Origin of the sequence: Burkholderia dolosa, assembly GCF_902499135.1 — a bacterium.
GTDB lineage: Bacteria > Pseudomonadota > Gammaproteobacteria > Burkholderiales > Burkholderiaceae > Burkholderia > Burkholderia dolosa.
In genome coordinates this window covers 53,357-96,808 of the sequence record NZ_CABVPR010000014.1, presented here as the reverse complement: position 1 = coordinate 96,808, position 43,452 = coordinate 53,357, and the positions used below count along the sequence as shown (strand labels likewise).

36 protein-coding genes and 1 pseudogene (1 of these 37 running past the window's edge) are annotated in these 43,452 nt (G+C 67.9%); 20 read left to right on the top strand and 17 right to left on the bottom strand.

Annotated features, from left to right (window positions below; all coding sequences use genetic code 11):
- Positions 1-4,059 (top strand): DNA translocase FtsK (locus tag BUB20358_RS09250; protein WP_302477218.1); only part of this gene is annotated, 4,059 nt, incomplete at its 5' end.
- A 110-nt stretch (positions 4,060-4,169) separates the two neighbouring features.
- Here BUB20358_RS09250 and BUB20358_RS09245 read toward each other — a convergent pair.
- Positions 4,170-5,417, bottom strand: a complete 1,248-nt coding sequence (locus BUB20358_RS09245) for a lactonase family protein (RefSeq protein WP_174484788.1) — start codon at positions 5,415-5,417, stop codon at positions 4,170-4,172.
- 166 nt (positions 5,418-5,583) lie between these two features.
- On the opposite strand from BUB20358_RS09245, the pseudogene BUB20358_RS09240 reads away from it, so the two are divergent.
- Both BUB20358_RS09240 and BUB20358_RS09235 read left to right on the top strand, forming a co-directional pair.
- A pseudogene (locus BUB20358_RS09240) lies at positions 5,584-7,414 on the top strand (glycoside hydrolase family 15 protein).
- A 212-nt stretch (positions 7,415-7,626) separates the two neighbouring features.
- Positions 7,627-9,069 carry a polyhydroxyalkanoate depolymerase gene (locus BUB20358_RS09235; protein WP_006763770.1) on the top strand — a complete coding sequence of 481 codons (1,443 nt, stop codon included), beginning with the start codon at positions 7,627-7,629 and terminating at the stop codon, positions 9,067-9,069.
- 77 nt (positions 9,070-9,146) lie between these two features.
- Here the strand turns inward: BUB20358_RS09235 and BUB20358_RS09230 are convergent, their stop codons facing one another.
- The gene (locus BUB20358_RS09230; RefSeq protein ID WP_006763769.1) at positions 9,147-9,779 is read right to left on the bottom strand and encodes a TetR/AcrR family transcriptional regulator; all 633 of its coding nucleotides are present in this window, start codon (positions 9,777-9,779) and stop codon (positions 9,147-9,149) included.
- Positions 9,780-10,030: 251 nt separating this feature from the next.
- Between BUB20358_RS09230 and rsxB the strand changes: the two genes are divergently transcribed.
- Positions 10,031-10,933 carry an electron transport complex subunit RsxB gene (rsxB, locus tag BUB20358_RS09225; protein WP_390885916.1) on the top strand — a complete coding sequence of 301 codons (903 nt, stop codon included), beginning with the start codon at positions 10,031-10,033 and terminating at the stop codon, positions 10,931-10,933.
- The gene (gene nth, locus BUB20358_RS09220; RefSeq protein ID WP_006763768.1) at positions 10,930-11,574 is read left to right on the top strand and encodes an endonuclease III; all 645 of its coding nucleotides are present in this window, start codon (positions 10,930-10,932) and stop codon (positions 11,572-11,574) included. Before rsxB ends, nth begins: the two co-directional genes overlap by 4 nt.
- Positions 11,575-11,659: 85 nt before the next feature.
- On the opposite strand, the gene BUB20358_RS09215 is transcribed toward nth, so the two are convergent.
- The gene (locus BUB20358_RS09215) at positions 11,660-12,589 is read right to left on the bottom strand and encodes a DMT family transporter (RefSeq protein WP_006763767.1); all 930 of its coding nucleotides are present in this window, start codon (positions 12,587-12,589) and stop codon (positions 11,660-11,662) included.
- 279 nt (positions 12,590-12,868) lie between these two features.
- Here BUB20358_RS09215 and BUB20358_RS09210 point away from each other — a divergent pair, with 279 nt between their 5' ends.
- Entirely contained in the window at positions 12,869-13,303 is a 435-nt protein-coding gene (locus BUB20358_RS09210) for a DUF1841 family protein (protein WP_035971970.1), read from the top strand.
- 94 nt (positions 13,304-13,397) lie between these two features.
- Here the strand turns inward: BUB20358_RS09210 and BUB20358_RS09205 are convergent, their stop codons facing one another.
- Both BUB20358_RS09205 and BUB20358_RS09200 read right to left on the bottom strand, forming a co-directional pair.
- A complete protein-coding gene (locus BUB20358_RS09205; protein WP_006763765.1) occupies positions 13,398-13,757 on the bottom strand; it encodes a c-type cytochrome in 360 nt (119 codons plus the stop codon).
- 39 nt (positions 13,758-13,796) lie between these two features.
- Complete coding sequence (locus BUB20358_RS09200) at positions 13,797-14,156, bottom strand: c-type cytochrome (RefSeq protein WP_006763764.1); 360 nt, start codon at positions 14,154-14,156, stop codon at positions 13,797-13,799.
- 244 nt (positions 14,157-14,400) lie between these two features.
- Between BUB20358_RS09200 and BUB20358_RS09195 the strand changes: the two genes are divergently transcribed.
- From BUB20358_RS09195 to BUB20358_RS09175, 5 genes are all read left to right on the top strand, one after another.
- The gene (locus BUB20358_RS09195) at positions 14,401-15,243 is read left to right on the top strand and encodes an AAA family ATPase (protein WP_006763763.1); all 843 of its coding nucleotides are present in this window, start codon (positions 14,401-14,403) and stop codon (positions 15,241-15,243) included.
- 24 nt (positions 15,244-15,267) lie between these two features.
- Positions 15,268-16,443: a vWA domain-containing protein gene (locus BUB20358_RS09190; RefSeq protein ID WP_006763762.1), complete on the top strand. Its 1,176-nt coding sequence runs from the start codon at positions 15,268-15,270 to the stop codon at positions 16,441-16,443.
- A gap of 59 nt (positions 16,444-16,502) precedes the next feature.
- Positions 16,503-17,735 carry a benzoate/H(+) symporter BenE family transporter gene (locus BUB20358_RS09185; RefSeq protein ID WP_006763761.1) on the top strand — a complete coding sequence of 411 codons (1,233 nt, stop codon included), beginning with the start codon at positions 16,503-16,505 and terminating at the stop codon, positions 17,733-17,735.
- A gap of 175 nt (positions 17,736-17,910) precedes the next feature.
- On the top strand, positions 17,911-18,864 hold the full coding sequence (tal, locus tag BUB20358_RS09180; protein ID WP_006763760.1) for a transaldolase: 954 nt from the start codon (positions 17,911-17,913) through the stop codon (positions 18,862-18,864).
- A 267-nt stretch (positions 18,865-19,131) separates the two neighbouring features.
- The gene (locus BUB20358_RS09175) at positions 19,132-19,584 is read left to right on the top strand and encodes a VOC family protein (protein WP_035971968.1); all 453 of its coding nucleotides are present in this window, start codon (positions 19,132-19,134) and stop codon (positions 19,582-19,584) included.
- A gap of 86 nt (positions 19,585-19,670) precedes the next feature.
- Here BUB20358_RS09175 and mctP read toward each other — a convergent pair whose 3' ends face one another.
- From mctP to BUB20358_RS09160, 3 genes are all read right to left on the bottom strand, one after another.
- On the bottom strand, positions 19,671-21,221 hold the full coding sequence (mctP, locus tag BUB20358_RS09170; protein ID WP_035971966.1) for a monocarboxylate uptake permease MctP: 1,551 nt from the start codon (positions 21,219-21,221) through the stop codon (positions 19,671-19,673).
- Positions 21,218-21,460: a DUF3311 domain-containing protein gene (locus BUB20358_RS09165; RefSeq protein WP_035971964.1), complete on the bottom strand. Its 243-nt coding sequence runs from the start codon at positions 21,458-21,460 to the stop codon at positions 21,218-21,220. Before BUB20358_RS09165 ends, mctP begins: the two co-directional genes overlap by 4 nt.
- Before the next feature lie 198 nt (positions 21,461-21,658).
- Complete coding sequence (locus BUB20358_RS09160; protein ID WP_035971962.1) at positions 21,659-22,576, bottom strand: class I SAM-dependent methyltransferase; 918 nt, start codon at positions 22,574-22,576, stop codon at positions 21,659-21,661.
- A 129-nt stretch (positions 22,577-22,705) separates the two neighbouring features.
- Here BUB20358_RS09160 and BUB20358_RS09155 point away from each other — a divergent pair, with 129 nt between their 5' ends.
- Positions 22,706-22,960 carry a hypothetical protein gene (locus BUB20358_RS09155; protein WP_006763756.1) on the top strand — a complete coding sequence of 85 codons (255 nt, stop codon included), beginning with the start codon at positions 22,706-22,708 and terminating at the stop codon, positions 22,958-22,960.
- A 40-nt stretch (positions 22,961-23,000) separates the two neighbouring features.
- On the opposite strand, the gene BUB20358_RS09150 is transcribed toward BUB20358_RS09155, so the two are convergent.
- The 4 genes from BUB20358_RS09150 to BUB20358_RS09135 all read right to left on the bottom strand — a co-directional run bounded on the left by BUB20358_RS09150 (position 23,001) and on the right by BUB20358_RS09135 (position 27,759).
- The gene (locus BUB20358_RS09150) at positions 23,001-23,477 is read right to left on the bottom strand and encodes a DNA-deoxyinosine glycosylase (protein ID WP_035971960.1); all 477 of its coding nucleotides are present in this window, start codon (positions 23,475-23,477) and stop codon (positions 23,001-23,003) included.
- On the bottom strand, positions 23,477-24,073 hold the full coding sequence (locus BUB20358_RS09145) for a chorismate--pyruvate lyase family protein (protein ID WP_006763754.1): 597 nt from the start codon (positions 24,071-24,073) through the stop codon (positions 23,477-23,479). The genes BUB20358_RS09150 and BUB20358_RS09145 overlap by 1 nt, the downstream gene beginning before the upstream one ends.
- 8 nt (positions 24,074-24,081) lie before the next feature.
- Positions 24,082-25,980, bottom strand: coding sequence for a molecular chaperone HtpG (htpG, locus tag BUB20358_RS09140; RefSeq protein ID WP_006763753.1), 1,899 nt, complete (start codon positions 25,978-25,980; stop codon positions 24,082-24,084).
- A gap of 312 nt (positions 25,981-26,292) precedes the next feature.
- Complete coding sequence (locus BUB20358_RS09135) at positions 26,293-27,759, bottom strand: aminotransferase-like domain-containing protein (protein ID WP_006763752.1); 1,467 nt, start codon at positions 27,757-27,759, stop codon at positions 26,293-26,295.
- A 206-nt stretch (positions 27,760-27,965) separates the two neighbouring features.
- Between BUB20358_RS09135 and BUB20358_RS09130 the strand changes: the two genes are divergently transcribed.
- The 7 genes from BUB20358_RS09130 (at position 27,966) to BUB20358_RS09100 (ending at position 36,308) form a co-directional block, all read left to right on the top strand.
- Positions 27,966-28,655, top strand: a complete 690-nt coding sequence (locus tag BUB20358_RS09130; protein ID WP_035973314.1) for a VOC family protein — start codon at positions 27,966-27,968, stop codon at positions 28,653-28,655.
- A 43-nt stretch (positions 28,656-28,698) separates the two neighbouring features.
- On the top strand, positions 28,699-29,607 hold the full coding sequence (locus BUB20358_RS09125; protein ID WP_006763750.1) for a DMT family transporter: 909 nt from the start codon (positions 28,699-28,701) through the stop codon (positions 29,605-29,607).
- Positions 29,608-29,772: 165 nt separating this feature from the next.
- Positions 29,773-30,954 carry an aminotransferase-like domain-containing protein gene (locus tag BUB20358_RS09120; protein WP_006763749.1) on the top strand — a complete coding sequence of 394 codons (1,182 nt, stop codon included), beginning with the start codon at positions 29,773-29,775 and terminating at the stop codon, positions 30,952-30,954.
- Between the two features lie 42 nt (positions 30,955-30,996).
- Complete coding sequence (locus BUB20358_RS09115; protein WP_006763748.1) at positions 30,997-31,455, top strand: RidA family protein; 459 nt, start codon at positions 30,997-30,999, stop codon at positions 31,453-31,455.
- A gap of 13 nt (positions 31,456-31,468) precedes the next feature.
- Entirely contained in the window at positions 31,469-32,350 is an 882-nt protein-coding gene (locus BUB20358_RS09110; protein WP_006763747.1) for a PhzF family phenazine biosynthesis protein, read from the top strand.
- A gap of 216 nt (positions 32,351-32,566) precedes the next feature.
- Positions 32,567-34,906 carry a bifunctional diguanylate cyclase/phosphodiesterase gene (locus BUB20358_RS09105; RefSeq protein ID WP_045552424.1) on the top strand — a complete coding sequence of 780 codons (2,340 nt, stop codon included), beginning with the start codon at positions 32,567-32,569 and terminating at the stop codon, positions 34,904-34,906.
- A 199-nt stretch (positions 34,907-35,105) separates the two neighbouring features.
- Positions 35,106-36,308 (top strand): chromate transporter, encoded by a 1,203-nt coding sequence (locus tag BUB20358_RS09100; protein WP_006763745.1) that lies wholly within the window; start codon positions 35,106-35,108, stop codon positions 36,306-36,308.
- A 34-nt stretch (positions 36,309-36,342) separates the two neighbouring features.
- Here BUB20358_RS09100 and BUB20358_RS09095 read toward each other — a convergent pair whose 3' ends face one another.
- On the bottom strand, positions 36,343-36,789 hold the full coding sequence (locus tag BUB20358_RS09095; RefSeq protein WP_006763744.1) for a multidrug/biocide efflux PACE transporter: 447 nt from the start codon (positions 36,787-36,789) through the stop codon (positions 36,343-36,345).
- Positions 36,790-36,903: 114 nt separating this feature from the next.
- On the opposite strand from BUB20358_RS09095, the gene BUB20358_RS09090 reads away from it, so the two are divergent.
- On the top strand, positions 36,904-37,788 hold the full coding sequence (locus tag BUB20358_RS09090; RefSeq protein WP_006763743.1) for a LysR family transcriptional regulator: 885 nt from the start codon (positions 36,904-36,906) through the stop codon (positions 37,786-37,788).
- Between the two features lie 59 nt (positions 37,789-37,847).
- On the opposite strand, the gene BUB20358_RS09085 is transcribed toward BUB20358_RS09090, so the two are convergent.
- The 4 genes from BUB20358_RS09085 to BUB20358_RS09070 all read right to left on the bottom strand — a co-directional run.
- Complete coding sequence (locus BUB20358_RS09085; RefSeq protein ID WP_006763742.1) at positions 37,848-38,306, bottom strand: CopD family protein; 459 nt, start codon at positions 38,304-38,306, stop codon at positions 37,848-37,850.
- Between the two features lie 251 nt (positions 38,307-38,557).
- Complete coding sequence (gene parC, locus BUB20358_RS09080; RefSeq protein WP_006763741.1) at positions 38,558-40,879, bottom strand: DNA topoisomerase IV subunit A; 2,322 nt, start codon at positions 40,877-40,879, stop codon at positions 38,558-38,560.
- 67 nt (positions 40,880-40,946) lie between these two features.
- Entirely contained in the window at positions 40,947-42,929 is a 1,983-nt protein-coding gene (parE, locus tag BUB20358_RS09075; RefSeq protein WP_006763740.1) for a DNA topoisomerase IV subunit B, read from the bottom strand.
- Positions 42,930-43,192: 263 nt separating this feature from the next.
- Positions 43,193-43,452 carry the final stretch of an ATP-binding cassette domain-containing protein gene (locus BUB20358_RS09070; protein WP_035971959.1) on the bottom strand. Its footprint extends 1,690 nt past the window's final position, so the window shows 260 of its 1,950 coding nt (coding positions 1,691-1,950); its start codon lies off the right edge, out of view; the stop codon is at positions 43,193-43,195.

The following is a 43,452-nucleotide window of genomic DNA, read 5'->3' as shown; positions in this document are numbered from 1 at the left end:
GGCACGCCGCCGCGCACGCCGGTACGCGCGGTCGCCGGAGCGGGCGCCGGCGTGCCGCCGGACGCCGTACGACGCCGCCCCGCGCAGCCGGCTTCGGCGCGCGCACCGCTTTATGCATGGACGGAAAAGCCCGCGACGCCGATCACACCGGCGCCGAGCGTGCACGACACGCTGCGCTCGATCGAGGCCAGCACCGCGCAATGGGCGGCACTTGCCGGCGCGCAGCCGGTCGATGTGACGGCGACTGCGGCCGGTGCTGCTGCCGCGACGGCGAGCGGCATTTCGGCCGCGCCGACGGCGGCGACGTCAGCTACCGCGTCGCGCGCATTCGCGGCCGATCCGCACGATACGTCCGCTCATGACGGCGATCGCGCGGGCGGCCCCGATTCCGCGTCGGCAGACGACGACACCGCGCCGATCGTGCTCGACGCGTTCGTGCCGGTCGGGTCAGGCGCGCACGAGCCGGTCATCGATGCGCGCGATGTGGCGGCATCCGTCGAGCCTGCGCAGGCCGGCGCGGCACACGTCGTCGCAGATGAAACCGCGTATTCGCATCAGCCGCACGACGAGACTCCGCATATCGCGGACACGCGCGCCGCGCTGGCATTCGATCCGTCGAACGACGTCGCGATGCGGGAAGACACCGGCAATCGGACGGCTGCCGCGTTCGATGCGCCGGCGGAGCAAGCGGTTGCTGCCAACCCGTTCGCCAGTGCAAATGCGAGTGCGATCGACCCGCAGCCTGTGAACGCTGCCGCCGTGCCGGCGCCGGCCGAAGCACTGCAACCGGCGGACGGTGTCGCAGACGCTGACGCCGTCGCCGCGCAACACGCGACGGCGCACACCAGCACGACCGACCGATACGAATCGCCGTCGACGCTCGCCGCCGATCGCGCCGCTTCCGCCGATGCGCACAGCGCCGATTCCGAACGCCCGGGCAACGGCAACGCCGCGACGTTCGCCGGATCGTCCGTGTCGACTATTGCGCTGCCGTCGTCGTCGAACGTAGAAACGCCGCTGCGCACGGGCGCCGATCTCATGCCGGTTGCGCCCGCAACGGCATCGGCTACGTCGGCGGCCCCGTCCGCCTACGCCGCCACGGAGACGAGCAAGCCGGAAACGACAGAAGGCACGCCGTGGACGGGAGCCGAGGGCTCCGTGCGCTCGGTGGCGGCGCCTTACGCTGCCATGCCTGGCTCGCCGGATCCGGTACGTACCACCTCGCCCGCTTCCTCGACGATTTCGCCGGGGGCAGCAAATACGACCGTCTCCGAGCCCTTGTCGAAGCCGTTGGCCGCTCAACCGCTGATTGCTGCGCCGATCGTGTCGAACTCGGCCGGCATACCGTCGTCGGTTTCGTCGACTTCGCCGGTCGATCGGTCCGCCGTGGGGAACGCGGCGCATTCCGCTGTCGCGCCTTCGGCATTCGTCGACGCCACGTCAGCATCCACGCCGGGATCCGGCGAGCAGCCAGTTGCGCCGGCATCGCAAGTCGCACCGCTCGCCGCGACGGCCGGGCCTGCGTCCGCACCCACGTCTTTCAGCGCCACGAACGCGGCCGCCGGCTCCCGACCGCAAGCGGCCGCCTCGGTGTCGAACGACGCACCTGCTACGCCGTCGGCAACGGCCGGCATCATGGGCGCGACGCACGGCCCGCATTCCGATGCATCGGCTTCCGGATCGACCGCTGCGCCGCTCGCCGCCGTATCGACGACAGGCACCCCGACGCCGACAGCCGACGTAGCTGCACGATCGTCGGAATCGGCAACGCCGTCGATGACGGCCGCCGAGGCTTCGATCGCTACGGTTTCCGGCTCGCCGGACGTACCCCGTCCGGCAGCGGCATCGCCCATCGCGCCCACGATTGCGCCTGCATCGTCTGGCACGACGACCGCTGCATCGATCGCATCCAACGCCGCGGCATCACATTCGAGTGCAAGCACGCCGGTGTCCGCTTCGATGTCGGCACCGCCGGCCGCTGCGCTCGACTCGAGCACCGCGCAGACTTCGATCGCAGCATCTTCGAAGCCGATCTACTCCAACTCTCCGTTTGCGGCAACCGGCTCCGTCGCGGCGGGCGTCGCGACCGCGGCGACGCCAGCGCCGGCCGCCGCCGACACAACGCTGCGTAACGCTTCGCCTGCGACCACCGAGCCGCTGCTGCCGAGTGCAGCCGCTCCCGGCGCGGCCGACAGCGCGAGCGTCGGCGACGGCATCCCGGCGTCCGCACCGGCAATCGCGCCCGCATCCGCTGCAACGACGGCAGTCGCGCCGACGAACGTCGGCATCCCGAGCGCCGCCGTGGCGCCGGCTGCAGCCGACATCGCGTCGCCGGCCCCCGCCGCGTCGCCCTTCCCCGCTGCAACGGTCGCCGGCTCAGCGCTGTCCGTGCAGCCGGCAGCCGACGCCATTACGCACGCGACGACGATCACGCAGCCCGACGCGGCGCCCGCACCCGCAGCCGCTACGGCCGACCCGACCGCAGCCGCCGATGCGCGGCCCGCCGCCGACGCTGCGCCATCCGCGCCCGCGCGCGCGCCGCGGCCGAACGCATTCGAATTCCACGCGCCCGCGTCGTTCAACGTCGAGCTGCCGACGCTCGACCTGCTCGAGCCGGCGTCCGACGAAATCGAGCCGATCACCGAAGAGCACCTCGCGCAGACGGGTCAGGTCATCGAGCAACGTCTGCAGGAATTCAAGGTGCCGGTCACGGTCGTCGGCGCATCGGCGGGCCCGGTGATCACGCGCTTCGAGATCGAGCCCGCGCTCGGCGTACGCGGCAGCCAGATCGTCGGGCTGATGAAGGACCTGTCGCGCGGTCTCGGCCTCACGTCGATCCGCGTCGTCGAGACGATTCCCGGCAAGACCTGCATGGGCCTCGAACTGCCGAACGCGAAGCGGCAGATGATCCGCCTGTCCGAGATCCTCGCCGCGCGCGAGTACCAGCATTCGCCGTCGCAACTGACGATCGCGATGGGCAAGGACATCACCGGCCGGCCGGTCGTCACCGATCTCGCGAAGGCGCCGCACATGCTCGTCGCGGGCACGACGGGCTCGGGCAAGTCGGTCGCGATCAACGCGATGATCCTGTCGCTGCTGTACAAGGCGACGCCCGAGGACGTGCGGCTCATCATGATCGACCCGAAGATGCTCGAGCTGTCGGTCTACGAAGGCATCCCGCACCTGCTCGCGCCGGTGGTCACCGACATGAAGCTCGCCGCGAACGCGCTGAACTGGTGCGTCGGCGAAATGGAAAAGCGCTATCGGCTGATGTCGGCCGTCGGCGTGCGCAATCTCGCGGGCTTCAACCAGAAGATCCGCGACGCGCAGGCGCAGGAAAAGAAGATCGGCAACCCGTTCTCGCTGACACCCGACGATCCGGAGCCGCTGTCGAAGCTGCCGCTGATCGTCGTCGTGATCGACGAGCTCGCCGACCTGATGATGGTCGCCGGCAAGAAGATCGAGGAGCTGATCGCCCGTCTCGCGCAAAAGGCGCGCGCGGCCGGCATCCATTTGATTCTGGCGACGCAGCGTCCGTCGGTCGACGTGATCACCGGGCTGATCAAGGCGAACATTCCGACGCGCGTCGCGTTCCAGGTGTCGTCGAAGATCGACTCGCGCACGATTCTCGACCAGATGGGCGCCGAATCGCTGCTCGGCCAGGGCGACATGCTGTTCCTGCCGCCGGGCACCGGCTATCCGCAGCGCGTGCACGGCGCGTTCGTCGCCGACGAGGAAGTGCACCGGATCGTCGAATACCTGAAGCAGTTCGGCGAGCCGCAGTACGAAGAAGGGATCCTGGACGGCCCGGCCGCCGACGGCGTGACGCAGGACCTGTTCGGCGAAGCGCCGGACGCGGAAGCCGATCCGCTGTACGACGAAGCGGTCGCGTTCGTCGTGCGCACGCGGCGCGCGTCGATCTCGTCGGTGCAGCGGCAGCTGCGCATCGGCTACAACCGTGCGGCGCGGCTCGTCGAGCAGATGGAGGCGGCCGGGCTCGTGTCGGCGATGGGCATCAACGGCAGCCGCGAGGTGCTCGTGCCGGCCGCCGCGGACTGAGCGCCGCGACGGCGCGGTCGCGATCCGCGATCGATGCGGCCGCATCGTTCTCGTCGCGGCCGGGAAATACCGAGGGCGCTACCGATGCGATCGGCAGCGCCCTTTTCGTTTTACGACCCGACCGGCACCAGCTTGAAGTCGACCGGCTTGCCGACCGACACCTTCTGCGGATTCGGACCGAGCTGTCCGGTTTCGACGTCGCGGCTGAACACGTAGAACGTGTCGCTATCCTGGTTGCCGACGATCAGCCACTTGCCGGTCGGATCGATCAGGAATTCGCGCGGCGTCTTGCCGAGGCTCGACTGGCGGCCGACGGTCTTCAGCCGGCCGCTGGCCTTGTCGATCGCGTAGATCACGATCTCGTTCGCGTCGCCGCGGTTGCTCGCATACAGGAAGCGGCCGTCCGGCGACAGATGGATCGCCGCGCCGCCGACCTTGCCGTTGAAGCCCGGCGCACTCATCGACACGGTCTGGACCGGCTGCAGCTTGCCGTCGCGATACGCGAACACGTCGACCGACGCGTTCAGTTCGGTCGTCACGTACGCGAACCGGCCGTCCGCGCCGAATACCATGTGACGCGGACCCGAGCCGGGCTTCACCGGCGTGTAGCGCGTGTCGGTCGGGCTGATCAGCCCGCGGCTGCCGTCCACCGTGTAGCGATAGCCGTAGATCTTGTCGGTGCCGAGATCCTGCACGAACAGGTAACGGCCGTCCGGCGAGAACACCGTCGAATGCACGTGCGCGCCGTCCTGGCGGCCCTTTACCGGACCCGTGCCTTCGTGGTGCACGGTCAGCACCGCGTCGCCGACCGCGCCGCCGTCGCGCACCGGAAACACCGCGAAGCTGCCGCCCGGATCCGACGCGACGGAATAGTTGGCCGTCACCAGATACTTGCCGTCCGGCGACAGCGCGAGATAGCAGGGGTCATTCCCCTCCGACGACACGCGGTCGATAAACGTCAGCGTGCCCGTCTTCGGATCGAAACCGAACGCGCTGATGCCGCCGCGCTGCGTCGCGGGCCCGTTGTCGCCGGGCAGCTCGTTGACCGCGTAGACCGTGCGGCCGTCGCGGCTCGGCAACAGATACGAAGGGTTGACGGTTTTCGTCGACGACACCGGCGCGACGCTGCCCGTTTTCGTATCGAAGCGGTAAACGTAGATCCCGTCGCTGCCGCCGTCCGTATAGGTGCCGACGAGCAGGTTGTAGACGCCGTCGGCCGATGTGGGCGATTGCTGCGCGAATGCGTGCGTCGCCGACAACGACAGCACGATCGCGAAACCTTTCATCCAGTGAGCGAGCCTAAGCGGGAACCCTCGTGTCGAAGCGCGCGCGTCACGCTCGCGTAAACGGTTGGGCATTGAATCCTCCTTGCATCGAGTCGCTTCAAGTGTTGAGATAGGACGGAACGCCGGCCGTTCACGCGCGCTCCGCCGCCCGGCCGAGTATACGGGGCGCGGCGTCAGCCCGTGAAGCGCGGTCGCCGCAGTCCGCATTGTGAACTCGAAACCAAGGATTCGCCTGCCCATGCCTGCCCTGATCGAAGACTACGCCCTCGTCGGCGACGGCCACACGGCCGCGCTGATCGCAAAAGACGGCTCCGTCGACTGGCTGTGCTGGCCCCGCTTCGACTCGGGCGCCTGCTTCGCGGCGCTCGTCGGCACGCCCGAGCACGGCCGATGGCTGCTCGCGCCGGCCGCCGACGTCGCGATCACGCACACGACACGCCGCTATCGCGGCGACACGCTCATCCTCGAGACCGACTACGAAAGCGCCGACGGCGCGGTCACCGTGATCGACTTCATGCCGCCCGGCAACGGCTGGTCCGAACTCGTGCGCATCGTCGTCGGCCGCCGCGGCACGATGAAGATGCGCATGGAACTCGTACTTCGCTTCGACTACGGCTTCTCGATTCCGTGGGTCACGCAGCTCACGCGCGAGAACGGGATGAAAGCAATCGCCGGACCCGACACGGTCGTGCTGCGCACGCCGGTCCCGCTGACCGGCAAGAACCTGCATACGCTCGCCGAGTTCACGGTCGGCGCCGACGAGCGCGTGCCGTTCTCGCTCGGCTACGCGGCGTCGCACCTGCGGCTGCCGCCCGCGCGCGATCCGCTGTCGATGCTCGCGCGCACCGAGAACTACTGGCTCGAATGGTCGGGACGCTGCCAGGTGCAGGGCCGCTACGCGGCCGCCGTGCGCCGCTCGCTGATCACGCTGAAGGCGCTCGCGTACGAGCCGACCGGCGGAATCGTTGCGGCGCCAACGACCTCGCTGCCCGAGAAGATCGGCGGCAACCGGAACTGGGACTATCGCTACTGCTGGCTGCGCGACGCGACGATCACGCTGCTGGCGCTGATGCGCGGCGGCTAACTACGACGAAGCGCGTGCGTGGCGCACGTGGCTCGGCCGCGTGATGGCGGGCTCGCCTGAGCAGATTCAGATCATGTACGGAATCGCCGGCGAACGTCGGCTGCCCGAAATGGAGCTCGACTGGCTGCCCGGCTATCAGGATTCGAAGCCGGTGCGGGTCGGCAACGGCGCCGCGAACCAGCTTCAGCTCGACGTGTTCGGCGAAGTGATGGCCGCGCTGCACCTCGCACGCGTGGGCGGGCTGCAGGCCGACGACACCGTATGGTCGGTCCAGTGCGCGCTGCTCGATCATCTCGAGAAGATCTGGCAGGAGCCCGACGAGGGGATCTGGGAAACGCGCGGCGGCCGCCGGCATTTCACGTTCTCGAAAGTGATGGCGTGGGTCGCGTTCGATCGCGCGATCAAGTCCGCCGAAATGTTCCGGCTGCCGGGCTCGCTCGACCGGTGGCGCACGCTGCGCGACCGGATCCATGCGGACGTGTGCGAGAAGGCCTGGCACGAAGGCAAGCGGGCGTTCGCGCAGAGCTACGGCAGCGACGAGCTCGACGCGAGCGTGCTGCTGATGCCGCAGCTCGGCTTCCTGCCGCCGGAAGATCCGCGCATCGTCGGCACGGTCGAGGCGATCGAACGGGAATTGCTGCACGACGGGTTCGTGATGCGCTACCGGACGACCGAGTACGACGACGGCCTGCCGCCCGGCGAAGGCACGTTTCTCGCGTGCAGCTTCTGGCTCGTCGACAGCTATGCGCTGCTCGGCCGCATCGACGACGCGCATCGGCTCTTCAGCCGTCTGCTGTCGCTGTCGAACGACCTCGGGCTGCTGGCGGAGGAATACGATCCGGTCGAGGGGCGGCTCGTCGGTAATTTCCCGCAGGCGTTCTCGCACGTCGCGCTCGTGCACACGGCGATGAACCTGATGCACCACGAAGAGGCGATGGCGCGCGCGGCCGGCCAGCCCGCGCCGGCGGTCGCGACGGGGCGCTGAGCCGCGGCCGCGGCGGCTTCTTCAGAGATCGTCAAACCGCAAAATTTTGATGAAAACCCGGGGAAATGTTGCATTGCACCACCGATCGTTGTCCGATATGATCGACGCGATTGTCCGGCTGCACTGCAACATGGCCGGACGCTGACCCACACGGCACGCCGCGACGCCCCACGCCGCCCTTGCGCACCGTCCCCCACGCGGGAGTAGTCTGCATGCTTTATCAACTGCACGAATTCCAGCGAGCGATGCTGAGCCCGCTCACGGCCTGGGCCCAGGCTGCGTCCAAATCGTTCGCGAACCCGTCGAGTCCGTTCTCGCTGATGCCGGGCGCGACGCGCATGGCCGCCGCCTACGAGCTGCTGTACCGGCTCGGCAAGGATTACGAGAAGCCGGAATTCAACATTCACCAGATCGTGAAGGACGGCCACAACATCCCGATCGTCGAACAGACGATCGTCGAGAAGCCGTTCTGCCGGCTGCTGCGCTTCAAGCGCTACTCGGACGACGCCGAGGCCGTCACGCAGCTGAAGGACGAGCCGGTCGTGCTGGTCTGCGCGCCGCTGTCGGGCCACCACTCGACGCTGCTGCGTGACACCGTGCGCACGCTGCTGCAGGATCACAAGGTCTACATCACCGACTGGATCGACGCGCGGATGGTGCCGGTCGAGGTCGGCCCGTTCCATCTGCACGACTACGTCGAATACATCCAGGAATTCATCCGCCACATCGGCGCGCGCAACCTGCACGTGGTCTCCGTGTGCCAGCCGACGGTGCCGGTGCTCGCGGCGATCTCGCTGATGGCGAGCCGCGGCGAGGACACGCCGCTCACGATGACGATGATGGGCGGCCCGATCGATGCGCGCCGCAGTCCGACGTCGGTGAATTCGCTCGCGACGCAGCACTCGCTCGCGTGGTTCGAGAACAACGTGATCCACACGGTGCCGGCGAACTATCCGGGCGAAGGCCGTCAGGTGTATCCGGGCTTCCTGCAGCACACCGGCTTCGTCGCGATGAACCCCGAGCGTCACGCGCAATCGCACTGGGACTTCTACCAGAGCCTGCTGCGCGGCGACGAAGACGACGCCGACGCGCATCGTCGCTTCTACGACGAGTACAACGCGGTACTCGACATGGCCGCCGAGTATTACCTGGAGACGATCCGCATCGTGTTCCAGGAGTTCCGCCTCGCCGAAGGCACGTGGGACGTGAACGGCGAGCGCGTGCGGCCGCAGGACATCACGCGCACCGCGCTGATGACGATCGAGGGCGAGCTCGACGACATCTCGGGCAGCGGTCAGACGCACGTCGCGCACGAGCTGTGCACGGGCATTCCGCAAGACCAGCGTCGCAGCCTGACCGCCGAGAAGTGCGGTCACTACGGGATTTTCTCGGGCCGCCGCTGGCGCACGATCATCTACCCGCAACTGCGCGACTTCATCCGCGAACACGCGCCGGAGCCGAAGAACGGCGCGGCGAAGGATCGTACGGACGCTCCGGCGGCCACGACGCTCGCCGCCGTGCCGGCCGGCAAGCCGCAGGTCGAAACCGCGAAGGCCGCGGTCGCGAAACGCGCGCGCGCGAAAACGGCGACGGCCGCCGCCAAGCGCGCGACCGGCGTGCGCGCGAAGGCGGTTCGTACGCGCAAGGCCGCCTGACGCGCAACGTTCCGACGACAAAACGCCGCCGTCGCATTCATTGCGCACGGCGGCGTTTTTGCATCCGGCGGCTGCGTTCAGCGCCGCAACAGATACGCGAGCAGCACCTCGGTGTTCATCCGGACCATCGCCGCGCGTTCGTCCGGGTCGCTGAAGTCGCGGCCGAGCGTCGCGGCGAGCGTGAAGCGGTTCGACACGATGTAGTAGCCGAGCCCCGACAGCGTCACGTAGAAGTGCAGCGGGTCGACGTCGCCGCGGAACAACCCGGCCTTCTGGCCGCGCGTCAGCACGTTGCCGAGCTTCGCGACGATCGGCGACATCATCTCGCGGATCCGCGTCGACTTGTGCAGATAGCGCGCCTCGTGCAGGTTCTCGTTGTTGATCAGCCGCAGCAGTTCCGGATGATCGCGGTAGTAGTCCCAAACGAAATGCGCGAGACGCGTGATCGCCTCGACCGGCGCCACGCCGTCGAGATCGAGCACGCGCTCGGCCTCGGTCAGCGCGGAGAACGCGTGCTCGAGCACGGCCGTAAACAGCTGCTCCTTGCTGCCGAAGTAGTAATAGAGCATGCGCTCGTTGGTTTCGGCTCGTCGCGCGATCTGATCGACGCGCGCGCCGAACAGCCCTCCACTCGCGAACTCTTCGGCCGCCGCCATCAAAATGCGGCGACGCGTGCCTTCAGGATCTCTTTTGATTTTTGGCTGGTTCATGGTGGCGTTTTGCTGTGTGAGCCGCGTGACCCGGACCGGCACCCCACCGCCTCGGCGTCGGTCACCCTGCAACGGGCGTGCCGCCTGCGGCCGCCCTCCTGCTGCGCCCCTGCAAAAATGCGGTTCGATTATGCGCACAGACGGCGTCCAGCGCAATGCGGGAAATCGGCGATAATCCAGGTTTGGCAAACCGTTCCGGCCGCACCGTACGCGGCCGAGCGCCATTCGGCGCCGCTGCGCCCGTTGTCACCGTGACCGACTCCAAAACACTCGCGGATCGTATCGAAGATCTGCTTCCCCAGACCCAATGCACGAAGTGCGGCTATAACGGCTGCCGCCCGTACGCCGAGGCGATCGCCGCCGGCGACGCGAACTACAACCAGTGCCCGCCCGGCGGCGCGCAGGGCATCGCGCGCCTCGCGAAGCTGCTCGGCAAGCCGGTGATCCCGCTGAATCCCGCGAACGGCAGCGAGCATCCGCGCGCCGTCGCGTTCATCGACGAAAACCTGTGCATCGGCTGCACGCTGTGCATGCAGGCGTGCCCGGTCGACGCGATCGTCGGCGCACCGAAGCAGATGCACACCATCGTCGCGTCGCTGTGCACCGGCTGCGACCTGTGCGTGCCGCCCTGTCCTGTCGACTGCATCGCGATGGTCCCGGTGACCGGCGATCGCACCGGCTGGGACGCGTGGTCGCAGCAACAGGCGGATGCCGCGCGCGAACGCCACGATCGCCGGCTCGCGCGGCAGCGCCGCGAGCGGGAAGCCGCCGAGTTGCGCGCCGCCGCACGCCGCGCGGCCAGCACCGGTGCGGCGACGCCGGCCGCCGGAGCGCCGGAATCGCAGCCCGGCGCGGCGGGCGCCGCACCCACCGCGGACGACGCCGAAGCGAAGAAGCGCGCGATCATCGCCGCCGCGCTCGAACGGGCGCGCAAGAAGAAGGAAGAACTCGCCGAACAGGGTGCCGGGCCGAAGAATACGGAGCGCGTGAGCGCGGCCGTCCAGGCGCAGATCGACGCGGCCGACGCGCGCCGCAAGCGGCTTGCCGAACAGCGCGCGCAACGCGCCGACGACGCATCGGGCAACGACGACGAAGACGAACGCCACGACGATGGGCACGCCCCGTCGACCGGGCCCGACAAGAACGCTCCATGAACGCCACCAAACGACGCGCGATCTACGAAACGCTGCAGAGCCTGAACCCGCATCCGACGACCGAGCTCGAATACACGACGCCGTTCGAGCTGCTGATCGCGGTGATGCTGTCCGCGCAGGCGACCGACGTGTCGGTCAACAAGGCGATGCGCAAGATGTTTCCGGTCGCGAACACACCGCGGCAAATCGTCGCGCTCGGCGAGGAAGGCGTTGCCGAGTACATCAAGACGATCGGGCTCTACCGGACCAAGGCGAAGAACGTCGTCGCGACGAGCAGGATCCTGCTCGAGCGCTACGACGGCGAGGTGCCGGCCGATCGCGAAGCGCTCGAGAGCCTGCCGGGCGTCGGCCGCAAGACCGCGAACGTCGTGCTGAACACCGCGTTTGGCCAGCCGACCATCGCCGTCGACACGCACATCTTCCGCGTCGCCAACCGCACGGGCCTCGCACCCGGCAAGGACGTGCGGGCCGTCGAGGCGGCGCTCGAGAAGTTCACGCCGAAGGAATTCCTGCACGACGCGCATCACTGGCTGATCCTGCACGGGCGTTACGTGTGCAAGGCGCGCAAGCCCGAATGCTGGCACTGCGCGATCGAGCCGCTGTGCGAATTCAGGCCGAAAACGCCGCCGCCGAACGAGTGACCGGGCGGCGCGCGGTGCGAGTAGACGCGCCGGTGCGGCACGCGTCGTCGCGCAGCGCCACGCTCGCTGTCTTGCCGTTGCCCGATTAAGCGTTGGAGGTCGCCGTCGCATCGTCGGTCGCGGCACCGCCCGCGCGCACCAGCGCGAGTACGGCCGCGAGGATCGCGACGCCGCCTGCCCACTGCATCGGCGTCAATGCCTCGCCGAACAGCAGCGCCGCGAGCGCGACCGTCACGACCGGCTCGAGCGTCGACAGCATCGACGTGCGCGCGGCGCCGAGCCGTTCGAGCCCGGCGAAGAACGCGAGCATCGCGGTCACCGTCGATACCAGCGCGATCGCGAGCATCGACGCCCACCCGTCGGCGGTCGCGGGCCAGCGCGGCGGCGTGCCGAACGCCGCGGTGCGCACGACCGCGATCGCGACGAGCGTCGCGGTCGCCGACAAGCAGATGATCGCCGTCGTCGCGAGCGGATCGACACCGCGCGTGGCCTTCGTGCCGCCGACGATGTACAGCGAATAGATGACCGCGGCAGCCAGCGCGAGCGCGATTCCGAGCGGCTCGCCGCGCCCGCCGCCGACCATCAGCGCCGAGCCGGCGACGCACAGCACGAGCGCGACGGCCTTCGCGCGCGTCAGGCGCTCGCCGAGCCACCACGCGGCCAGCAGCGTGACGAACGCCGGATACAGATACAGCAGCAGCGCGACGAGGCTCGCCTGCGCATGCTGCAGCGCGCTGAAATAGCAGAACGACTGTCCGACGTAGCCGAGCGCGCCCATCGCGACGAGCGGCGCGAGCGCGCGGCCGCGCGGCCACACGACGCGGCGGCGATGCGCGATCGCGGCCAGCAGCGCGCCGCCGATCGCGAAGCGCACGATCAGCAGTCCGAGCACGTCGACGTCGGCCGCATACGCATAGCGGCCGAAAATGGCCATCGCGCCGAACGCGGCGGCGGACAGCGCGACGTAGAGCGCGCCCTGCAGCGCGACGGACGACGAACGGACGGCAACGGTCATGACGAAACGGGCGCCGGCGGCGCAGCGACGGGAATCGTCGGAGTGTAACGGCGCGGCGCCGCGCAGCCTAGCCCGCGCTTACCCGCTGCCGCCGCGGCGCGGGCCGCGCGCAAGCGGGAACGTGTCCCGCCGCAGGCGGAATTCGCCGCCGTGCCGCCGTGCGGCCGCGCGGCCATCGATCGGCATCGCACGCGCCCGCGCACCGCCAGCGCGGCATGCCGACCGGGCGTACAATGCGCGACGCGGCATGAGGCCGCCCGAATCACGACGCTCCCCACCATGTTCAATCCGAGTCGCGACGACGTACGTCGCTTTTTCACCGAGACCTGGCGCAAGCAGCGCGCGGGCGAGATTCTGACGCCGCTCGAAGCGATCGCGGCCGACTGGATCGTCGAGCACCCCGAATACCACGCCGAACTCGAGGACGCCGACGGCGCCGCCGCGCGCGACTACACGCCCGAGGAAGGCCGGACGAACCCGTTCCTGCACCTGTCGATGCACCTCGCGATCAGCGAGCAGCTGTCGATCGACCAGCCGCCCGGCATCCGCGCGGCGCACGACAAGCTGGCCGCGAAGCTCGATTCGACGCACGACGCGCAGCACGCGATCATGGAATGCCTCGGCGAGACGATCTGGGAAGCGCAGCGCACGAACACGCCGCCCGATACCGACGCGTACCTGCAGCGCATCCTGCGCCGCGCATCGCAAGACTGAGCGCACCGGATGCGCGCCGTGCCGCCGTGCCGCAGACAAAAAAATACCCCGCCTCGGCGGGGTATTTGCATGGCGTCGGCCGTGCGGCCGTCGCTTACTTCTTGAACACGAGGTCGCCCTGCAGCGACTCGATGTAGGCCGCGATGTCCTTCATGTCGCTGACCGACAGGTTCTGCACCTGCGCCTGCATGATCGCGTTGTTGCGGCCGAGCATCGGGTTCGTCAGGCCCATCTGGTACTGGCGCATCGCCCATACGAGATAGTCGGCGTGCTGGCCCGCGAGGCGCGGATACTCGGCGTTGATCGGCTTGTTCATCTGCGCGCCGTGGCAGGCCGCGCAGTTGTGCGATTCGACCAGTTCCTGGCCCTTCGAGATGTCGGCCGCGTGCGCGGTACCGGTCGCGATGCCGGCCGCGAATGCGATCGCCGCCGCCGTCTTGAATGCGTTGTTCATGAATGCTCCTGTCCCGCCGACGAGTGCGGCGGCGCGCGCTTACTTGTAGGGATTGTCCTTCGAGTCGGCCTTCTGCGCGGCATAGTAGGCCGCCAGATCGGCGATGTCCTGATCCGTCAGCGAACCGGCGATCGCGTTCATCGACGGGAAGTGACGATCCTTCTTGCGGTAGGCCTTCAGCGCGTTCTCGAGATATTGCTGGTTCTGGCCGCCGAGCACAGGCACCCGGTAGACCTCCGGATATGCGGCGCGGTAGTCCTGGATGCCGTGGCAGCCGATGCACATCGCGGCCTTGCTTGCGCCGTCCTTCGGGTTGCCGACCACACCGGCCGCCTGCGCGCTGCCCGCGAGCGCCACGAGCGCTGCGACAACGACGTGTTTGCCGACGAATTTGTTCATAGCTCTTGTAACCTAGCTTGAGGGGAAACTGGCGCCAAAGCGGCACGGCCCGCGCCGTTTTGCTTATCGGATCGCCACGCAGGCCAAAAAAAACGGCCAGATTGTACCGCGTCGGCGGGGAACGCGTCCATACGGCGCCCCGGCCCGCCCCGCCGCGGCTTCGCAACGATACGCGGGCGCGGCCGGACCGGACAGCCCTTCTGACTTATACTGGGTTTTTTTGCGATTAAAGAAGAGCGCCGCCATGCGTTTCGAAGGATCCTCGCACTACGTCGCGACCGACGATCTGAAGCTCGCCGTCAATGCCGCGCTGACGCTGCAGCGCCCGCTGCTGATCAAGGGCGAGCCCGGCACCGGCAAGACGATGCTCGCCGAGGAAGTGGCGGCCGCGCTCGACATGCCGCTGCTGCAGTGGCACATCAAGTCGACGACGAAGGCGCAGCAGGGTCTGTACGAGTACGACGCGGTGTCGCGGCTGCGCGATTCGCAGCTCGGCGACGAGCGCGTGAAGGACATCTCGAACTACATCGTCAAGGGCGTGCTGTGGCAGGCGTTCGAAGCCGAGCGTCCGAGCGTGCTGCTGATCGACGAGATCGACAAGGCCGACATCGAATTCCCGAACGACCTGCTGCGCGAGCTCGACCGGATGGAATTCCACGTATACGAGACGCGCGAGACCGTGCGCGCGAAGCACCGGCCGCTCGTGATCATCACGTCGAACAACGAGAAGGAGCTGCCCGACGCGTTCCTGCGCCGCTGCTTCTTCCACTACATCCAGTTTCCCGACGCGTCGACGATGCAGAAGATCGTCGCGGTCCACTTCCCGAACATCCGCGAGGAGCTGCTGCATGCGGCGCTGCAGAGCTTCTTCGAGCTGCGCGGCGTGTCGGGGCTGAAGAAGAGGCCGTCGACGTCCGAGCTGCTCGACTGGCTGAAGCTGCTGCTCGCCGAGAACATTCCGGCCGACGCGCTGCGCAGCGCCGATGCGAAGCAGATCGTGCCGCCGCTCGCCGGCGCGCTGCTGAAGAACGAGCAGGATCTGAGCCTGCTCGAGCGGCTCGTCTACATGAACCGGCACAACCGGTAAGCGTCCACCCGCGAAGGCCCGGCCATGCTGCTCAATTTCTTCTACGCGCTGCGCGCAGCCAAGCTGCCCGTCTCGGTGAAGGAATACCTGACGCTGCTCGAATCGCTGAAGGCCGGGCTGATCTCGCCGTCGATCGACGCGTTCTACTTCCTCGCGCGCATGACGCTCGTCAAGGACGAGCAGTACTTCGACAAGTTCGACCAGGCGTTCGGCGCGTACTTCCACGGCGTGTCGGCGCTGCCGTCCGACGCGTTCGACATTCCGCTCGACTGGCTCGAGAAGCGTCTCGAGCGCGAGCTGTCGCCGGACGAGAAGGCGCAGATCGAAGCGATGGGCGGGCTCGACAAGCTGATGGCGCGCCTGAAGGAACTGCTCGACGAGCAGAAGGAGCGCCACGAAGGCGGCAACAAGTGGATCGGCACCGGCGGCACGTCGCCGTTCGGGCACGGCGGCTACAACCCCGAAGGGATCCGCATCGGCGGCCCGTCGAACGGCAACCGCACCGCGGCGAAGGTGTGGGAAGCGCGCGCGTACCGCGACTACGACGATTCGGTCGAGATCGGCACGCGCAACATCAAGGTCGCGCTGCGGCGCCTGCGCCGCTTCGCGCGCGAAGGCGCGGCGGAGGAACTCGACCTGCCCGGCACGATCCGCAGCACGGCCGCGAACGCGGGCTGGCTCGACCTGCGGATGGTGCCCGAGCGCCACAACAACGTGAAGGTGCTGATGCTGCTCGACGTCGGCGGCTCGATGGACGATCACATCAAGCGCACCGAAGAGCTGTTCTCGGCCGCGAAGGCCGAATTCAAGCATCTGGAATTCTTCTACTTCCACAACTGCGTGTACGACCACCTGTGGAAGAACAATCGCCGCCGTCACTCGGAGCGCACCGCGACGTGGGACGTGCTGCACAAGTTCACGCCGGACTACAAGCTGATCTTCGTCGGCGACGCGACGATGAGCCCGTACGAAGTGCTGCAGCCCGGCGGCTCGGCCGAATACAACAACCCGGAAGCCGGCGCCGTCTGGCTGCGCCGGCTCGCCGACCAGTTCCCGCACCATGCATGGCTGAACCCGGAGCCCGAACGACTATGGGAATACCGGCAGTCGGTCGCGATCATTCGCGATCTGCTCGGCCACCGCATGTATCCGCTCACGCTCGCGGGCCTCGAAACCGCGACGCGTGCGCTCAGCAAGTAACGATCCGACCGTAGACCACAGACGCAGGCCGCCGCCGCGCGGCCTCTCCCGGAGACAGCATGAATCCTTCGCCCACCGCGAGTGCGCACCGCGTCGGCGGCCGCGTTTTCGCCCGCGTTTTCACCCGTTTTTTCGCCGATACGTCGGTGTCGGCGCTCGTCGCCGGCTTCGTCGCGATGATGACCGGCTACACGAGTTCGCTCGTGCTGATGTTCCAGGCCGGCCGCGCGGCTCACCTGACCGATGCGCAGATCTCGTCGTGGATCTGGGCGCTGTCGATCGGCATGGCGGTCACGACGATCGGCCTGTCGCTGCGCTTTCGCGCGCCGGTGGTCGTCGCATGGTCGACGCCCGGCGCCGCGCTGCTGATCGCGTCGCTGCCCGGCGTTCCGTATCCGGACGCGATCGGCGCGTTCGTCGTGTGCGCGCTGCTGCTGAGCGCGGTCGGGGTGAGCGGGCTGTTCGACACGCTGATGAAGCGGATCCCGGCCGGCATCGCCGCCGCGCTGCTCGCCGGCATCCTGTTCGAGATCGGCATCGAGATCTTTCGCGCCGCGCAGTTTCAGACCGCGCTCGTGCTCGCGATGTTCTTCACATATCTGATCGTCAAGCGGCTCGCGCCGCGCTACGCGATCGTGACGACGCTCGTCGTCGGCACGGCGGTGGCCGGCGCGCTCGGACTGCTCGACTTCAGCCGGTTCCATATCGAGTTCGCGAAACCGGTGTTCACGATGCCCGCGTTTTCGATCGCGTCGATCGTCAGCATCGGGATCCCGCTGTTCGTCGTCGCGATGGCGTCGCAGAACGTGCCGGGCATCGCGGTGCTGCGCGCGGACGGCTATCAGACGCCATCGTCGCCGCTGATCGCGACGACCGGCATCGCGTCGCTGCTGCTCGCACCGTTCGGTTCGCACGGCGTGAACCTCGCGGCGATCACGGCCGCGATCTGCACGGGCCCCGAAGCGCACGAAGACCGCGCGAAACGCTACACGGCCGCCGTGTGGTGCGGCACGTTCTACCTGATCGCGGGCATCTTCGGCGCGACGATCGCCGCGCTGTTCGCGGCGCTGCCGAAGGCGCTCGTCGTGTCGGTCGCCGCGCTCGCGCTGTTCGGCTCGATCATGAGCGGGCTCGCGAACGCGATGCAGGACGTGAAGCAGCGCGAAGCCGCGCTCGTCACGTTCATGGTCACCGCGTCGGGCCTCACGCTGCTGTCGATCGGCTCGGCGTTCTGGGGGCTCGTTGCCGGAATCGTCACGCAGACGATCCTGAACGCGCGCCGCAACGCATGACGCCACGGCGCATGCCGCGCGAGCGCGCACCGCGTTCGGCCCGGCAAAACGTGCGCGACGCGAATCGGGCCTAAAATAGCGGATCGGAGACGGCGCGCCGCGCCGCCTCGCTTCGCCGCCGCGCTCGCGCGGCCCGTGAGAACCCCGGCGCGTTGCGCCCTCCTCCCGAATCGCCATGACTACCGCACTCGACCAGCTGAAGCAGTACACGACCGTCGTCGCCGACACGGGCGATTTCCAGCAGCTTGCGCAGTTCAAGCCGCAGGATGCGACCACGAACCCGTCGCTGATCCTGAAGGCCGTCCAGAAGGACGCGTACAAGCCGATCCTCGAGAAAACCGTCCGCGATCACCACAACGAAAGCACCGACTTCATCATTGACCGCCTGCTCGTCGCATTCGGTACCGAGATCCTGAAGCTGATTCCGGGCCGCGTGTCGACCGAGGTCGACGCGCGCCTGTCGTTCGACGCGAAGCGCTCGATCGACAAGGCACACGAGCTGATCAAGCTGTACGAAGCGGCCGGCATCGCGCGCGAGCGTATCCTGATCAAGCTCGCGTCGACGTGGGAAGGCATCCGCGCGGCCGAAGTGCTGCAGAAGGAAGGGATCAAGTGCAACATGACCCTCCTTTTCTCGCTCGTACAGGCCGCCGCGTGCGCGGAAGCCGGTGCGCAACTGATCTCGCCGTTCGTCGGTCGCATCTACGACTGGTACAAGAAGCAGGCCGGCGCCGACTGGGACGAAGCGAAGAACGGCGGCGCGAACGATCCCGGCGTGCAGTCGGTGCGCCGCATCTACACGTACTACAAGACGTTCGGCTACAAGACCGAGGTGATGGGCGCGAGCTTCCGCACGACGAGCCAGATCGTCGAACTCGCGGGCTGCGACCTGCTGACGATCAGTCCCGACTTGCTGCAGAAGCTGCAGGACAGCAACGACACGGTGTCGCGCAAGCTGTCGCCGGACACGCTGCAGGACAAGCCGTCCGCGCGCGTCGCGATCGACGAGGCGTCGTTCCGCTTCCAGCTGAACGACGAAGCGATGGCGACGGAAAAACTGTCCGAAGGCATCCGCGTGTTCGCCGCCGATGCGGTGAAGCTCGAGAAGCTGATCGAAGCGCTGCGCTGAAATCGCGCCGCGCATCGGCGGCTGCCGGTCGTCGTCGGCTGTCATCGGCCCAGTCGACCACGCTGGCAACAGCCGTCAGCAGCCGCGCATCGACGGCCGCGAACGTTGCGTTCGCGGCCGTTTTATTTTCCGTTCCATCGCGATGCGCGCGCACTACAATCCACGTCACGGGTGCGCCGGCCGCTTCCCGGCACGCTCCTCCCGGTCAACCCCGCACGACGCCGAGCCGGCGCGCACGCGCCGGCGCCGGACCCAAGGAGACACACGATGCAAGTCCAACCGTACCTGACCTTCTACGGCAGGGCCGACGAAGCCCTTCAGTTCTACGAGAAGGCGCTCGGCGCAAAGACGATGTTCAAGATGTATTTCCGCGACGCGCCGCCGAATCCGGAGCAGCCGATGCCGCCGGAGATGAACGACAAGGTGATGCACGCGAACTTCACGATCGGCGATTCGACGATCATGTGCTCGGACGGCGACTGCCGCACGCAGGGCGGCACGCATACCGGCTATTCGCTGTCGCTGAACCCGGCCACGGTCGAAGAAGGCAAGAAGCTGTTCGATGCGCTCGCGGACGGCGGCGAAGTGACGATGCCGTTCCAGAAGACGTTCTGGGCGCTCGGCTTCGGGATGGCGAAGGATCGTTTCGGCGTGCACTGGATGGTCAACGTCGAGGATCTGTCGCAGCGCGACGCGCTCGCCGAGCGCGCGCAGCGCTGACGCAAGCGAAAACGCCCGCCGCTTCGCAGCGGCGGGCGGCGCCGTCCCACACGCGTGCGGCGCGGCGCGCAGCCGCGCCGCACGCTTCAGCTTTCGACCACGTCCAGATAATCCTCCGGACGCGTGCGGTCTTCCGCATGCGTCATGCCGATCGCGCGCACCGCCACGCTGACGACCACCGACACGACGAGGTTCACGACCAGCGACCACACCGCTGCATAGCCGGGAATCGCAAGCCCGAACAGGTGGATCGTGAAGATCGAGCTGGCGAGCTTCAGCGAGATCGCCATCCACGTGCCGCATACGATGCCGGCCGCCCAGCCGACGAGCAGCCCGCGATGATCGAGCACGCGCGTATACAGGCCGAGCACGATCGCCGGCAGCGTCTGGATGATCCAGATTCCGCCGAGCAGCTGCAGCTGGATCGCATACGTGAGCGGCAGCCCGAGGATGAACGCGACCGCGCCGACCTTCACGATCAGCGACACGAGCTTCGCGACGTGCGTCTCCTGATCGTGCGTCATGTTGCGGTTCACGAATTCGCGGTGGATGTTGCGCGTATAGAGGTTCGCGGCGGCGATCGACATGATCGCGGCCGGCACCAGCGCCCCGATGCCGATCGCCGCGAACGCGACGCCGACGAACCACGACGGGAAGTAGTTCAGGAACAGCGCGGGCACCGCGAAGTTCGGACCGAACGCCTTGAAGTACGGCGCGTACTGCGGCATGTCCTTCACGCCGGACGCGAGCGCCATGTAGCCGAGCAGCGCGAGCAGGCCGAGCACGAACGAATACGCGGGCAGCATCGCCATGTTGCGCCGGATCGTGTTGCCCGACGACGACGACAGGATCGCGGTGACCGAATGCGGATACAGGAACAGCGCGAGCGCGGAGCCGATCGCGAGCGTCGCGTACGCGCTGTAGCCGTTCAGGCTCGCCGCATCGGGTGCCTTCAGCAGCAGCTTCGCCGGCGGCACGCTCGCGAAGATGTGCCCGAAGCCGCCGAGCTTCGCCGGGATCACGATGATCGCCGCGGCGATCGTCACGTAGATCAGGATGTCCTTCACGATCGCGATCATCGCCGGCGCGCGCAGCCCCGACGTGTACGTGTACGCGGCGAGGATCGCGAACGCGATGATCAGCGGCAGGTCGCCGACGAAGCCGGTCGTATCGAAGCCGAGCGCGCCGATCACCACTTCGATGCCGACCAGCTGCAGCGCGATGTACGGCATCGTCGCGACGATGCCCGTCACCGCGATCGCGAGCGCGAGCATCCGGCTGCCGTAGCGTGCGTTGACGAAATCGGCGGCGGTCACGTAGCCGTGCCGCTTCGCGATGCTCCACAGCTTCGGGAACACCACGAACGCGAACGGATAGATCAGGATCGTGTACGGCAGCGCGAAGAAGCCCATCGCGCCGGCGCCGAACACGAGCGCGGGCACCGCGACGAACGTGTATGCGGTATAGAGGTCGCCGCCGAGCAGGAACCACGTGACGATCGTGCCGAAGCGGCGGCCGCCGAGCCCCCATTCGTCGAGATGCGCGAGATCGCCGCGACGCCAGTTCGCCGCGAGAAAACCGAGGATCGTGACGCCGATGAACAGCAGGACGAAGACGAACGTTGCGCCGAGATTCATCGTGCACCTCCTTGCGACGCGCCCGACTTCCATGCGTCCTTGGTCTTGTAGTACACGAACGCGGTGATCACCGCGCTAATGAACACCCAGAGCAGCTGATACCAATAGAAGAACGGAAAACCCAGCCACTGCGGTTCGATCTTGCTGTACGACGGCACCCAGACCATCGCGATCAGCGGCAGCACCAGCAGCCAGAGCCAGCGCTTCGCGGCTCGATTGGCGTCGGCATCGTGAGCCATGACGTCTCCTCATCTTTCCCGGTTATCGATCTTGTTGAACGGGTACGGCAGCGAGAGGAGCGGCGAAACGGGTAAGCGGCGGCTCCCCAGGCTTCGCGCCAGTATAGGAGCCGCGGGCACGCGGTCAAGCAGGGGCGAACCCGAGTGATCCGCCCCTCGTCGCGCGGTTGCACCGGCATGCAGCCGATGCATGCGGCGTCAGATCGCGAACGATGCGCCGCGCGCGCCGGTCGTTTCTTTCAAAGCTTTCACCCACTTGCGCGCGGGCAGCTTCAGCGTGTCTTCGATCAGCTTCGCGCGCGCGTCGAGCTGCGCGAACGGCACGTCGAGCTGCGGGCCCGAGAACGCGATCGCGATCCGGTTGCCGTCGTGCACTTCCGGCAGCGCGACCACGCGGTGGTCGAACGCCGCGTTCAGGTGCTTCATGTTGCGCACGAAGCTCGGATGGTCGCCGAACAGGTTGATCGTCGCGATGCCCGCGTCGGCGAGGCAGCCGCGCACCGCGCGATAGAACGCGACGCTGTCGAGCACCGGGCCGCGCGCGGTCGCATCGTACAGATCGATCTGGATCGCGCCGGTCGTGCCGCGGTTCGCCGGATCGTTGACGAAATCCCATGCGTCCGCTTCGTGCACCGCGAGGCGCGCATCGTCCGGCGGCAGCGCGAACATCGTGCGCGCGGCGACGATCACCGCCGGATTCAGCTCGACCGCTTCGACCTTCGCGCGCGGCAGGAAGCGGTGCGCGAACTTCGTCAGCGCACCGGTGCCGAGCCCGAGCTGGACGATCCGCGCCGGCGTTTCGAGGAACAGCAGCCACGCCATCATCTGCTGCGCGTATTCGAGTTCGATGTGCAGCGGCTTCGAGATCCGCATCGCGCCCTGCACCCACTCGGTGCCGAAGTGCAGGTAGCGCACGCCGCGCTCCTCCGAAAACGTGACGGGCGCGAAACGCGGCTTGCGCGGCGCATCGAGCACCGGCACGTCGTCGCGCTCGTCGAGATCGCGGCGGCGCATCACGCGCGGCGGCTGCAGCTTGTCGGAGCCGTTGTACGCGGACGGCTTGCTGCGCTTGAATGCGCGCGCCTCGGCGGACGCGCGCTTGATCAGTCGGGTCATGATTGAATCTCGCTGGGGTGACGCTGAATGAGCGGACGAGAGGATAGCATTGGTGCGGAGCGTCGCCGGACACGCGAGGAGCGCGGAGTCGTCCGGCACCGCAGGTCATGGACGAAAGGAGGTAACCCGATGAACCCGAACGACAGAAAGATCTGGTTTCCGGCGAAGCGCTACGGATGGGGATGGGGACTGCCCGTCGCGTGGCAAGGCTGGCTCGCGCTGCTGCTGTTCGCGATCGGCATCGCCGCGAGCACGTGGCTCGCGCCGCCGCAGCGCTCGCCGTTTGCATACGGCGCCTGCCTCGTCGTGCTGGTCGCGCTGCTGATGGCGGTGTGCTGGATCAAGGGGGAGAAGCCGAGATGGAGATGGGGCGACGACGATTGACCACCCGCGGCCGTGCCGCCGTGCAGCCGCTCGAGCGGCGTCAGTCGAGAATCGCCCGCCATTGCGCGAGCTTCTGCTCGAACGACAGCATCGCGTTCGCCGGGCTCGACGACGGCAGCACGAGCGTGTCGTATCCGGCCCGACCGATCACGTCGGCGAACCGCCCGGCGGTCTTCCCGTTGAAGCACACTTTCTTCAGCAGCGGCGCATGCTCGCGCAGCGACGTGAAGTCGTTCGGCTTCGCATTGCGGATCGCCGAGTCGAGGCTCCCCTGGCGATGGCACGCGTCGAGCACGTCCCAGATGCCGATGCCGTGCGACAGCACGCGTTCGAGCCGCGCGTCGTACGCGAGCTCGTGCAGCCGCGGCTCGCCGAGCACCGCGCCGAGCAGCCGCCAGAACTGATTGCGCGGATGCGCGTAGTACTGCGCGGCGTCGAGCGACGCCTCGCCCGGAAAGCTGCCGAGAATCATCGTATGCGTGTCCGGCGCGACGACCGGCGGGAAGCCCTGCAGCATCACGCGCCTCCGCGCGGGCCGGCCGAGCGCGGCGCGTCGCCGTGCGCATCGAGATGCCGCCACAGCGCCGGCAGCATGCACTCGGTCACCATCAACGGTTTGCCGTGACGCTGGAACACCGAGCGGCGCGCGGCGAACGAATGCGGCGCGCGCGCGCCCTGCAGCGCATGCGTCGCGAGTACATACAGCGGATGCCCGGCGATCACGCGCCGGCTCACGAGCGCCGAGCGCTCGACCTGCGGATCGCTGTACAGCAGCTCCGCGAGCGGGCGCGTGCGCAGCCGCCGCATCGCCTGCCACACGCCCTTGCTCGCCGCGAGCGGCGCGATGCTGTGCGCGGCGACGTACGGCGTGCCGTCGACCGCCAGGATCACCTCGCGCACCCACATCGGCGCACGCGGTGCGCTCGCGATCGCCGCATGCTCGTCGAACCACGGACAATCGACGGCCTCCCGCGTCACGCGCACGCTCACGCGGCCGAGCCGCGCGAGATGCGCGGTCAGCGAGCCGCCGCGTGTGAGCCAGTCGCGCTGGTCGGGCGTGCAGCCCGGCCGCGGCGTGTCGCGCCAGCCCGAGCGGGCGCCGTCGAATCGCATCCGCGCACTCACGCGGCGCGCGACAGCAGCAGCGCGTTGGTCCGCTTCACGAAGCTCGCCGGATCGTCGAGCATCCCGCCTTCGGCGAGCAGCGCCTGATCGAACAGCAGATGGCACCAGTCGCCGAAATCGGCGCGGTCGGCGTTCAGCTGCTTCACGAGCGCATGCTCGGGGTTGATCTCGAGGATCGGCTGGAACGACGGCGCCTTCTGGCCGGCCGCCTTCAGCATCCGCTGCAGGTAGCCGCTCATGTCGTTGTCGTCCGCGACGAGGCACGACGGCGAGTCGGTGAGCCGGAACGTGACGCGCACGTCCTTCACCTTGTCGCCGAGCGCTTCCTTCATCTTGTCGACGACCGGCTTGATCGCCTCGCCCGCCTGTTCCTGCGCCTTCTTCTCGTCGTCGTTCAGCGCGCCGAGATCGAGGTCGCCGCGCGCGACGCTCGCGAGCGGCTTGCCGTCGAATTCGTGCAGGAACGACAGCATCCACTCGTCGACGCGATCGGTCAGCAGCAGCACCTCGACACCCTTCTTGCGGAACACCTCCAGATGCGGGCTGTTCTTCGCGGCCTGCCACGTGTCGGCCGTCACGTAGTAGATCTTGGTCTGCTCGGGCTTCATCCGCGCGACGTAATCGGCGAGCGACACGTCCTGCGCATCGGTATCGCCGTGCGTCGACGCGAAGCGCAGCAGCTTCGCGATGCGCTCGCGGTTCGCGTGATCCTCGCCGACGCCTTCCTTCAGCACCTGGCCGAACGCGCGCCAGAACGTCTTGTACTTCTCCTTGCCTGCATCGTCCTCGGCATTCGCGAGCTCTTCGAGCATCGACAGCGCGCGCTTGGTCACGCCTTCGCGGATCGCCTTCACGTCGCGGCTTTCCTGCAGGATCTCGCGCGACACGTTCAGCGGCAGGTCGGCCGAATCGACCACGCCCTTCACGAAGCGCAGATATTGCGGCAGCAGCTGCTCGGCGTCGTCCATGATGAACACGCGCTTCACGTACAGCTTCAGGCCGCCGCGATAGTCGCGGTTCCACAGGTCGAACGGCGCGTGGGTCGGCACGTACAGCAGCTGCGTGTACTCGCTGCGGCCTTCGACGCGGTTGTGCGTCCACGCGAGCGGATCCTGATGATCGTGCGCGATGTGCTGATAGAACTGCTTGTACTGCTCGTCGGTGATGTCGCTCTTCGAACGCGTCCACAGCGCGCTCGCCTGGTTGACGGTTTCGTCGTCGTCCTTGACGACCATCTCGCCCTTGTCCTTATCCCACTCTTCCTGCTTCATCAGGATCGGCAGCGCGATGTGGTCGGAGTACTTCTGGATGATCGACTTCAGCCGGTACGACGACAGCAGCTCGTCCTCGCCTTCGCGCAGATGCAGCGTGATCGTCGTGCCGCGCTGCGCGCGCTCGATCGCGTCGACCGTGAAGTCGCCCTCGCCGGCGCTTTCCCAGCGCACGCCTTCGCTCGCCGGCAGGCCGGCGCGGCGCGTCTCGACGGTGATCTTGTCCGCGACGATGAAGCCGGAGTAGAAGCCCACGCCGAACTGGCCGATCAGCGCGGCATCCTTCTGCTGGTCGCCGGAGAGCTTCGAGAAGAATTCCTTGGTGCCCGAGCGCGCGATCGTGCCGAGGTTCGCGATCGCCTCGTCGCGGCTCATTCCGATGCCGTTGTCGTCGATCGTGATCGTGCGGGCGGCCTTGTCGTAGCCGATGCGGATGCGCAGGTTCGGATCGTTTTCGTACAGTGCGTTGTTCGCGAGCGCCTCGAAACGCAGCTTGTCGGCGGCGTCGGACGCGTTCGACACCAGTTCGCGCAGGAAGATTTCCTTGTTGCTGTAGAGCGAATGAATCATCAGGTGGAGGAGCTGCTTGACCTCTGCCTGAAAGCTCATCGTTTCGTGTGCCATGGATACTGTTTCCTCTTACTTGAACTTGAATGGTGTGGCGCAGGCGCCCGGCGCGCGATGCCGGCAAGCCCGTCAAGGACAACCGCGTGGCGCAGGCGGTTTGCGCCGGGAGTTGGGGGCGACGGCCGGTATTTCAAGGGCCGTCACGCGGCTTTTCGAGCCGGGTCGGCTAGCGGATTCCGGCCGGCCGACGGCGGCATACGAGATGCGGGGCGCGGGAAGCAATAACGGAATTGCCCGCAGCCACGGCCGCCACGACGGTGCCCGCGCCCCGTTTCGATCCCATGTCCGTCCGGCGACTTCGCGCCGACTTCACCCCGCCGCCCCGCGCCGCGACACCGCCGCCAGATACTCGCCGAGAAACGGCGCAAGCGCCGGATCGCCGCAGTTCGCGACGTTGAAGCGCGTCCATGTCGACGGCGACTGCTGCGGCGAGAACAGGCTGCCCGGCGTCAGCAGAAAGCCCTGCTCGTGCGCGGCAGCCGCCAGCGCATCGGAATCGACGCCCGTGTCGGCCCACAGGAACATCCCGGCGGCCGGCATCGTGAACAGCTTCAGTCCGGTGCGCTCGAGCATCCGCGCGGTCTTGTCGCGCACGCCGTCGAGCCGCGCGCGCAGCCGCTCGACGTGCCGCCGGTAGTGCCCTTCGGTCAGGATCTTGTACAGCACGCGCTCGTTCAGCTCCGGCGTCGTCATCCCGACCAGCATCTTCTGGTCGGTGATCGCCTTCGCGATCTCCGGCGCGCACGCGACGTAGCCGACCCGCAGGTTCGCCGCGAGCGTCTTCGAGTAGCTGCCGAGGTAGATCACCCGCTTCAGCTGGTCGAGGCTCGCGAGACGCGTGGCCGGATAGCTCGGTGGGCACAGATCGCCGTACACGTCGTCCTCGACGACGAGGAAGTCGTACGCTTCCGCGAGCTTCAGGATCCGGAACGCCTGCGCGGCCGACAGCGACGTACCGGTCGGGTTCTGCAGCACCGAGTTGATCACGAGCATCTTCGGCCGCCACATCTGCACGAGCGTCTCGAGCGCGTCGAGATCGGGGCCGTCCGGCGTATACGGCATCCCGACGAGCTGCGCGCCCTGCGACGCGAAGCGCCCGAACATCTGGAACCACGCGGGATCGCCGACGATCACCGCGTCGCCCGGCCGCACGTAGATCCGCGAAATCAGGTCGATCGCCTGCGTGATGCCGGACACCGTCACGAGCTGATCGGGCGTCGCGCCGATCTCGACTTCCGCGAGCCGCGTCTGCAGCTGCTGGCGCAGCGGCAGGAAGCCCTGCGCGGTGCCGAAGCCGAGCATCTGCGCGCCGGACTGGCGCCCGAGCGCGCGCAGCGCGCCGGTGATCAGCTCGCCGTCGAGCCAGCGTCCCGGCAGATAGCCGAGTCCCGGCCCCTTTTCCGGGCTGACGGTGTGCAGCATGTTGCGCAGCAGCCAGACGACGTCGATCGTGTTGTGCACGGGCGCGGCCTCGGACGCGCGCGCCGTGCCGTCGGCCGGCTGCGGGCCCGCGGCCGTGCGCTCGCGCACGTAGAAGCCCGAGCCGCGGCGCGAATCGAGGTAGCCCTGCGCGACGAGGCGCTCGTACGCCTCGACGACGGTGAAGCGCGACACGCTCTTGTCGAGCGCGAGCTTGCGGATCGACGGCATTCGCATGCCGGGCCGGAACACGCGTTCGTCGATGCGGCGGCGCGCCCACTGGACGAGCTGGTCGACGAGCGTCATCGTGGCCGTATCGTGCGGCGCGGGAATCTGGGCGAGAGGGACGGTGGACATGGGCAGCGGCTCCAACTGTACCGAAGGCTATCGCGGCGATTGTACCGTTACTGTGCCGGTCGCGACGATTACAGTTGATCGAAATGGCGATCGTGCGTCGCCCGGACGCGCACGCCGCACGTGGCTTCGCGCGCGCCGGCGTGTCCGGCGGCCGCTGCGCGCGTCGCCCGTCTACCATGACACTTTTGCTTTCCCGATCCACGTTCATGCCTGCCCGTTCCCTGACCCTCGACCATCTCGTGATCGCCGCGCGCACGCTCGACGAAGGCGTGCGCCATGTCGCCGACGCACTCGGCATCGAACCGGCCGGCGGCGGCCGTCATCCGCTGATGCGCACCCATAACGCGCTGTTCGGTGCGTGGGGCGGCCTCTATCTCGAAGTGATCGCGATCGACCCGGACGCGCCCGCCGCCGATCACACCGCGCCGCCGCGCGCGCGGCTGTTCGCGCTCGACGACCCGGCGATGCACGCACGGCTCGCCGACGGTCCGTTTCTCGCGCACTGGGTCGCGCGCGTCGAGCGTCCGCGCCAGCTCGCGCTGTGGCACAAGCAGTATCCGGCGCGCATCGCGCCGGTCGTCGCGATGCAGCGCGGCGATCTGACCTGGCGCCTCACGGTGCCGGACGACGGCGCGTTCCCCGCGTGGCAAGGCGCCGGCGACGGCGTCGTGCCGTCGCTGATCCAGTGGGATACCGCGCGTCACCCGGCCGACGCGCTGCCGCACGGCGGCATCGCGCTGAAGGCGCTGAGGGCGACTCATCCGCGCGCGGATCTGATCCGCGAGCAGCTCGACTGGCTCGGCGCCGATCACCTGCTCGAAGTGGATCCGCACGACGGCCCGCCCGCGCTCGTCGCCGAATTCGAAACGCCGGCCGGCATCCGCACGCTGCGCTGACCGCTCAATCCCGCTCAACCCCACGATACAGACCTGCCCCGACATGAATTCGCGCGAAACCCGCGGCATGCTGCTCGGCCTGATCGGCGTGATGATCTTCAGCCTCACGCTGCCGATGACGCGGATCGTCGTCGCCGAACTCCATCCGCTGCTCAACGGCCTCGGCCGTGCGCTCGCGGCCGCGGTGCCGGCCGGCGTGCTGCTGTGGCGGCGGCGCGAGCCGCTGCCGACGCGCGCGCAGCTGAAAAGCCTCGCGATCGTGTCGGCCGGCGTGATCGTCGCGTATCCGGTGTTCTCCGCGTGGGCGATGAAGACGGTGCCCGCGTCGCACGGCGCGGTCGTCAACGGCCTGCAGCCGCTGTTCGTCGCGCTGTATGCCGCGTGGCTGTCGCACGAGCGGCCGTCGAAGGCGTTCTGGGCGAGCGCGGTCGCCGGCAGCGCGCTCGTGATCGCGTTCGCGCTGCGCGACGGCGGCGGCACGGTGCAGGCCGGCGACGCGCTGATGCTCGTCGCGGTCGGCATCGGCGCGCTCGGCTACGCGGAAGGCGCGCGCCTCGCGCGTCAGATCGGCGGCTGGCAGGTGATCTGCTGGGCGCTCGTCGTGTCGGCGCCGTTTCTCGTCGTGCCGGTCGGCTGGCTCGCTTGGGCGCAGCACGTCGCGCATCCGGGCCCGCTCGCGCTGCGCACGTGGCTCGCGTTCGGCTACGTGACCCTCTTTTCGCAGTTCATCGGCTTCTTCGCGTGGTATGCGGGGCTCGCGATCGGCGGCACCGCGCGCGTCGGTCAGGTGCAGCTGCTGCAGATCTTCTTCACGATCGCGTTTTCCGCGCTGCTGTTCGGCGAAACGGTGGCGCCGTCCACGTGGCTGTTCGCGGCCGCGGTGATCGCGACCGTGATGCTCGGACGCCGCGCGACGGTGACCACGGCCGCGCGCCCGGCTCGCGCCGGCTGATGAGGTGCGCCATAATGTCCGCTTTGCCTGAACGGTTTGCCAGACTGGCCGTGCCGACCCGGCCGCGAAGGCTCGAGCGCATTCGCGCGTGCCCACCCGGCCGCGCCGAAGCGATCCGCCCGACCGACCTTTCTTGACTGACCACGATATCCGAACGAGGAGACTATGAATCCGAGCGACCTGCATCCGCCGCACTGGCAGCTTTCCGAACGCGCCCGCAAGCTGACGAGCTCGGCGATCCGCGAGATCCTGAAGGTCACGGAACGTCCGGAGGTCATCTCGTTCGCCGGCGGCCTGCCCGCGCCCGCGACGTTCCCGGCCGAGCGCATGCGCGCCGCGGCCGACCGCGTGCTGCGCGATGCGCCGGCCGCCGCGCTGCAGTACAGCGCGACCGAAGGCTATCTGCCGCTGCGCGAGTGGATCGCCGAGCGCTACCGCGTGCGCGTGTCGCAGGTGCTCGTGACGACGGGCTCGCAGCAGGCGCTCGATCTGCTCGGCAAGGCGCTCGTCGATCCGGGCAGCCCGATCCTCGTCGAAACGCCGACCTACCTCGGCGCGCTGCAGTCGTTCTCGCTGTACGAGCCGCACTACGTGCAGGTGCCGACCGACGAGCAGGGTCTGCTGCCCGAAGGCCTCACGCCGCAGCTCACGCAAGGCGCGCGGCTGCTGTATGCGCAGCCGAACTTCCAGAATCCGACCGGCCGCCGCCTGCCGGTCGAGCGCCGCCGCGCGCTCGCCGCATTCGCGCAGTCGAGCCCGTTCCCGGTGCTGGAGGACGATCCTTACGGCGCGCTGAACTATCAGGGCGAACCGCTGCCGACGATGCTGTCGATGGCGCCCGACCACGTCGTGCACCTCGGCACGTTCTCGAAGGTGCTCGCGCCGGGCCTGCGGCTCGGCTACGTCATTGCGCCCGAGGAACTCCACTTCAAGCTCGTGCAGGCGAAGCAGGCGACCGATCTGCACACGCCGACGCTCACGCAGCGCATCGCGTACGAAGTGATCAAGGACGGTTTCCTCGACGAGCACATCCCGACGATCCGCCGGCTGTACGGCGCGCAATGCGAAGCGATGCTCGGCGCGCTCGCGCGTCACATGCCGGAAGGCGTCACGTGGAACCGCCCGGAAGGCGGAATGTTCATCTGGGTGAAGCTGCCCGCGCAGATCGACAGCATGAAACTGCTCGAAGCGGCGGTCGCGAATCACGTCGCCTTCGTGCCCGGTGCGCCGTTCTTCGCGAACGATGCGCAGCAGAACACGCTGCGGCTGTCGTTCGTGACGGTGCCGCCCGAAAAGATCGAGGAAGGCGTCGCGCGTCTCGGCAAGCTGCTGCGCGAGCGTCTCTGATCCCCCTTTTCCTGTCACGACTCTCTACGAGGAATCGAACGCATGGCTAACGTCTACGACAAACTGAAGTCGCTCGGCATCGAGCTCCCGACCGCCGGCGCACCGGCCGCCGCCTACGTGATGAGCGCGCAGAGCGGCAACACGGTCTACCTGTCGGGCCACATCGCGAAGAAGGACGGCAAGGTGTGGGCCGGCAAGCTCGGCGCCGATCTGAAGACCGAAGACGGCAAGGCGGCCGCGCGCGCGATCGCGATCGACCTGCTCGCGACGCTGCACGCGCACACCGGCGATCTGAACAAGGTCACGCGCATCGTCAAGCTGATGAGCCTCGTGAATTCGACACCGGACTTCACCGAGCAGCACATCGTGACGAACGGCGCGTCGGAACTGATCGCCGAAGTGTTCGGCGACGCAGGCAAGCATGCGCGTTCGGCGTTCGGCGTCGCGCAGATTCCGCTCGGCGCGTGCGTCGAGATCGAACTGATCGCCGAAGTCGCGTAACGGGCGCATCGCGATGGCCGACCGCCGCGTCCGTTTCAAACAGGTCGACGTGTTCACGTCGGTGCCGTTCAAGGGCAACCCGCTCGCCGTGGTGTTCGACGCCGACTCGCTCGGCGACGACGACATGCTCGCGATCGCACGCTGGACGAATCTGTCGGAAACGACGTTCGTCTGCACGCCGACCGATCCGGAAGCCGACTACCGCGTGCGGATCTTCACGCCGGGCGGCGAGCTGCCGTTCGCCGGCCATCCGACGCTCGGCACCGCGCATGCGTTCGTCGAAAGCGGCGCGCGGCCGCGCACGCCCGGCCGGCTGATCCAGCAATGCGGAGTCGGCCGCGTCGTGCTGCGCGAGCAGCCCGACGGCTGGGCATTCGCCGCGCCGCCGGCCCGCTTCACGCCGCTCGACCGTGCGGACTATCCGGCGCTGGCCGCCGCGTTGCGCTGCGACGCGATCGATCCGGATGCCGAACCGTGCGCGGTCGACAACGGCGCACCGTGGCTCGTCGTGCGGCTCACGTCGGCCGATGCGTGCATCGGCCTCGCGCCCGATCCGGCCGCGCTCGAAGCGATCACGCATCGCTACGGCACGCACGGCGTCGCCGCGTATGCGCCGCACCCGGACGGCGGCCCCGCAACGTTCGAAATCCGCTGCCTGATGACCGGCGGCGGCTTCGGCATCGGCGAAGATCCCGTCACCGGCAGCGCGAACGCGGCGCTCGCCGGGCTGCTCGTCCGTCAGCAGCGTCGCCCCGGCCCGTCGTACACGGTGCGCCAGGGCACGGCGATCGGCCGCGACGGACGCGTCTTCGTCCGCTACGACGACGACGGCACGACCTGGATCGGCGGTCGCGCGGTCACGGTCGTCGACGGCACGTTCGTCGCGCCCGCCTGACGTTCTGCGATGCGGGGGGCACCGGTTCCCGGTGCCCCCCGCGGTTTACGCAGCTATCGCAAAAACGTTCCAGCCAGTAATATCGGGCCTAATCCGTCGCTTCGGAGGTCTGTCCATGGTTGCGCATCCGCGAACGAGCAGACGCCGGTGCTACCCCAACCATTGCCGGCCGTCCCGATGGGGATGGCGCACGCGAGTACGACGCCGCCCCTTCCGATGAGCCCCTCCCGGTCATCCCACACGCCACCGAACCGGCCGCTGCGCGCGCCGCGCAAGTCGCGCCGGCGCGCGCTGTTTGCGATCCCGTTGCTCGGGATGCTTGCGCTGGCGCTGCTGTGGGCCGTGATCATCGCGCGGCTGTCGGTCGAGAAGGACAGCGCGTACAAGGAAGCGGCGGCCTCCGCGGCGATCCTGTCGTCGGCGCTCGAGCAGCACACGGTCAAGGCGATCCACCAGGTCGACCAGATCACGCGCTTCGTCAAGTTCGAGTTCGAGAAGTCGCCCGCGCACTTCAATCTGGCGAGCACCGTCGAGAAAGGCGTCGTGCCGAGCGACACGCTGATCCAGGTGTCGCTCGTCAACGCGCAGGGCATCCTGTTCGCGAACACCGCCGAGCTCCATCCGCAGCCGATCAACCTGTCCGACCGCGAGCACTTCAAGGTGCACCTCGCGAACAACGACGATCGTCTCTACATCAGCAAGCCGGTGCTCGGCCGCGTGTCGAGCCACTGGACGCTGCAGATGACGCGGCGCCTGAACAACCCGGACGGCAGCTTCGCGGGCATCGTCGTCGTGTCGGAAGATCCGAGCTACTTCACGAACGACTTCTACAACAACGCGGCGATCGGCAAGGAAGGCGTGATCTCCGTCGTATCCGACACGGGCGCGGTGCTCGCGCGCCGCACCGGCTCGGTCAGCAACGCGCCGGGCGCATTCTCCGCGTCGGGCGTCTATCCGATCGCCGAACGCGTGACCGGCACGATCGTCGACCCGATCGACGGCGTCACGCGGATCGTGTCGTACCGCCATCTGGACGGCTACCCGCTCGCGGTGATGGTCGGGCTGTCGCAGGCCGAGGAATTCGCGGACTACTACCACACGCGCAACGTCTATCTGCTGATGACGAGCTTCATCACGCTCGCGATGCTCGCGTTCTTCGGCGTCGCGACCGGCCTGATCGGCAAGCTGCTCGGCCGCGAGCGCGAGATGACGCAGCTCGCCGAATACGACCTGCTCACCGGCCTCGCGAACCGCTACGCGACGCTGCGCGGGCTGCGCAACGACGTGTCGATGCCGTCGAGCCTGTCGCGGCTCGGGCTGCTGTTCATCGACCTGGACAACTTCAAGACCGTCAACGACACGCTCGGCCACAACGCTGGCGACATCGTGCTGCAGATGACCGCCGCGCGCCTGTCCGACGCGGTCGGCGACGAAGGGTCGCTGTCGCGCATCGGCGGCGACGAGTTCGTCGTCGTGATGAAGGGCGACGACGTCGAGCGGCGCGCGGTGCGCCTCGCGGAGGCGATCATCCGGATGTTCGCGGAGCCGTTCGACGTGCGCGGCAGTTCGTTCGTGCTGCATGCGAGCATCGGCATCGCGCTGCACACCGTCGCGAACGAAAGCGAGATCGACCTGCTGAAGAAGGCCGATCTCGCGATGTACAGCGCGAAGGACGCCGGCAAGAACTGCTACCAGTTCTATGCGCCACACCTGTCGCACCGCGCGGACCATTTGATGCGCTGGGAACAGCAATTGCGCGTCGCGCTCGCCGACGGCCAGCTGTTCCTCGCGTACCAGCCGAAGATCGACCTCACGCACCGCACGATCACCGGCTTCGAGGCGCTCGCGCGATGGGATCATCCGGAACACGGAATCATCTCCGCGAACGAATTCATTTCGATTGCCCAATCGACGGGCCTGATCGTGCCGATCGGCGATTTCGTGATCCGCACCGCGTGCGAGCAGATCGCGCGCTGGCGCGACGAGGGCCACGACACGCTGACGCTCGCCGTCAACATCTCGCCGGTGCAGTTCTGGCGCGGCGACCTGATCGAGACGATCTCGCACACGCTGCGGGAAACCGGCATCGACGCGAACCGGCTCGAACTCGAGATCACCGAGACCGCGATGATGGAATACCCGGAGCTCGTGTCCGAGAAGATCGTCGCGCTGAAGAAGCTCGGCATCCGGATCGCGCTCGACGATTTCGGCACCGGCTATTCGTCGCTGTCGTACCTGCACCGCTTCTCCGTCGACACGCTGAAGGTCGACCGCTCGTTCGTGCAGGCGATTCCGCACGATCGCAGCGTGTGCGTGATGGTGTCGTCGATCGTCCACCTCGCGCGCTCGCTCGGCCTCACCGTCGTCGTCGAAGGCACCGAGACGGACGAGCAGGTCGCGTGGCTGTCCGCGCTCGGCGAGATCGAGGCGCAGGGCTTCCTGTTCTCGCGCCCGGTGCCGGCCGACGCGATTCCCGCGCTGATCGCGCGCTACGGCGTGCGCGGCGACCGCCCGAAGGTGATCGTGCATCGCGCAAGAGGCAGCTCGGGCGCCTGAGCGCAGCGGCGCCCGGCCCGCTCGCCATTGTTTCCGTTTTCGATCCGGTCGGTCGATTCATTTACTCTCGCGTTTACTGGCGTTTTCGCGCATGGCAGTGTCACGACGTGCGGCGGACAATTGGGAGGCCCATCGTGACGGCGGGCCGCCGCCACGACATCCGTTCGCGCAAGATCGGGCCTGCGCCGACCGCACAATCATGACAACCGTCGAAGTCGAAGCGGCCGAACGTATCGGCCATGCGTCCCTGTGGACCTTGTTCAAGGTCGTCCTCGGTATCTCCGCCGTCTCGTGGGGCGGCCTCGCGATGATGGCGCAGCTCGAGCGCCACTACGTGGACCGGCTGCAGCGCATCGAGCCGCACGCGTTCGCCGATCTGGTCGCGCTCGCATGGCTGGTGCCGGGCCCGGTCGGCTGCAACGTCGCGGTGCAGGTCGGCCACACGCTGCACGGGCGCGCGGGCGCATGGGTGGCCGGCATCGCGAGCGTGCTGCCGTTCTTCGTGCTGATGACGCTGTTCGCGATCTTCTACCGCACGCCGCTCGTGCGCTCGCTCGCGACGCCGATGCTGATCAATCACTTCGGGATGGTGCTCGCCGCGCTGATCGGCGTCACGTGGGTCAAGCAGGTGCGCACGCTCGCGTGCACGCGGCTCGAGCAACTGATCGCCGCGATCTCGACGGTTCTGCTCGCCTTCGCACATAGTCCGGCGGCTTTCGTCGGGATTCTGGTCGCGGCGTTCGCGGCCGGCTGGCTCACCGGGCCGTCACAGCGCGACGCGGTGGATTTCACGCTGTCCGCGCGCGATCGCACGCTGCTCGTGCTGCTCGCCGTGCTCGTCGCGTTGTTCGCGCTGCCGCTGCCCGGCGACTACCAGACGACGCTGCTGTGGCCGCGGCTCGCCGGCGCCGGGATGACGCTGTTCGGCGGCGGCTTCTCCGCGCTGCCGGTGCTGAAAACGCTGTTCGTGTCGCCCGCCACCGGCATCTCCGATCACGACTTCACGCTCGCGTTCGCGCTGTCGCCCGTGTCGCCGGGCCCGCTGCTGAACGTCGTGCCGTTTCTCGGCTATCTGACCGGCGGCTGGCTCGGCGCGCTGCTCGCGACGGCCGCGCTGTTCATTCCGTCGGGCTGCTTCGTCGTGTTCGCGCACAACCATCTGTTTCGACTGAAGCGCCATTCGCGCTTCGAGCACGGAATGCGGCTGCTGCGCGCGGCGACGACCGGCTTTCTCGTCGTCGCGGTCGTGAAGATCCTGCACCGCGAGCCGTCGGGCATCGCGTACTGGGGCACCGGCGCATTCGCGACGCTGTGCTTCGCGCGCTTCAAGGTGCCCGTCTATGTCGTGTACGGCACAGTGGCGGCCGCATGCGGCGCGTGGCTGTGGGCCGCCGCGCACTGACTCGCACTGCCCGCCGACGCCGGCCGCTTCCCGCTCAACCCGCCTGCATCGCGCCGCGGCGCGCGATCCAGCGTGCGCGCAGCGCGTCGTACGCGAGGTTGAAGCAGAACGTGTACGGCAGGAAGAACAGCACGATACCGAGATCCAGCAGCAGCGCTTCGACGAGGCTCACGTTCAGCCACCACGCGGCCACCGGCACGACCAGCGCGACGAGGCCGAGCTCGAACGCGACTGCATGCGCGACGCGCACCGCGAGCGTACGCGACAGTCCCACGCGCCGCTCGAAGCGGTCGAACAGCGTGTTGAACGTCATGTTCCATGCCATCGCGATCAGCGACACCATCACGGTCAGCGCGCCGACGTGCGACACCGGCATGTCGAGCAGCCATGCGCCGAGCGGCGCGCACAGCGCGATGGCGACGAGTTCGAACGTCAGCGCGTGGATCGCGCGCTCCGTCACCGTTTTGTTCGTGTGTTTCATGGTTCCCTCCGATTCGTGTACTGCATTCGTCGGCGGCCATTCTGATCGGTAAAACGGCGCTTATCCAGTTTGTTATCATCGGTTTTTCCGATATATCGTCGCAAGGAGTGCCGTATGCGCCATGCCCCCGAAGCGCTGCTCGCGTTTGCCGAAGCCGCGCTGCTCGGCTCGTTCACGGCCGCTGCGCGCAAGCTCGGCAAGCGCCAGTCGACCGTATCCGAAGCGATCGCGAACCTCGAAATCGATCTCGGCGTGCAGCTGTTCGACCGCTCGACGCGCACGCCGACGCTCACCGACGCCGGCCGCGCGCTATTGCCGCAAGTGCAGCGCGCGCTCGAAGCCGGCGCCGCGATCGACCGCACCGCGGCGCGCCTCGCGCGCGGCGAGGAAGCGCGGCTGACGCTCGTCGTGTCCGACACGTATCAGTCGAAACGTTACGAGGAAACGCTGATGGCGCTCGAGCAGCGCTTTCCGGCGCTCGAGCTCGAATGCCAGATCGCCGAACACGACGACGTGCTCGACCTGATCCAGCAGGGCCGCGCGCAGCTCGGGCTGATGGCCGCGCGCAGCGCGTATCCGGCCGATATCGGCGCGGCGACGGTCGCGGAGGAATCGGAGATCGGCTTGTTCGTCGGCCGCACGCATGCGCTGGCCGAATACGGCGACGCCGAAGTGCCGCACGCGGCGCTGCGCGATGCGCGCGAGTTGCGCCTCATCACGTACGTCAAACCGGAGGATCCTGGCACGGACGACCGCATCGTCGTCGGCACGCAGCGCTGGCTCGCGCCGAGCTATCTGATGCTGCTGGAGATGGCCGTGCTGGGGTTCGGCTGGGCCGAGCTGCCGCGGTGGATGGTCGAACATTTCGCGCACGACAGGCTGTGCGAGCTGCGTGCACGCGGCTGGCCGCGCCGTGTGCGCGTCGATGCGGTGTGGTCGCGCAACCGGCCGCTCGGCCCGGCCGGCTCGTGGCTGCTCGATGCGATGCTTGCCGCATGACGGCAATCGCGCGACCAACGCGGCCGCCTCGCCCTCACCCGCGCGCGGCGCGCAGTCGCTCAGAAGCCGCGCGACAACACGGCCGCGCCGATCGTGACGACGCCGAGCACGAGATTCACGACGACCAGCAGGCGTACCGCATTCACCGCGCGCGCACCGTCCGGCCAGTTCTGCGCCTGCACCGCGCGGCGGATTCGCGGAAACAGCGCAAAGCGGATGTGACCGAAGATCAGCATCATCACGACGCCGAGCCCCGCCATCGCGTGCAGCGGCCACGTCGCGTGCGCGCCGCCGAACGACATGAGCAGGAAGCCGCCGGACAGCAGGATCACGATCACGGCGCCCGACACCCAGTTGAAGAAGCGCCCGAACACGCCTTCGATCAACGGCAGCCGAAGCTGCGGCGACAGATCCGACAGCGCGGGCCGCAGGCAGAAGTTCGCGAAAACCATCCCGCCCACCCACACGGCGACGGCCAGCAGATGAAGAAACAGCGCGACGGCAATAGCGTGAGACATGGCGACAATCCTGTGATCGGTTGAATGCGGCGACATGCCGCGCGGGCGGGCCGGCGGCGACGTGCCGCACGCGGTATCGAGCGACGTTCGACCGGCTCGCCGCCGCGCGGTTCAGGCGCCGCGCGGAATTTCACAATATTTTGCAGGTTCCGGTCCACCTTGCCACGCGCGCATCCGTGAATCCGCGCTCGCATAAAAAAGCCGCATGGCCGCCGAAGCGGTCATGCGGCCTGCGATGCGCAGCGTCAGGCTCAGCCGAACAGCGGGCGCAGTTCGGTGACGGCCTTGAGCTTCGTATCCGGCGCGCGGCCCTTGCGTGCGCGCTTGCCGATGTGCGGCGCGAGCCCCGCGTACGACAGCGTCTCCTCCTGCACCTTGCCGCCGCGGCCGCTGCCGACCAGCACGACGCCCGCCGGCTCGATCGCGAGCGCCTGCACGAGCGTTTCCTTGTCGTCGAGCGCCATCAGCGTGACGCCGCGCCCGCCGCCGGACAGCGTCTTCATCTCGTCCATCCCGAACACGAGCAGCCGTCCGCCGCTCGACAGGCACGCGACCTGCGTCGCGTTCGGCAGCACCGGCATCGGCGCAAGCGGCACCGCGCCTTCGTCGATCGTCATGAACGCCTTGCCGGCCTTCACGCGGCTCACCATGTCGCCGACCTTCGCGATGAAGCCGAAGCCATTGCTCGATGCGAGCAGCAGCGGCTGATCGGCCGCCGCCGCGTAGTAGTGCATCAGGTGCGAGCCCGATTCGAGCTCGATCAGCGACGTGACCGGCACGCCGTCGCCGCGGCCGCCCGGCAGCACCGACACGTCGACCGAGTACACGCGGCCGCTGCTGCCCCACGCGATCAGCCGGTCCGGCGTGCGGCACTGGAACGCCGCGTACAGGCTGTCGCCGGCCTTGAACGAGAACGCCGCCGGATCGAGCCCGTGGCCCTTCAGCGCCCGCACCCAGCCGCGCTGCGACACGACGACCGTCACCGGCTCGTCGACGACCTTCGCCTCGAACGTCGCGCGCTTTTCCTGCTGGATCAGCGTGCGACGATCGTCGCCGTACTGCTTCGCGTCGGCTTCGATCTCCTTGATCATCAGCCGCTTCATCGCACTGTCGTTCGCGAGCAGTTCCTCGAGCTTCGCCTTCTCGTCGCGCAGCGCGTCGAGCTCCTTCTCGATCTTGATCTTCTCGAGCCGCGCGAGCTGACGCAGGCGGATTTCGAGGATGTCCTCCGCCTGCCGATCGGTGAGGCCGAATGTGCTGATCAGCGCCGCCTTCGGCTCGTCCGATTCGCGGATGATCCGGATCACGTCGTCGATGTTCAGGAAGACGATCATCCGCCCTTCGAGGATATGGATGCGATCGTCGACCTTCGCGAGACGATGGCGGCAACGACGCGTCATCGTCAACTGGCGGAACTTCACCCATTCGTCGAGGATCGCGAGCAGCCCCTTCTGGCCCGGGCGGCCGTCCGCGCCGATCATCACGAGGTTCAGCGTCGCGTTCGATTCAAGGCTCGTATACGCGAGCAGCGTATTGACGAATTCCGTCTGGTCGATCGTGCGCGACTTCGGCTCGAACACGAGCCGCACCGCCGCCTCCTTGCCCGACTCGTCGCGCACCGCATCGAGCAGATCGAGCATCGCCTTCTTCGTGTTCAGCTGCTCGGGCGTCAGCGTCTTCTTGCCGAGCTTCAGCTTCGGATTCGTCAGCTCCTCGATTTCCTCGAGCACCTTCTGGCACGACGTGTTCGGCGGCAGCTCGGTGACGACGAGCTGCCACTGGCCGCGCGCGAGATCCTCGATCTTCCAGCGCGCGCGCACCTTCAGGCTGCCGCGGCCGCTCTCGTACGCGGCCGCGATCTCGGCGTCGCTCGAGATGATTTGCCCGCCGCCCGGGAAATCCGGGCCGGGAATCAGGTTCATCAGCTCCGCGTGCGTGAGCTTCGGATTGCGGATCAGCGCGACCGCCGCCGCGGCGACTTCGCGCAGGTTGTGCGACGGAATCTCCGTCGCGAGGCCGACCGCGATGCCGGACGCGCCGTTCAGCAGCACGAACGGCATGCGGCTCGGCAGCGTCTTCGGCTCTTCGAACGAGCCGTCGTAGTTCGGCATGAAGTCGACCGTGCCCTGGTCGATCTCGTCGAGCAGCAGCTTCGAGATCGGCGTCAGCCGCGCTTCGGTGTAGCGCATCGCCGCCGCGCCGTCGCCGTCGCGCGAGCCGAAGTTGCCCTGCCCGTCGATCAGCGGGTAGCGCAGCGAGAAGTCCTGCGCGAGACGCACGAGCGCGTCGTACGCCGACTGATCGCCGTGCGGGTGATATTTGCCGAGCACGTCGCCGACGACGCGCGCCGATTTCACCGGCTTCGCGTCCGGGCCGAGGCCCATTTCGTTCATTGCGTACAGAATCCGGCGCTGCACCGGCTTCTGGCCGTCGCACACGTCGGGCAGCGCGCGGCTCTTCACGACGCTGACCGCGTAGCTGAGATACGCCTGCTCCGCGTAGTTGCCGAGCGTCAGCGCGTCGGCTTCGGGCGCATCGGACCCGGCGAAGAGATCGGGAGTAATGTCGTCCATCTGAATTCCGTATTCGTAAGTGGCGTGAGGCCGGGCCGGGCGTCACGCCCGGCCGCGCTCCGGGCGCTTAGATATCCGCTTCGACGTCGTTGCCCTTTTCCTCGAGCCAGCCGCGCCGTGCGGCTGCCTCGCCCTTGCCCATCAGCATCGTCATCCGCGCGACGGTCGCGTCGTAGTCGAGCTCGCCGAGCTTCACCGGCATCAGCCGGCGCGTGTCGGGGTTCATCGTCGTGTCCCACAGCTGCTCGGCGCTCATTTCGCCGAGGCCCTTGAAGCGGCTGATGCTCCACTGCGTTTCGCGCACGCCGTCCTTGCGCAGCTTGTCGAGGATCGCTTCGAGTTCGCCTTCGTCGAGCGCGTACAGTTTCTGCGCGGGCTTCTTGCCGCGTGCCGGCGCGTCGACGCGAAACAGCGGCGGGCGCGCGACGTACACGTGGCCGCGCTCGATCAGCTGCGGGAAATGCTTGAAGAACAGCGTGAGCAGCAGCACCTGGATGTGCGAGCCGTCGACGTCCGCGTCGGACAGGATGCAGATCTTGCCGTAGCGCAGGTTCGACAGATCGACGCTGTCGTCCGGGCCGTGCGGATCGACACCGATCGCGACCGAGATGTCGTGCACCTCGTTGTTCGCGAACAGGCGGTCGCGCTCCGTTTCCCACGTGTTCAGCACCTTGCCGCGCAGCGGCAGGATCGCCTGATATTCCTTGTCGCGGCCCATCTTTGCGGAGCCGCCCGCCGAGTCGCCCTCGACGAGGAACAGCTCGTTGCGCGCGATGTCTTCCGTCTCGCAGTCGGTCAGCTTGCCGGGCAGCACTGCGACGCCCGAGCTCTTGCGCTTCTCGACCTTCTGGCCCGCGCGCGTGCGCGCCTGCGCCTGCTTGATCACGAGCTCCGCGAGCTTCTTGCCGTGCTCGACGTGCTGGTTCAGCCACAGTTCGAGCGCCGGACGCGAGAACGACGACACGAGCTTCACCGCGTCGCGGCTGTTCAGCCGCTCCTTGATTTGCCCCTGGAACTGCGGATCGAGCACCTTCGCGGACAGCACGAACGACACGCGCGCGAACACGTCTTCGGCGAGCAGCTTTACGCCCTTCGGCTGCAGGTTGTGCAGTTCGACGAAGCTCTTCACCGCCTGATAGAGACCGTCGCGCAGGCCGGACTCGTGCGTGCCGCCGGCCGGCGTCGGAATCAGGTTCACGTACGACTCGCGCACGAGCGAACCTTCCTCGCTCCACGCGACGACCCACGACGCGCCCTCGCCCTCGGCGAACGTATCGTCGCCCGAACGCGAATCGGCGAAACGCTCGCCTTCGAACAGCGGAATCAGCAGCTCGCTGCCGTTCATCTCGTCGAGCAGATAGCCGCGCAGACCGTCGTCGTATTTCCAGGTCTGGCGCTCGCCCGTCTTCTCGTTGACCAGCACGACCTCGACGCCCGGCAGCAGCACCGCCTTCGAGCGCAGCAGGCGCTGCAGTTCGCCGAGCGGCAGATTCGGCGAATCGAAGTACTTCGGATTCGGCCACACCTGCACGCGCGTGCCCGACTTCTTGTCGCCGCGGCCTGCCGGCTGCGTGGACAGCGGCTTCACGACGTCGCCGTCCGCGAACCCGAGCTCGGCGATCTTGCCGTCGCGCCACACCGTGACGTCGAGCCGCGTCGCGAGCGCGTTCGTCACCGACACGCCGACGCCGTGCAGGCCGCCCGAGAACGTGTACGCGCCGCCCGCCGCCTTGTCGAACTTGCCGCCCGCGTGCAGCCGCGTGAACACGATCTCGACCACCGGCACGCCTTCTTCGGGATGCAGGCCGAACGGAATGCCGCGGCCGTCGTCCTCCACCGATACCGAATGATCCGCATGCAGCGTGACCGTGATCTGCTTGCCGTAGCCGCCGAGCGCCTCGTCCGACGCGTTGTCGATTACTTCCTGAATGATGTGCAGCGGGTTCTCCGTGCGGGTGTACATGCCGGGCCGCTGCTTGACCGGCTCGAGACCCTTGAGCACCTTGATCGATGCTTCGCTATAGGCCGCACTGGGCTTCTTCGTTGACATAGGGGCTGAATTTCGTCATTCATCGGGACGTTGTCCACATCTCGTGTGGATAACGTCGTGGACAAAACGTTGAGTTCCGTAAAAAAGCGAATCGAAACAACGGCGTGCTCGAACTGCTCCGAAAGCGGGCGCGCGGCGAGCGCTGCGCGGCCCGGGACGCGCGGTATTTTACTGGTTCCGCGTGGCGCGCCATCGCGAGATCGTCGCGGCGGCGCCGGTGCCGACGTTGCCGGGCCGGCCGCATCGCGCCGGCGCGGCGCAAGTCACACCGGCTTGCGCTTCGCTTCGAGCGTCTCCCACCGTTCGAGCGCGGCGAGCAGTTCGTCGTCGATCGCCGCGAACCGCTCGGTCAGGCGCGCGCCTTCCTGCGGATCCTTCGCGAAGATCGAGCCGTCCTCGAGCTGCGCGGCGATCGTCTTCTGCTCGGCCTCGAGCGACGCGATCTTCTCCGGCAGCGAATCGAGTTCGCGCTGCTCGTTGAACGACAGCTTCACCGTGCGCTGCGCGTTGCGGCCGGCCGCGC

What these genes read in the sequence shown, in the direction of transcription:
- BUB20358_RS09245 (WP_174484788.1), bottom strand. Translation starts at nt 5,417, where the DNA reads ATGCCCAACCGTTTACGCGAGCGTGACGCGCGCGCTTCGACACGAGGG.
- BUB20358_RS09235 (WP_006763770.1), top strand. Translation starts at nt 7,627, where the DNA reads ATGCTTTATCAACTGCACGAATTCCAGCGAGCGATGCTGAGCCCGCTC.
- BUB20358_RS09230 (WP_006763769.1), bottom strand. Translation starts at nt 9,779, where the DNA reads ATGAACCAGCCAAAAATCAAAAGAGATCCTGAAGGCACGCGTCGCCGC.
- nth (WP_006763768.1), top strand. Translation starts at nt 10,930, where the DNA reads ATGAACGCCACCAAACGACGCGCGATCTACGAAACGCTGCAGAGCCTG.
- BUB20358_RS09215 (WP_006763767.1), bottom strand. Translation starts at nt 12,589, where the DNA reads ATGACCGTTGCCGTCCGTTCGTCGTCCGTCGCGCTGCAGGGCGCGCTC.
- BUB20358_RS09210 (WP_035971970.1), top strand. Translation starts at nt 12,869, where the DNA reads ATGTTCAATCCGAGTCGCGACGACGTACGTCGCTTTTTCACCGAGACC.
- BUB20358_RS09205 (WP_006763765.1), bottom strand. Translation starts at nt 13,757, where the DNA reads ATGAACAACGCATTCAAGACGGCGGCGGCGATCGCATTCGCGGCCGGC.
- BUB20358_RS09200 (WP_006763764.1), bottom strand. Translation starts at nt 14,156, where the DNA reads ATGAACAAATTCGTCGGCAAACACGTCGTTGTCGCAGCGCTCGTGGCG.
- BUB20358_RS09195 (WP_006763763.1), top strand. Translation starts at nt 14,401, where the DNA reads ATGCGTTTCGAAGGATCCTCGCACTACGTCGCGACCGACGATCTGAAG.
- BUB20358_RS09190 (WP_006763762.1), top strand. Translation starts at nt 15,268, where the DNA reads ATGCTGCTCAATTTCTTCTACGCGCTGCGCGCAGCCAAGCTGCCCGTC.
- BUB20358_RS09185 (WP_006763761.1), top strand. Translation starts at nt 16,503, where the DNA reads ATGAATCCTTCGCCCACCGCGAGTGCGCACCGCGTCGGCGGCCGCGTT.
- tal (WP_006763760.1), top strand. Translation starts at nt 17,911, where the DNA reads ATGACTACCGCACTCGACCAGCTGAAGCAGTACACGACCGTCGTCGCC.
- BUB20358_RS09175 (WP_035971968.1), top strand. Translation starts at nt 19,132, where the DNA reads ATGCAAGTCCAACCGTACCTGACCTTCTACGGCAGGGCCGACGAAGCC.
- mctP (WP_035971966.1), bottom strand. Translation starts at nt 21,221, where the DNA reads ATGAATCTCGGCGCAACGTTCGTCTTCGTCCTGCTGTTCATCGGCGTC.
- BUB20358_RS09165 (WP_035971964.1), bottom strand. Translation starts at nt 21,460, where the DNA reads ATGGCTCACGATGCCGACGCCAATCGAGCCGCGAAGCGCTGGCTCTGG.
- BUB20358_RS09160 (WP_035971962.1), bottom strand. Translation starts at nt 22,576, where the DNA reads ATGACCCGACTGATCAAGCGCGCGTCCGCCGAGGCGCGCGCATTCAAG.
- BUB20358_RS09155 (WP_006763756.1), top strand. Translation starts at nt 22,706, where the DNA reads ATGAACCCGAACGACAGAAAGATCTGGTTTCCGGCGAAGCGCTACGGA.
- BUB20358_RS09150 (WP_035971960.1), bottom strand. Translation starts at nt 23,477, where the DNA reads ATGCTGCAGGGCTTCCCGCCGGTCGTCGCGCCGGACACGCATACGATG.
- BUB20358_RS09145 (WP_006763754.1), bottom strand. Translation starts at nt 24,073, where the DNA reads ATGCGATTCGACGGCGCCCGCTCGGGCTGGCGCGACACGCCGCGGCCG.
- htpG (WP_006763753.1), bottom strand. Translation starts at nt 25,980, where the DNA reads ATGGCACACGAAACGATGAGCTTTCAGGCAGAGGTCAAGCAGCTCCTC.
- BUB20358_RS09135 (WP_006763752.1), bottom strand. Translation starts at nt 27,759, where the DNA reads ATGTCCACCGTCCCTCTCGCCCAGATTCCCGCGCCGCACGATACGGCC.
- BUB20358_RS09130 (WP_035973314.1), top strand. Translation starts at nt 27,966, where the DNA reads ATGCCTGCCCGTTCCCTGACCCTCGACCATCTCGTGATCGCCGCGCGC.
- BUB20358_RS09125 (WP_006763750.1), top strand. Translation starts at nt 28,699, where the DNA reads ATGAATTCGCGCGAAACCCGCGGCATGCTGCTCGGCCTGATCGGCGTG.
- BUB20358_RS09120 (WP_006763749.1), top strand. Translation starts at nt 29,773, where the DNA reads ATGAATCCGAGCGACCTGCATCCGCCGCACTGGCAGCTTTCCGAACGC.
- BUB20358_RS09115 (WP_006763748.1), top strand. Translation starts at nt 30,997, where the DNA reads ATGGCTAACGTCTACGACAAACTGAAGTCGCTCGGCATCGAGCTCCCG.
- BUB20358_RS09110 (WP_006763747.1), top strand. Translation starts at nt 31,469, where the DNA reads ATGGCCGACCGCCGCGTCCGTTTCAAACAGGTCGACGTGTTCACGTCG.
- BUB20358_RS09105 (WP_045552424.1), top strand. Translation starts at nt 32,567, where the DNA reads ATGAGCCCCTCCCGGTCATCCCACACGCCACCGAACCGGCCGCTGCGC.
- BUB20358_RS09100 (WP_006763745.1), top strand. Translation starts at nt 35,106, where the DNA reads ATGACAACCGTCGAAGTCGAAGCGGCCGAACGTATCGGCCATGCGTCC.
- BUB20358_RS09095 (WP_006763744.1), bottom strand. Translation starts at nt 36,789, where the DNA reads ATGAAACACACGAACAAAACGGTGACGGAGCGCGCGATCCACGCGCTG.
- BUB20358_RS09090 (WP_006763743.1), top strand. Translation starts at nt 36,904, where the DNA reads ATGCGCCATGCCCCCGAAGCGCTGCTCGCGTTTGCCGAAGCCGCGCTG.
- BUB20358_RS09085 (WP_006763742.1), bottom strand. Translation starts at nt 38,306, where the DNA reads ATGTCTCACGCTATTGCCGTCGCGCTGTTTCTTCATCTGCTGGCCGTC.
- parC (WP_006763741.1), bottom strand. Translation starts at nt 40,879, where the DNA reads ATGGACGACATTACTCCCGATCTCTTCGCCGGGTCCGATGCGCCCGAA.
- parE (WP_006763740.1), bottom strand. Translation starts at nt 42,929, where the DNA reads ATGTCAACGAAGAAGCCCAGTGCGGCCTATAGCGAAGCATCGATCAAG.